Source organism: Streptomyces sp. NPDC005438 (assembly GCF_040606315.1).
Lineage (GTDB): Bacteria > Actinomycetota > Actinomycetes > Streptomycetales > Streptomycetaceae > Streptomyces.
This window is the reverse complement of sequence record NZ_JBEXEP010000001.1, coordinates 344268-401485: the sequence shown is the minus strand read 5'-3', so window position 1 is coordinate 401485 and position 57218 is coordinate 344268. Positions and strand designations below refer to the sequence as shown.

At 71.4% G+C, this 57218-nt stretch carries 53 protein-coding genes (1 of these 53 only partly in view); 21 read left to right on the top strand and 32 right to left on the bottom strand.

The window, feature by feature from the left end:
• Nucleotides 1-144: 144 nt before the first annotated feature.
• From ABZT14_RS01620 to ABZT14_RS01545, 16 genes are all read right to left on the bottom strand, one after another.
• On the bottom strand, nt 145-1146 hold the full coding sequence (locus ABZT14_RS01620) for an aldo/keto reductase (protein ID WP_356295301.1): 1002 nt from the start codon (nt 1144-1146) through the stop codon (nt 145-147).
• Nucleotides 1147-1306: 160 nt separating this feature from the next.
• Nucleotides 1307-2089, bottom strand: coding sequence for a putative protein N(5)-glutamine methyltransferase (locus tag ABZT14_RS01615; RefSeq protein WP_356295298.1), 783 nt, complete (start codon nt 2087-2089; stop codon nt 1307-1309).
• A 764-nt stretch (nt 2090-2853) separates the two neighbouring features.
• Nucleotides 2854-4506, bottom strand: coding sequence for an NADH-quinone oxidoreductase subunit NuoN (nuoN, locus tag ABZT14_RS01610; protein ID WP_356296981.1), 1653 nt, complete (start codon nt 4504-4506; stop codon nt 2854-2856).
• An 8-nt stretch (nt 4507-4514) separates the two neighbouring features.
• Complete coding sequence (locus ABZT14_RS01605) at nt 4515-6179, bottom strand: NADH-quinone oxidoreductase subunit M (protein WP_356295295.1); 1665 nt, start codon at nt 6177-6179, stop codon at nt 4515-4517.
• Between the two features lie 2 nt (nt 6180-6181).
• Entirely contained in the window at nt 6182-8065 is a 1884-nt protein-coding gene (gene nuoL / locus ABZT14_RS01600) for an NADH-quinone oxidoreductase subunit L (RefSeq protein WP_356295292.1), read from the bottom strand.
• A gap of 13 nt (nt 8066-8078) precedes the next feature.
• Nucleotides 8079-8378, bottom strand: a complete 300-nt coding sequence (gene nuoK / locus ABZT14_RS01595) for an NADH-quinone oxidoreductase subunit NuoK (RefSeq protein ID WP_356295289.1) — start codon at nt 8376-8378, stop codon at nt 8079-8081.
• Entirely contained in the window at nt 8375-9247 is an 873-nt protein-coding gene (locus ABZT14_RS01590; protein WP_356295286.1) for an NADH-quinone oxidoreductase subunit J, read from the bottom strand. Before ABZT14_RS01590 ends, nuoK begins: the two co-directional genes overlap by 4 nt.
• Nucleotides 9244-9918 carry an NADH-quinone oxidoreductase subunit NuoI gene (gene nuoI, locus ABZT14_RS01585; RefSeq protein WP_356295284.1) on the bottom strand — a complete coding sequence of 225 codons (675 nt, stop codon included), beginning with the start codon at nt 9916-9918 and terminating at the stop codon, nt 9244-9246. The genes ABZT14_RS01590 and nuoI overlap by 4 nt, the downstream gene beginning before the upstream one ends.
• Nucleotides 9911-11287 (bottom strand): NADH-quinone oxidoreductase subunit NuoH, encoded by a 1377-nt coding sequence (nuoH, locus tag ABZT14_RS01580; protein ID WP_356295281.1) that lies wholly within the window; start codon nt 11285-11287, stop codon nt 9911-9913. Before nuoH ends, nuoI begins: the two co-directional genes overlap by 8 nt.
• Nucleotides 11284-13815 (bottom strand): NADH-quinone oxidoreductase subunit G, encoded by a 2532-nt coding sequence (locus ABZT14_RS01575; protein WP_356295278.1) that lies wholly within the window; start codon nt 13813-13815, stop codon nt 11284-11286. Before ABZT14_RS01575 ends, nuoH begins: the two co-directional genes overlap by 4 nt.
• Nucleotides 13812-15161 (bottom strand): NADH-quinone oxidoreductase subunit NuoF, encoded by a 1350-nt coding sequence (gene nuoF / locus ABZT14_RS01570; RefSeq protein WP_356295275.1) that lies wholly within the window; start codon nt 15159-15161, stop codon nt 13812-13814. The genes ABZT14_RS01575 and nuoF overlap by 4 nt, the downstream gene beginning before the upstream one ends.
• A 2-nt stretch (nt 15162-15163) precedes the next feature.
• Entirely contained in the window at nt 15164-16018 is an 855-nt protein-coding gene (nuoE, locus tag ABZT14_RS01565) for an NADH-quinone oxidoreductase subunit NuoE (RefSeq protein WP_356295272.1), read from the bottom strand.
• Nucleotides 16015-17355: an NADH-quinone oxidoreductase subunit D gene (locus ABZT14_RS01560; protein ID WP_356295270.1), complete on the bottom strand. Its 1341-nt coding sequence runs from the start codon at nt 17353-17355 to the stop codon at nt 16015-16017. Before ABZT14_RS01560 ends, nuoE begins: the two co-directional genes overlap by 4 nt.
• Nucleotides 17355-18071 (bottom strand): NADH-quinone oxidoreductase subunit C, encoded by a 717-nt coding sequence (locus tag ABZT14_RS01555; RefSeq protein WP_356295267.1) that lies wholly within the window; start codon nt 18069-18071, stop codon nt 17355-17357. The genes ABZT14_RS01560 and ABZT14_RS01555 overlap by 1 nt, the downstream gene beginning before the upstream one ends.
• Nucleotides 18068-18622 carry an NADH-quinone oxidoreductase subunit B family protein gene (locus ABZT14_RS01550; RefSeq protein WP_356295264.1) on the bottom strand — a complete coding sequence of 185 codons (555 nt, stop codon included), beginning with the start codon at nt 18620-18622 and terminating at the stop codon, nt 18068-18070. Before ABZT14_RS01550 ends, ABZT14_RS01555 begins: the two co-directional genes overlap by 4 nt.
• A 13-nt stretch (nt 18623-18635) precedes the next feature.
• Complete coding sequence (locus tag ABZT14_RS01545; protein WP_356295261.1) at nt 18636-18995, bottom strand: NADH-quinone oxidoreductase subunit A; 360 nt, start codon at nt 18993-18995, stop codon at nt 18636-18638.
• Nucleotides 18996-19403: 408 nt separating this feature from the next.
• Between ABZT14_RS01545 and ABZT14_RS01540 the strand changes: the two genes are divergently transcribed.
• The gene (locus ABZT14_RS01540) at nt 19404-20180 is read left to right on the top strand and encodes a TSUP family transporter (protein ID WP_356295259.1); all 777 of its coding nucleotides are present in this window, start codon (nt 19404-19406) and stop codon (nt 20178-20180) included.
• Between the two features lie 452 nt (nt 20181-20632).
• Nucleotides 20633-21433 carry a C40 family peptidase gene (locus tag ABZT14_RS01535; protein WP_356295256.1) on the top strand — a complete coding sequence of 267 codons (801 nt, stop codon included), beginning with the start codon at nt 20633-20635 and terminating at the stop codon, nt 21431-21433.
• Between the two features lie 231 nt (nt 21434-21664).
• Here the strand turns inward: ABZT14_RS01535 and ABZT14_RS01530 are convergent, their stop codons facing one another.
• A complete protein-coding gene (locus tag ABZT14_RS01530; protein ID WP_356295254.1) occupies nt 21665-22957 on the bottom strand; it encodes a geranylgeranyl reductase family protein in 1293 nt (430 codons plus the stop codon).
• Nucleotides 22958-23177: 220 nt separating this feature from the next.
• Nucleotides 23178-23432, bottom strand: coding sequence for a chaplin (locus tag ABZT14_RS01525; RefSeq protein ID WP_356295251.1), 255 nt, complete (start codon nt 23430-23432; stop codon nt 23178-23180).
• A gap of 250 nt (nt 23433-23682) precedes the next feature.
• Between ABZT14_RS01525 and ABZT14_RS01520 the strand changes: the two genes are divergently transcribed.
• Entirely contained in the window at nt 23683-24129 is a 447-nt protein-coding gene (locus ABZT14_RS01520) for a transcriptional repressor (protein ID WP_356295248.1), read from the top strand.
• Between the two features lie 9 nt (nt 24130-24138).
• On the top strand, nt 24139-25116 hold the full coding sequence (locus tag ABZT14_RS01515) for a folate-binding protein (protein ID WP_356295245.1): 978 nt from the start codon (nt 24139-24141) through the stop codon (nt 25114-25116).
• Nucleotides 25117-25176: 60 nt separating this feature from the next.
• On the opposite strand, the gene dtd is transcribed toward ABZT14_RS01515, so the two are convergent.
• Nucleotides 25177-25602, bottom strand: a complete 426-nt coding sequence (gene dtd, locus ABZT14_RS01510; RefSeq protein ID WP_356295242.1) for a D-aminoacyl-tRNA deacylase — start codon at nt 25600-25602, stop codon at nt 25177-25179.
• A gap of 234 nt (nt 25603-25836) precedes the next feature.
• On the opposite strand from dtd, the gene ABZT14_RS01505 reads away from it, so the two are divergent.
• The 5 genes from ABZT14_RS01505 (at nt 25837) to ABZT14_RS01485 (ending at nt 30211) form a co-directional block, all read left to right on the top strand.
• Nucleotides 25837-26421 carry an ABC transporter substrate-binding protein gene (locus ABZT14_RS01505; protein ID WP_356295239.1) on the top strand — a complete coding sequence of 195 codons (585 nt, stop codon included), beginning with the start codon at nt 25837-25839 and terminating at the stop codon, nt 26419-26421.
• A gap of 57 nt (nt 26422-26478) precedes the next feature.
• Nucleotides 26479-27507 carry an asparaginase gene (locus tag ABZT14_RS01500; protein ID WP_356295236.1) on the top strand — a complete coding sequence of 343 codons (1029 nt, stop codon included), beginning with the start codon at nt 26479-26481 and terminating at the stop codon, nt 27505-27507.
• A gap of 86 nt (nt 27508-27593) precedes the next feature.
• Nucleotides 27594-28841 carry a GNAT family N-acetyltransferase gene (locus ABZT14_RS01495; RefSeq protein WP_356295234.1) on the top strand — a complete coding sequence of 416 codons (1248 nt, stop codon included), beginning with the start codon at nt 27594-27596 and terminating at the stop codon, nt 28839-28841.
• A 154-nt stretch (nt 28842-28995) separates the two neighbouring features.
• Nucleotides 28996-29694: an HAD family hydrolase gene (locus tag ABZT14_RS01490; protein ID WP_356295231.1), complete on the top strand. Its 699-nt coding sequence runs from the start codon at nt 28996-28998 to the stop codon at nt 29692-29694.
• Nucleotides 29695-29791: 97 nt separating this feature from the next.
• Nucleotides 29792-30211 carry an ankyrin repeat domain-containing protein gene (locus ABZT14_RS01485; protein WP_356295229.1) on the top strand — a complete coding sequence of 140 codons (420 nt, stop codon included), beginning with the start codon at nt 29792-29794 and terminating at the stop codon, nt 30209-30211.
• 18 nt (nt 30212-30229) lie between these two features.
• Here the strand turns inward: ABZT14_RS01485 and ABZT14_RS01480 are convergent, their stop codons facing one another.
• Nucleotides 30230-30922 carry a TetR/AcrR family transcriptional regulator gene (locus ABZT14_RS01480; protein WP_356295225.1) on the bottom strand — a complete coding sequence of 231 codons (693 nt, stop codon included), beginning with the start codon at nt 30920-30922 and terminating at the stop codon, nt 30230-30232.
• A 138-nt stretch (nt 30923-31060) separates the two neighbouring features.
• Between ABZT14_RS01480 and ABZT14_RS01475 the strand changes: the two genes are divergently transcribed.
• The gene (locus ABZT14_RS01475; protein ID WP_356295222.1) at nt 31061-31603 is read left to right on the top strand and encodes an NAD(P)H-dependent oxidoreductase; all 543 of its coding nucleotides are present in this window, start codon (nt 31061-31063) and stop codon (nt 31601-31603) included.
• A gap of 27 nt (nt 31604-31630) precedes the next feature.
• Entirely contained in the window at nt 31631-33157 is a 1527-nt protein-coding gene (locus ABZT14_RS01470) for a DHA2 family efflux MFS transporter permease subunit (RefSeq protein WP_356295220.1), read from the top strand.
• Nucleotides 33158-33773: 616 nt separating this feature from the next.
• On the opposite strand, the gene ABZT14_RS01465 is transcribed toward ABZT14_RS01470, so the two are convergent.
• The 3 genes from ABZT14_RS01465 to ABZT14_RS01455 form a co-directional block, all read right to left on the bottom strand.
• The gene (locus ABZT14_RS01465; protein WP_356295218.1) at nt 33774-34397 is read right to left on the bottom strand and encodes a hypothetical protein; all 624 of its coding nucleotides are present in this window, start codon (nt 34395-34397) and stop codon (nt 33774-33776) included.
• 112 nt (nt 34398-34509) lie between these two features.
• Nucleotides 34510-35133 carry an HAD-IA family hydrolase gene (locus ABZT14_RS01460; RefSeq protein ID WP_356295215.1) on the bottom strand — a complete coding sequence of 208 codons (624 nt, stop codon included), beginning with the start codon at nt 35131-35133 and terminating at the stop codon, nt 34510-34512.
• Nucleotides 35127-36227, bottom strand: a complete 1101-nt coding sequence (locus ABZT14_RS01455) for a GNAT family N-acetyltransferase (RefSeq protein ID WP_356295212.1) — start codon at nt 36225-36227, stop codon at nt 35127-35129. The genes ABZT14_RS01460 and ABZT14_RS01455 overlap by 7 nt, the downstream gene beginning before the upstream one ends.
• 254 nt (nt 36228-36481) lie before the next feature.
• Between ABZT14_RS01455 and ABZT14_RS01450 the strand changes: the two genes are divergently transcribed.
• Nucleotides 36482-36649 carry a hypothetical protein gene (locus ABZT14_RS01450; RefSeq protein ID WP_356295210.1) on the top strand — a complete coding sequence of 56 codons (168 nt, stop codon included), beginning with the start codon at nt 36482-36484 and terminating at the stop codon, nt 36647-36649.
• On the opposite strand, the gene ABZT14_RS01445 is transcribed toward ABZT14_RS01450, so the two are convergent.
• The 5 genes from ABZT14_RS01445 to ABZT14_RS01425 form a co-directional block, all read right to left on the bottom strand.
• Nucleotides 36646-37956, bottom strand: a complete 1311-nt coding sequence (locus ABZT14_RS01445) for an MFS transporter (protein WP_356295207.1) — start codon at nt 37954-37956, stop codon at nt 36646-36648. The two genes, ABZT14_RS01450 and ABZT14_RS01445, sit on opposite strands and share 4 nt — an antisense overlap.
• Nucleotides 37953-39185: an ATP-grasp domain-containing protein gene (locus ABZT14_RS01440; protein ID WP_356295204.1), complete on the bottom strand. Its 1233-nt coding sequence runs from the start codon at nt 39183-39185 to the stop codon at nt 37953-37955. The genes ABZT14_RS01445 and ABZT14_RS01440 overlap by 4 nt, the downstream gene beginning before the upstream one ends.
• A 68-nt stretch (nt 39186-39253) precedes the next feature.
• Nucleotides 39254-42256 (bottom strand): condensation domain-containing protein, encoded by a 3003-nt coding sequence (locus ABZT14_RS01435; protein ID WP_356295201.1) that lies wholly within the window; start codon nt 42254-42256, stop codon nt 39254-39256.
• A gap of 43 nt (nt 42257-42299) precedes the next feature.
• The gene (locus ABZT14_RS01430; RefSeq protein ID WP_356295199.1) at nt 42300-43412 is read right to left on the bottom strand and encodes a hypothetical protein; all 1113 of its coding nucleotides are present in this window, start codon (nt 43410-43412) and stop codon (nt 42300-42302) included.
• 1021 nt (nt 43413-44433) lie between these two features.
• Complete coding sequence (locus ABZT14_RS01425) at nt 44434-45156, bottom strand: copper homeostasis protein CutC (RefSeq protein WP_356295195.1); 723 nt, start codon at nt 45154-45156, stop codon at nt 44434-44436.
• Between the two features lie 326 nt (nt 45157-45482).
• On the opposite strand from ABZT14_RS01425, the gene ABZT14_RS01420 reads away from it, so the two are divergent.
• The gene (locus ABZT14_RS01420) at nt 45483-46178 is read left to right on the top strand and encodes a hypothetical protein (protein ID WP_356295194.1); all 696 of its coding nucleotides are present in this window, start codon (nt 45483-45485) and stop codon (nt 46176-46178) included.
• Nucleotides 46179-46216: 38 nt separating this feature from the next.
• Nucleotides 46217-46795, top strand: a complete 579-nt coding sequence (locus ABZT14_RS01415; protein WP_356295191.1) for a TIGR03086 family metal-binding protein — start codon at nt 46217-46219, stop codon at nt 46793-46795.
• A 168-nt stretch (nt 46796-46963) separates the two neighbouring features.
• Here ABZT14_RS01415 and ABZT14_RS01410 read toward each other — a convergent pair whose 3' ends face one another.
• Nucleotides 46964-47431 (bottom strand): MarR family transcriptional regulator, encoded by a 468-nt coding sequence (locus ABZT14_RS01410; protein WP_356295188.1) that lies wholly within the window; start codon nt 47429-47431, stop codon nt 46964-46966.
• 101 nt (nt 47432-47532) lie between these two features.
• Between ABZT14_RS01410 and ABZT14_RS01405 the strand changes: the two genes are divergently transcribed.
• The 5 genes from ABZT14_RS01405 (at nt 47533) to ABZT14_RS01385 (ending at nt 52714) form a co-directional block, all read left to right on the top strand.
• Entirely contained in the window at nt 47533-48627 is a 1095-nt protein-coding gene (locus ABZT14_RS01405; protein WP_356295185.1) for an FAD-dependent oxidoreductase, read from the top strand.
• Nucleotides 48628-48915: 288 nt separating this feature from the next.
• The gene (locus ABZT14_RS01400) at nt 48916-49539 is read left to right on the top strand and encodes a hypothetical protein (protein ID WP_356295183.1); all 624 of its coding nucleotides are present in this window, start codon (nt 48916-48918) and stop codon (nt 49537-49539) included.
• A gap of 609 nt (nt 49540-50148) precedes the next feature.
• Nucleotides 50149-51399 (top strand): Cmx/CmrA family chloramphenicol efflux MFS transporter, encoded by a 1251-nt coding sequence (locus tag ABZT14_RS01395; protein ID WP_356296978.1) that lies wholly within the window; start codon nt 50149-50151, stop codon nt 51397-51399.
• A gap of 266 nt (nt 51400-51665) precedes the next feature.
• On the top strand, nt 51666-52130 hold the full coding sequence (locus tag ABZT14_RS01390; RefSeq protein ID WP_356295180.1) for an SAM-dependent methyltransferase: 465 nt from the start codon (nt 51666-51668) through the stop codon (nt 52128-52130).
• A complete protein-coding gene (locus ABZT14_RS01385; RefSeq protein ID WP_356295176.1) occupies nt 52127-52714 on the top strand; it encodes a CYTH domain-containing protein in 588 nt (195 codons plus the stop codon). Before ABZT14_RS01390 ends, ABZT14_RS01385 begins: the two co-directional genes overlap by 4 nt.
• 360 nt (nt 52715-53074) lie before the next feature.
• Here the strand turns inward: ABZT14_RS01385 and ABZT14_RS01380 are convergent, their stop codons facing one another.
• The gene (locus tag ABZT14_RS01380) at nt 53075-53407 is read right to left on the bottom strand and encodes a DUF4031 domain-containing protein (protein ID WP_356295175.1); all 333 of its coding nucleotides are present in this window, start codon (nt 53405-53407) and stop codon (nt 53075-53077) included.
• Between the two features lie 9 nt (nt 53408-53416).
• Nucleotides 53417-53800: a hypothetical protein gene (locus ABZT14_RS01375; protein WP_356295172.1), complete on the bottom strand. Its 384-nt coding sequence runs from the start codon at nt 53798-53800 to the stop codon at nt 53417-53419.
• A gap of 153 nt (nt 53801-53953) precedes the next feature.
• Here ABZT14_RS01375 and ABZT14_RS01370 point away from each other — a divergent pair, with 153 nt between their 5' ends.
• A complete protein-coding gene (locus ABZT14_RS01370; protein WP_356295169.1) occupies nt 53954-54883 on the top strand; it encodes a MurR/RpiR family transcriptional regulator in 930 nt (309 codons plus the stop codon).
• Between the two features lie 70 nt (nt 54884-54953).
• Nucleotides 54954-55967: an N-acetylmuramic acid 6-phosphate etherase gene (murQ, locus tag ABZT14_RS01365; RefSeq protein WP_356295167.1), complete on the top strand. Its 1014-nt coding sequence runs from the start codon at nt 54954-54956 to the stop codon at nt 55965-55967.
• Between the two features lie 90 nt (nt 55968-56057).
• Here the strand turns inward: murQ and ABZT14_RS01360 are convergent, their stop codons facing one another.
• Nucleotides 56058-57218, bottom strand: the 3' portion of a protein-coding gene (locus ABZT14_RS01360; protein ID WP_356295164.1) for a SpoIIE family protein phosphatase. Its footprint extends 1038 nt past the window's final position; 1161 of the gene's 2199 nt are visible here — the last part of the coding sequence; its start codon lies beyond the right edge, outside the window; it ends in the stop codon at nt 56058-56060.

Below are 57218 nucleotides of genomic sequence, written 5' to 3'. Positions count from 1 at the left end.
CCTCACCGAGCCGCCCCCATCGCCGGAAAACAACGCCACACACCCAAGGAGTACGCCCGTAGTCGCTGACGACACCAGAAAGCGAAGCGACGCCGCCCTTTCCATCCCGACGCCGCTTCGCTACCCCTCTCCACGAAAGGCCTGCTACCAGGCGAACGCCTCTGGAGAAGGGCCTGGCCCCGGGAAGATCTCGTCCAACCTGGCCAACAGATCCTCGTCCAACCGCACGTCCAGGGCTCGCACGGCCGAGGACAACTGGTCGGGCGTACGGGGCCCCACGATCGGCCCGGTCACACCTGGCCGGGTGAGAAGCCAGGCAAGGGCGACCTCGCCAGGTTCGAGTCCGGCCTCCGAGAGGAGCGCCTCGTACTGCTCCAGTTGGGATCGCACCCCGGGGTCAGCCAGTTCGCTGGCGCTCCGGCCCGATCCACCGCGTACCGAACCGCCTTCCCTCTCCTTGCGGAGGGCTCCACCCAGCAGCCCACCGTGAAGCGGGGACCAGGGGATCACTCCCAGCCCGTACTCCCGAGCGGCGGGGATCACCTCCATCTCGGCGCGACGCTCCCGGAGGTTGTACAGGCACTGCTCGCTGACCAGCCCGAGGGAACCTCGACGAGCAGCAGTCTCGTTGGCCTGGGCGATGTTCCAACCAGCGTGGTTGCTGGAACCGACATAGAGCACCTTGCCCTGCTGCACCAGCACATCCATCGCCTGCCAGATCTCGTCCCACGGCGTGTTCCGATCCACGTGATGGAACTGGTAGAGGTCGATGTGGTCGGTGCGCAACCGTTTGAGGCTCGCCTCCACGGACCGCCTGATGTTGACCGCCGACAGCAGGTCGCTGTTGGGCCACGGCTCCTCATCCGGCCGGGTGTTCATGTTGGCGTACACCTTGGTGGCGAGAACCGTCTTGTCCCGACGCTCCCCTCCCTTGGCGAACCAGTTGCCGATGATCTCCTCGGTACGGCCCTTGTTCTCGCCAAAGCCGTAGACGTTGGCCGTATCGAAGAAGTTGATGCCCGTGTCCAGCGCGGCATCCATGATGTGGTGGCTTTCGGTCTCCTCGGTGTGCGGGCCGAAGTTCATGGTGCCCAGCACCAGACGGCTGACCTTCAGACCCGTACGTCCCAGTTGTGTGTACCTCATGTGCACCAACACAGCCTGTCCGACCGAATTGGGCAAGACCCACCACGGCGATTCCTCCGACAACAACGAACTGGCTCACAACGGCAGTCCGTGACGGCTGCTGGGACAGGGCCGCACACGGAGAGGAACACGGTGACGACCCGACAACCAGGGCACCGACTCAGTCCGTTGCCCGACCCACCACCACGGTGGCGGAGTCATCCGGTGCGCGTACCGCACGAGTTCGGAACCCGGCCCCCTGGAACAGCTCCACCGCAGTCGGCTCCTGCCACTCGCTGGTCTCCACCAACAGGGAGCCTCCGGGGGCAAGCCAGTCACCGGCCTCGGTCACCACACGACGTAGTACGTCGAGTCCGTCCGGCCCTCCGTCCAGGGCTACGCGAGGCTCGTGCTCTCGGGCTTCCACCGGGAGGAAGGCGATCTCCTCCGAGGGCACGTAGGGAACGTTCGCCACCAGTACGTCCACCCGCCCACGCGGTGCGTCGGGCAAAGCGGTGAAGAGATCCCCCTGGTACACCTCGACCTCCAGGTTGCGGCGGGCGCAGCGCACCGCCGCCGGGTCCACGTCGGCCGCGTACAGCTGGGCTTCCCCCAGCGACCGCAGCATGGCGGCGCCCACCGCGCCCGTACCGCAGCACAGGTCGACGATCACAGCCGAAGTGGGCGCGAGATCGACGGCCTGGCGCACCAGGAACTCGGTGCGGCGACGGGGCACGAACACCCCGGGTTCCACCAGGATGCGCAGACCGCAGAACGACGCCCACCCCAGGGCCTGTTCCAGGGGCAGGCCGGAGATCCGTTGCTCCAGCATCCTCCGTAGATCGACGGGATCCTGGGCCGTGGACAACAGGAGGTCGGCCTCCTCCTCGGCGTAGACACAGCCGGCGGACCGGAGACTCTTCACGAGGGCGGTGTGGCGCTCGGGGCTGACAGAGATCGACATTCGGGGACCCTCCAAGAAAACGGATGGTGCTCCCGACTCCCGAGCCTCTAGAGAACGGCTCCACGCGGCGGGTTGAGCACCCTGGCTGACCTTGCCCTGATGAGACTCACCCCCCTGATCGCGCGAACGGCGCTCACCGTACCCCACCGTCCTGACCGCGTACCGGAGAACCACGAACAACAGCGGAACCGGACACCAGGCGCCCCTTGGACAGACGCACGCCGGGACGGCAGGCCCCGGAACGACCAACACCCCACCCCTGTCGTGGCCGGCCCGGACGAGCCAGCCCCTGCAACAGGGGAAGACGCCCTGACATGCAGCGCGGGCGCCCCACAGCCAGCGATGAAGTCCCGCGACGAGGGCCTGCCGGAGGCACACACCAGCGACGGCCGGAGGTGTCCCGACCGCACGGTGGGGCCCGGCGGGGCGACCACCCCTCGCACCGTCAACAGGGCGCTCTCAGAACCCCGTTGGGGTAAGGCCGACCTCCTTGGGGCGCGCCCCCTCCCCCGATCCTTGTCCGCCGCCCAGGGAGCCAGGGGCGGGTGGGCCGACCATTGGGCGGGGACCGCCCCGCGAACGGGCAGACACGTGCCCCGGGCCCCCTGAACCTCGCCCGGGAGCCCGGGGTACCGACAACTTCGCCGGGGGCGCTTCAGTCGGCCCGACAGGGGCCCGTTGCGGCCCCTGCCCATGTCCTCGTACCCGGACAGCACGACGCCCCGGGGGATGACCCACCCGGGGCGTCGGCAGCAGGGGTACGGCTAACGGACGAAGACGCCCGCGTGACCGGCCAGTTCGAGGAAGTACTGCGGCGCCACCCCGAGGACCAGGGTGACCGCCACTCCCACGGTGATGGCCGCGACCGTCAACGGGCTGGGCACCGCCACCGAGGGGCCGTCGGCCTGAGGCTCCTGGAAGAACATCAGCACGATGACCCGGACGTAGAAGAACGCGGCGATGGCCGAGGAGATCACACCGATCACGACCAGGGCTCCCGCCCCGCTCTCCGCCGCCGCCTTGAACACGGCGAACTTCCCGGCGAAGCCGGAGGTGAGCGGGATACCGGCGAAGGCGAGCAGGAAGATCGCGAAGACCGTGGCCACCAGCGGCGAACGTCGGCCCAGACCGGCCCACTTGGACAGGTGGGTGGCCTCACCGCCGGCGTCGCGCACCAGGGTGACCACGGCGAAGGCGCCGAGAGTCACGAAGGAGTAGGCGGCCAGGTAGAACAGCACCGAGGAGACGCCGTCCTCACTGGTGGCGATCACACCAGCCAGGATGAACCCGGCGTGTGCGATCGAGGAGTAGGCCAGCAGCCGCTTGACGTCGGTCTGGGTGATCGCGACGATCGCGCCGCCCAGCATGGTGATGATGGCGACGCCCCACATCACCGGCTGCCAGTCCCAGCGCATACCCGGCAGCACCACGTACAGCAGCCGCAGCAGGGCGCCGAAGGCGGCGACCTTGGTGGCGGCGGCCATGAAGCCGGTGACCGGGGTGGGAGCGCCCTGGTAGACGTCCGGGGTCCACATGTGGAACGGCACCGCGCCGACCTTGAACAGCAGCCCCATCAGGATCATCGCCCCGCCGATGAGCAGCAGCGTGTCGTTGCCGGTGACCGAGGCGAGGGCCGGGTTGGTGCTGCTCTCGGTGCCGGCGACCACCTTGGCGATGCCGGCGTAGCTGACCGTGCCGGAGTAGCCGTAGAGCAGGGCGACACCGAACAGCAGGAAGGCCGAGGAGAAGGCCCCCAACAGGAAGTACTTGACCGCCGCTTCCTGGGACATCAGCCGGTTACGGCGGGCCAGTGCGCAGAGGATGTACAGCGGCAGGGAGAAGACCTCCAGCGCCACGAACAGGGTCAGCAGGTCGTTGGCGGCGGGGAAGATCAACATGCCCGCGATGGCGAACATGACGATCGGGAACACCTCGGTGGTGGTGAACCCCGCCTTGGTGGCGGCACGTTCCCCCTCACCCCCTGGTACGGAGGCGGCCTGGGGGGTGAACGAGTCCACGGCGTTGCCGTGGGTGACCGGGTCCAGTCGCCGCTCGGCGAAGGTGAACACCGCGATCAGTCCGACCAGGAGCACCACGCCCTGGAGGAACAGGGCCGGGCCGTCCACCGCGATGGCGCCCATCGCGGCGACCTTGGCCTTGGAGGTGCCGTGACCGTTCAGCCCCAGGGCGACGACCGCGCCGAAGGCGGACACCAACCCGAGGGCGGCGACGACCAGTTGGGCACCGTAACGGGAACGTCGGGGCAGGAAGGCCTCGATCAGGATGCCCACCAGCGCCGCGCCGATCACGATCAGTGTCGGCGACAACTGTGCGTACTCGATCTTGGGCGTGGGGAGCTTGTCCAGCTCCTCGGCGCCCAGTGTCCACAGTCCGTGGACGTTCTGGGAGGTGGCCAGCAGCGTGCTCACTTGTCACCTCCGTCGGTGTTGTGCGCCCCGGAGTGGGCGTCATGGGGCTTGTAGTCGAACCAGCCCTTGTCGGCGACCTTCTGGTCCGGTGCCGGGTCCTTCTTCTCCACGTCGGACATGGTGTGCTCCACGGCCGGGTCGAGGATCTCGGTGAGGGGCTTGGGGAAGACGCCCAGGAAGATCAGCAGCGCGATCAGTGGGGCCACCACCGCCAGTTCCCTGGGGCGCAGGTCCGGCATCTTCTCCAGACCGCCCTTGACCGGCCCGGTCATGGTCCGTTGGTAGAGGACCAGGACGTACAGGGCGGCCAGGACGATGCCCACGGTGGCGATGATCCCGATCACCGGGTAGCGGGTGAAGGTGCCCACCAGCACCAGGAACTCGCTGATGAACGGGGCCAGTCCGGGCAGGGACAGCGTTCCCAGACCACCGATCAGGAAGGTGCCGGCCAACACCGGTGCCACCTTCTGGACCCCGCCGTAGGACTCGATCAGACGCGAACCGCGACGGGAGATCAGGAAGCCGGCGACCAGCATCAACAGGGCGGTGGAGACACCGTGGTTGACCATGTACAGGCTGGCGCCACTGTGACCCTGGGTGGTCATCGCGAAGATGCCCAGGATGATGAACCCGAAGTGGGAGATGGACGCGTAGGCGATCAGACGCTTGATGTCCCGCTGCCCGACGGCGAGCAGGGCGCCGTAGAGGATGCTGACCAGGGCCAGCACCAGGATCACCGGGGTGGCCCAGGAACTGGCCTCCGGGAACAGGCCCAGGCAGAAGCGCAGCATGGCGAAGGTGCCGACCTTGTCGACCACCGCGGTGATCAGTACGGCGACCGGGGCGGTGGACTCCCCCATGGCGTTGGGCAGCCAGGTGTGCAGCGGCCACAGCGGGGCCTTCACCGCGAAGGCGAAGAAGAAGCCCAGGAACAGCAGTCGCTCGGTGTTGGTGGCCAGGCTCAGGTCACCGTTGGCCCTCGCCTCGGCGATGGCCTGCAGGGAGAAGGTGCCCTCGCCCAACTGGTCGGCGGTGACGGCGTACAGGCCGATCACCGCGGCCAGCATGATCAGGCCGCCGGCCAGGTTGTACAGGAGGAACTTGACGGCGGCGTACGAGCGTTGCTTGGCCGTCTCCTCCTCGCCCAGCTCACCGGCGCGGTCTCCGAAGCCACCGATGAGGAAGTACATCGGGATGAGCATCGCTTCGAAGAAGATGTAGAACAGGAAGACGTCGGTGGCCTGGAAGGACAGGATCACCATGGCCTCGACGGCCAGGATCAGGGCGAAGAAGCCCTGGGTGGGCCGCCAGCGGCGGCGTTTCCCGTCCTCCTCCAACTGGTCCGCGTCGTGCCAGCCGGCGAGGATGACGAACGGGATGAGCAGTGCGGTCAGGGCGACCAGGGCCGCCCCGATACCGTCCACTCCCAGTTCGTACCGGACGCCGAAGTCAGCGATCCAGGCGTGGGACTCGGTCAGTTGGTAGCGCGCGCCGTCGGGATCGAAGCGCAGCAGTACGGTGACCGCCAGGCCCAAGGTGACCACGGACACCAGCAGCGCTAGCCACTTCGCGGCGAGCCTGCGGCCGGCCGGCACCGCCGCGGTGGCGATGGCGCCGACCGCGGGCAGCGCGGCGGTGGCCGTCAACAGGGGAAAGGACATCGTTAGACCGCCCTCATCAGCAGGGTGGCGGCGATGAGCACCGCCGCGCCGCCGAACATCGAGACCGCGTAGGAGCGGGCGAAACCGTTCTGGAGCTTGCGGAGCCGGCCGGAGAGTCCACCGAAGGTGGCGGCCGTGCCGTTGACCATGCCGTCGACGACCTTGTGGTCGAGGTAGACCAGGCCACGGGTGAGGTACTGCCCGGACTGGACGAAGGCGACGTGGTTGAAGTCGTCCTGGAGCAGGTCCCGTCGGGCGGCCCGGGTGAGCAGGCTGCCGCGCGGGGCCACCACGGGCACCTCACGGCGGCCGTACTGGAACCAGGCGAGCGCGACGCCGATCAGCAGCACGATCACCGTCGAGGCGGTGATCACCGGCACGCTGATCGGTGGGTGGCCGTGCTCGAACTGGGTGACCGGCTCCAGCCAGTGGACGAACGACTCGTTGAGTTTGAACAGCCCACCGGCGAAGACCGAACCGAAGGCCAGCACGATCATGGGGATGGTCATGGTGCGGGGCGACTCGTGCGGGTGGACCTTCTCGGGGTCCCAGCGCTTCTCTCCGAAGAAGGTCAGCAGCATCACGCGGGTCATGTAGTACGCGGTGATGGCCGCGCCCAGCAGGGTGACCGCGCCCAGGATCCAGCCCTGGGTGCCGCCCTTGGCGAAGGCGGCCTCGATGATCTGGTCCTTGGAGAAGAAGCCGGACAGTCCGGGGAAGCCGATGATGGCGAGGTACCCCAGGCCGAAGGTGGCGAAGGTGACGGGCATGTGCTTGCGCAGCCCGCCGTACCGCCGCATGTCGACCTCGTCGTTCATGCCGTGCATCACCGAACCGGCGCCGAGGAACAGGCCGGCCTTGAAGAAGCCGTGGGTGACCAGGTGCATGATGGCGAAGGCGTAGCCGATGGGGCCGAGGCCCGCGGCCAGCATCATGTAGCCGATCTGCGACATGGTGGAGCCGGCGAGGGCCTTCTTGATGTCGTCCTTGGCGCAACCGACGATCGCACCGAACAGCAGGGTGACCGCGCCGACCACGACCACCACGGTCTGGGCGTCGGGGGCGGCGTTGAAGATCGCCCCGGAACGGGTGATCAGGTAGACACCGGCGGTGACCATGGTCGCCGCGTGGATCAGGGCGGAGACCGGGGTGGGGCCCTCCATGGCGTCGCCCAACCAGGACTGCAACGGCACCTGGGCGGACTTGCCGCAGGCGGCCAGCAGCAGCATCAGCCCGATGGCGGTCAGCTTGCCCTCACCGGTGTCGCCGGCCGCGTCCAGCACGGGGGCGAAGGTGAAGGTGCCGAAGGTGGTGAACATCAGCATGATGGCGATGGACAGGCCGACGTCGCCGACCCGGTTCACCAGGAACGCCTTCTTGGCCGCGGTGGCGGCGCTGGGCTTGTGCTGCCAGAAGCCGATCAGCAGGTACGAGGCGAGGCCGACGCCCTCCCAACCGACGTACAGCAGCAGGTAGTTGTCGGCCAGCACCAGCAGCAGCATGGCCGCCAGGAACAGGTTGAGGTAACCGAAGAACCGGCGGCGCCGTTCGTCGTGCTCCATGTAGCCGATCGAGTAGACGTGGATCAGTGATCCGACGCCGGTGATCAGCAGTACGAAGGTCATCGACAACTGGTCCAACTGGAAGGCCACGTCGGCCTGGAAGCCGCCGACCGGTACCCAGCTGAACAGGTGCTGGTGGAGGGCCCGTTCGCCCTCCTCCTGGCCCAGCATGTCGGCGAACAGCACGGCGGCGACCGCGAAGGAGGCCACGGCCAGGGCGGTGCCCAGCAGGTGGCCGCCGCGGTCCAACCGGCGTCCGCCGCACAGCAGGATGGCCGCGCCGAGGAGCGGTGCTCCCACTAGCAGCCCGATGAGTGATTCCACTGGTCGCTACTCCTTACAGCTTCATCAGGCTGGCGTCGTCGACCGAGGCCGAGTGGCGGGAGCGGTAGAGCGTCACGATGATCGCCAGGCCCACCACGACCTCGGCCGCCGCCACGACCATGGTGAAGAAGGCGATGATCTGCCCGTCGAGGTTGCCGTGCATCCGCGAGAAGGTGATCAGCGCCAGGTTGGCGGCGTTGAGCATCAGCTCCACGCACATGAAGATGACGATGAGGTTCCGCCTGATCAGCACTCCGCTGGCGCCGATGGTGAACAACAACGCGGACAGATAGAGGTAGTTGACCGGATTCACTGGGCGGACTCCCTTTCCCCGTCGTGTTCCTTCGAGGAGGCGCCGAGTTCCCTGGTGTCCTTGGGCGTGGGCGTACGGCCGAGGTACTCCTCGGTCCGCTGCTCCAGCGAGGCCATGGTCTCCTGGGAGTGTTCGGCCACCTCGTCCCGTACCTGGCCACGACGGCGCAGGGTCTGCATCACCGTCAGCTCGGAGGTGCTGCCGTCGGGCAGCAGACCGGGCAGGTCGACGGCGTTGTGGCGGGCGTAGACACCGGGCGCGGGCAGCGGCGGCAGGTGGTCGCCGCGGGTGCGCTGCTCGGCCAACTCGCGCTGGGTGTCGCGGCGTTCGGTGCGTTCCCGGTGGGTGAGCACCATGGCCGCGACGGCGGCGGTGACCAGCAGGGCGCCGGTGATCTCGAAGGCGAAGATGTACTTGGTGAAGATCAGGGCGGCCAAGCCCTGGACGTTGCCGGCGGCGTTGGCCGAGTCCAGCCCGTTGAAGGACTTCACCGAGGCGTTGCCGATGCCACCGATCAGCAGCACCCCGAACCCGAGGCCGCAGATCACGGCCAGCCAGCGCTGGCCCTTGATGGTCTCGGTCAGGGAGTCGGCCGCGGTGACACCGACCAGCATCAGCACGAACAGGAACAGCATCATCACGGCGCCGGTGTAGACGACGATCTGCACGATGCCGAGGAAGTGGGCGCCGTTGGCCAGGTAGAACACCGCGAGGATGATCATGGTCCCGGCCAGGCAGAGCGCGGAGTGCACGCTGCGACGCAGCGTGACGGTGCCGAGCGCGCCCAGTACGGCGACGGTGCCCAGCACCCAGAAGGTGAAGGCCTCCCCGGTGCCGGTGTGGCCCGCGGCGGCGGCGAGCGAGGTCACTTGCTGTCCCCCTTGTCCTGGCCCTCGGACTGGGGGGCGGTGTGCGTCGGGTCCTCGGTGACGCCCTGAGCCATCACGTAGTTGATGTCGCCCTCGTCCCGGTCCTCCAGGTGGGAGTCGGCCGGCTTCTCGCCGTGGCTGACGGCGACCTGGGGGACGGTGCCGGGGGCGGCCTCGGTGACCAGGCCGCTGTAGTAGTCCCTCTCCGTCATGCCCGGGTAGATGGCGTGCGGGGAGTCGACCATGCCCTCTTCCAGACCGGCGAGCAGCTCCTCCTTGGTGTAGATGAGCGACTCCCGGGAGGAGTCGGCGAGTTCGTACTCGTTGGTCATGGTCAGCGCGCGGGTGGGGCAGGCCTCCACGCACAGCCCGCACAGGATGCAGCGCAGGTAGTTGATCTGGTAGACGCGGCCGTAGCGCTCGCCCGGGGAGTAGCGTTCCTCCTCGGTGTTGTCCGCGCCCTCCACGTAGATGGCGTCGGCCGGACAGGCCCAGGCGCACAGCTCGCAGCCGACGCACTTCTCCAGCCCGTCCGGGTGCCGGTTGAGCTGGTGACGCCCGTGGAAGCGCGGCGCCGTCGGCTTCTTGTACTCCGGGTACTGCTCGGTCAGCCGCTTCTTGAACATGGCCTTGAAGGTCACGCCGAAGCCGGCCACGGGATTCTCAGGCACCGTCGCCTCCTTCTTCCGAAGAGTCGTCCCCTGCGTTCTCAGCGCTGTCCACCGGGCCGGCGGGGACCGGCTGCTTCTCCATACGGGACGGCCGCCTCGGTACGGGCGGCAGGGTCTGCCCGGGCAGTGGCGGCACCGGATAGCCGCCGGCCATCGGGTCGAAGGGCTTGGAGGGCTCGGCTTCGGCCTCCTGGGCCTTCTTCTCCTCCTCGCGCTCCCGGAACACGTCCACCAGGAAGGCGATCAGCAGCACCAGCAGGGCGGCCGAGCCCACCCACAGCACGATGTTGCCGAAGGCGATCTCCTCGTTCCGCATGGCGCGGACCGTGGCCACCAGCATCAGCCAGGCCATGGAGACCGGGATGAGGACCTTCCAGCCCAGCTGCATGAACTGGTCGTAGCGGACGCGGGGCAGGGCCGCGCGGATCCACACGAACAGGAACAGCAGCATCAGCAGCTTGCCGACGAACCACAGCATCGGCCACCAACCGTGGTTGGCGCCCTCCCAGTAGGTGCTGATCGGCGCCGGGGCTCGCCAGCCGCCCAGGAAGAGGGTGACCGCCAGGGCGGAGACGGTGACCATGTGGATGTACTCGGCGAGCATGAACATCGCGAACTTGATCGACGAGTACTCGGTGTTGAAGCCACCGACCAGGTCGCCCTCGGACTCCGGCATGTCGAACGGGGCGCGGTGCGCCTCGCCGACCATGGACACCAGGTAGATCAGGAACGACAGCGGCAGCAGTACCGCGAACCAGCGGTCGTGCTGGGCGTCGACGATCGCGGAGGTGGACATCGAGCCGGAGTAGAGGAAGACGGCCGCGAAGCTGAGGCCCATGGCGACCTCGTAGCTGATGATCTGGGCCGTGGCGCGCACCCCGCCGAGCAGCGGGTAGGTGGAGCCGGACGACCAGCCGGCCAGCACGGTGCCGTAGGCGGCGACCGAGGCGGTGGCCAGGATGTAGAGGATGGCCACCGGCAGGTCGGTCAGCTGCATGGTGGTGCGGGTGCCGAAGATCGACACCTCGTTGCCGGCGGGGCCGAAGGGGATCACCGCGAACGCCATGAACGCGGGGATGGCGCCGATGATCGGCGCCAGGATGTAGACCGCCTTGTCGGCGCCCTTGACGACCACGTCCTCCTTCAGCATCAGCTTGATGCCGTCGGCCAGCGACTGGAGCATTCCCCAGGGGCCGTGCCGGTTGGGGCCGATCCGCAGCTGCATCCAGGCGACGACCTTGCGCTCCATCACGATGGAGATCAGCACGGTCAGCATCAGGAAGGCGAAGCAGAAGACCGCCTTGATGGCGATCAACCACCAGGGGTCGTTGCCGAACATGCTCAGGTCTTCGGCGGCTAGCGTCGTCATCGGGTCACCTCCTCCTCGGTGTCGGAGCCGGCGGCGATCCGCACCAACTCACCGGTCTGTGCAGCCAGATCGCGGTTGACGCCGCTGCCCACCGAGTTGAGCGGCAGCCACACCACCCGGTCCGGCATCTCGGTCACCCTCAGTGGCAGCCGTACCGAACCGGCCGGGCCGGTCACGGTCAGTGGCTGACCGTCACGGGCTCCGATCTCCTCGGCGGTGGTCGCCGACAGTCGGGCCTCGGCGGCGTGCCGGGTACCGGCCAGGGCGTCATCACCGTCCTGGAGCCGGCCCTGGTCCAGCAACAGCCGGTGACCGGCCAACACCGCCTCGCCCTTGGAGGGTTGCGGCAGGCCGGAGGTCTTGCCCTCGGACAGCAGGTCCTCGATACGGGGACGGGCGCCGTCCCAGGAACCGAGGGCCTCGATCTCCCGACGGGCGGCGGCCACGTCGGGCAGCCGGAACCGGTCGGCGTCCAGCACCTGGCCGGTGGCGGCCAGCGCGTCGGACAGCATGTGCAGCACCCGTACGTCCGGCTGCACCTGACGGCGGGTCATCTGGTCGGGCTTGATGGCTGCCTCGAAGGGGCGGCCCCGGCCCTCCCAGTTGAGGAAGGTGCCGGCCTTCTCCACGACGGCGGACACCGGCAGCACCACGTCGGCGCGCTCGGTGACCTCGCTGGGCCGCAGTTCCAGGCTGACCAGGAAGTCCACCGCGTCCAGGGCGGCCAGCGCGCCGGCCGGGTCCGGGAGGTCGGCGACCTCCACGCCACCGACCAGCAGCGCGGACAGCTCGCCCTCGGCGGCGGCCCGCAGGATGCCGGCGGTGTCCCGCCCCTCGCGGCTGGGCAGGGCCGGTACGCCCCAGGCGCGGGCGACCTCCTCGCGGGCGCGGGGGTCGGTGGCCGGACGGCCACCGGGCAGCAGCGCGGACAGGGCACCGACCTCGACGGCGCCCCGTTCGCCGGCGCGGCGCGGGATCCACACCAGCGCGGCGCCCAGGGCGGTGGCGGCACGCACCACCGAGGTGAGGGCGCCGGGCACCTGGGCCAGCCGTTCGCCGACCGCGATCACCGAACCCTCGGCCCGGAGCGCGTCGGCGGCCCGCTGGCCCAGCTCGTCCAGCCCGACCCCGCCGCCGAGCGCGTCCAGCCACTCGACCTCGGTACCGGGCGCGGCGGGCAGCAGGGTGCCGCCGGCCTTGGTGAGGCCCCGGGTGGCGTGGGTGGCGAGGGAGAAGGTGCGCTGGCCGTGCTTGCGGTGGGCCTTGCGCAGCCGGAGGAAGACGCCGGGCGCCTCCTCCTCGGCCTCCAGCCCCACCAGCAGTACCGAGGGGGCGTGTTCCAGGGCGTTGTTGGTGACGCCCTGGCCGTCCAGGTGCACGCCGTGGCCGGCGACCTGGGAGACCAGGAACGCGGTCTCCTCCTGGCTGTGCCGTCGGGCGCGGAAGTCCACGTCGTTGGTGCCGAGCACCAGGCGGGCGAACTTGCCGTAGGCGTAGGCGTCCTCCACGGTGAGCCGGCCGCCGGTCAGCACCCCGGTACGGGTGTGGGCCCGGGCCAGCCCCTGGGCCGCGACCTCCAGGGCCTCGGGCCAGTTGGACTGCCGCAGCTCACCGGTCTCGGCGTCCCGCACCAGGGGGGTGGCCAGCCGGTCGGGGCGCTGGGCGTAGCGGAACGCGAAGCGGCCCTTGTCGCACATCCACTCCTCGTTGACCTCGGGGTCGTCCGCGGCCAGTCGGCGCATCACCTTGCCGCGCCGGTGGTCGGTGCGGGTGGCGCAGCCTCCGGCGCAGTGTTCGCAGACGCTGGGCGAGGAGACCAGGTCGAAGGGGCGGGAGCGGAAGCGGTAGGCGGCCGAGGTGAGGGCGCCGACCGGGCAGATCTGGATGGTGTTGCCGGAGAAGTACGACTGGAAGGGGTCGCCCTCGCCGGTGCCGACCTGCTGGAGGGCGCCCCGCTCGGTCAGCTCGATCATCGGGTCGCCGGCGATCTGGTTGGAGAAGCGGGTGCAGCGCGCGCACAGCACGCAGCGCTCGCGGTCCAGCAGCACCTGGGTGGAGATCGGTACCGGCTTCTCGAAGGTGCGCTTGCGGCCCTCGAAACGGGACTCGGCGTCACCGTGGGACATGGCCTGGTTCTGCAACGGGCACTCGCCGCCCTTGTCGCAGACCGGACAGTCCAGCGGGTGGTTGATGAGCAGCAGCTCCATCACTCCGCGCTGGGCCTTGTCGGCGACCTGGGAGGTGAGTTGGGTGCGGACCACCATGCCGTCGGTGCACTGGATGGTGCAGGACGCCATGGGCTTGCGCTGGCCCTCGACCTCGACGATGCACTGGCGGCAGGCGCCGGCCGGGTCCAGCAGCGGGTGGTCGCAGAACCTGGGGATCTCGATGCCCAGCAGTTCGGCGGCCCGGATGACCAGGGTGCCCTTGGGGACGCTGATCTCGGCGCCGTCGATGGTCAGTGAGACCAGGTCCTCCGGCGGCGGGGCCGCCGCCCCTCCGGAGGGGGCGCTGGTGGTCACTGTCATGCCTTCACCTCCAGGTGGGGGTCGGATCCCCGGTCAGCCCAGAGGGTGGACCGGGCCGGGTCGAAGGGGCAGCCCTTCTCCCGTACGTGCTGTTCGTACTCCTCGCGGAAGTACTTCAGCGAGGAGAAGATGGGGCTGGCCGCGCCGTCGCCGAGGGCGCAGAACGACTTGCCGTTGATGTTGTCGGCGATGTCGTCGATCTTGTCGATGTCGGACATGCTGGCCTTGCCGGCCTCGAAGTCCCGCATCAGTTGGACCAGCCAGTACGTCCCCTCGCGGCAGGGGGTGCACTTGCCGCAGGACTCGTGGGCGTAGAACTCGGTCCAGCGGGTGACCGCCCGCACCACACAGGTGGTCTCGTCGAAGCACTGCAGGGCCTTGGTACCGAGCATGGAGCCGGCCGCGCCGACCCCCTCGTAGTCCAGGGGCACGTCCAGGTGCTCGTCGGTCAGCAGCGGGGTGGAGGAGCCGCCGGGGGTCCAGAACTTCAGCTGGTGCCCGGGCCTCATCCCTCCGCTGAGGTCGAGGAGTTGGCGCAGGGTGACGCCCAGCGGGGCCTCGTACTGGCCGGGGGTGGCCACGTGTCCGCTCAGGGAGTAGAGGGTGAAGCCGGGGGACTTCTCGCTGCCCATGGATCGGAACCAGTCCTTGCCCTTGAGCATCAGGGCGGGAACCGAAGCGATGGACTCGACGTTGTTCACCACTGTGGGGCAGGCGTAGAGGCCGGCCACGGCGGGGAACGGCGGGCGCAACCTGGGTTGTCCACGGCGCCCTTCGAGGGAGTCCAGGAGCGCGGTCTCCTCACCGCAGATGTAGGCGCCGGCCCCCGCGTGCACGGTGATGTCCAGGTCCTTGCCGGGGCCGAGGGCGTCCTTGCCGAGGATGCCGTCCTCGTACGCCTCACGCACGGCCAGGTGCAGGCGCCGCAGTACGGGCACCACCTCGCCGCGCAGGTAGATGAAGGCGTGGTGGGAGCGGATCGCGTGGCAGGCGATGATCATGCCCTCGATCAGCGAGTGCGGGTTGGCGTAGAGGAGCGGGATGTCCTTGCAGGTGCCCGGCTCCGACTCGTCCGCGTTGACCACCAGGTAGTGGGGCTTGTCGTCGCCCTGCGGGATGAACTGCCACTTCATCCCGGTGGGGAAGCCGGCGCCGCCCCGGCCACGGAGGCCGGAGTCCTTGACGTAGGCGATGACGTCGTCGGGGTCCATGGCCAGGGCCTTGCTCAGTCCCTGGTAGCCCTCGTGCCGCTTGTAGGTGGCCAGGGTCCAGGCCTCTGGGTCGTCCCAGAAGTCGGAGAGCACCGGGGTCAGCAGTCGCTGGGGGCTGTTGTCGGTCGCGGTCACCGTCAGTCCTCCTCGCCGCTCGCCGACTCCTCGGACGCGGTGGGTTGCGGCGCGTCGTGGGAGCTGGGGTGGGTGGATGGGGGTTCCTCGCCGGCGTGGGGCACCGGCTGGTCGACGGGACCGCTGCTCTTGGAGCGGTCGCTGGGCTGCCCGGCGGGCACCTCGCCCTTGGCGATCCGCAGCCCGGCGAGGGAGGCGGGGCCGGCGCCACCGCCGGCCTCGACCGCGCCCTCACGCGGGTCGGGGAAGCCGGCCAGCACCCGGGCGGTCTCCTTGAAGGTGCACAGCGGGGCACCCCGGGTGGGGGTGACCTCACGGCCGGCGCGCAGGTCGTCGACCAGGCTCTTGGCGCTGTCGGGGGTCTGGTTGTCGAAGAACTCCCAGTTGACCATCACCACCGGGGCGAAGTCGCAGGCCGCGTTGCACTCGATGTGCTCCAGGGTGACCTTGCCGTCTTCGGTGGTCTCGTTGTTGCCCAGTTCCAGGTGGCGCTGGAGCTCCTCGAAGATGGCGTCGCCGCCCATCACCGCGCACAGGGTGTTGGTGCAGACACCGACCTGGTAGTCGCCGCTGGGCTTGCGCCGGTACATGGAGTAGAAGGTGGACACCGCCGTGACCTCGGCGGTGGTCAGCTCCAACTGGTCGGCGCAGAACTGGACTCCGGTGCGGGTGACGTGCCCCTCCTCGGACTGCACCAGGTGCAGCAGGGGGAGCAGAGCGGACCGGCTGTCCGGGTAGCGGGCGATGATCTCCTTGGCGTCGGCCGCCAGGCGCTGGTGTACCTCGGTCGGGTAAGGCTCGGCCGGCAGGGCCGGCATACCCAGCTGGGTCGTGGAGGGACGTACTGCGTCACTCATCGGTCGACGCCTCCCATCACGGGGTCGATGGACGCTACGGCCACGATGACGTCGGCGACCTGGCCGCCCTCGCACATCGCCGCCATGGATTCGAGGTTGGTGAACGACGGGTCGCGGAAGTGCACCCGGTACGGACGGGTGCCGCCGTCGCTGACCGCGTGCACGCCCAGTTCCCCCTTGGGGGACTCGACCGCCGCGTACGTCTGGCCGGGCGGGACCCTGAAGCCCTCGGTGACCAGCTTGAAGTGGTGGATGAGCGCCTCCATGGAGGTGCCCATGATGTTCTTGATGTGGTCCAGGGAGTTGCCCAGTCCGTCGGGGCCCAGGGCGAGTTGGGCGGGCCAGGCGATCTTCTTGTCGCCCACCATCACCGGACCGGGCTCCAGCATGTCCAGGCACTGCTCGATGATCCGCAGCGACTGGTGCATCTCCTCGACGCGGATGAGGTACCGGCCATAGGAGTCGCAGGTGTCCACGGTGGGGACGTCGAACTCGTAGCGCTCGTACCCGCAGTACGGCTGCGCCTTGCGCAGGTCGTGCGGGAGGCCGGCGCTGCGCAGGATGGGGCCGGTGGCGCCCAGGGCCATGCAGCCGGCGAGGTCCAGGTAGCCGATGTCCTTCAGCCGGGCCTTGAAGACGGGGTTGCCGGTGGCGAGCTTGTCGTACTCCGGCAGGTTCTTGCGCATCTTCTTCAGGAACTCTCGGCAGGCGTCGATGGCGCCGGGCGGGAGGTCCTGGGCGAGGCCGCCGGGGCGGATGTAGGCGTGGTTCATCCGCAGGCCGGTGATCAGCTCGTAGAGGTCCAGGACGTGTTCACGGTCCCGGAAGCCGAAGATCATCACCGTGGTGGCGCCCAGCTCCATGCCACCGGTGGCGATGCACACCAGGTGGGAGGAGAGCCGGTTCAGCTCCATCATCAGCACCCGGATGATGTTGGCGCGGTCCGGGATGTCGTCCTCGATGCCCAGCAGCTTCTCGACCGCCATGCAGTACGCCGTCTCGTTGAAGAACGGCGTGAGGTAGTCCATCCGCGTCACGAAGGTGGTGCCCTGGGTCCAGGTGCGGTACTCCAGGTTCTTCTCGATGCCGGTGTGCAGGTAGCCGATGCCGCACCGGGCCTCGGTGACCGTCTCGCCGTCGATCTCCAGGATCAGCCGCAACACCCCGTGCGTGGAGGGGTGTTGGGGGCCCATGTTGACGATGATGCGCTCATCGTCGCTGGCCGCGGCGGCCTTGGCGACCTCTTCCCAGTCACCGCCGGTGACGTCGTAGACGGTGCCCTCGGTGGTCTCGCGCGCGCCAGCGGGGGCGTGGGTGGGGCTGGATGACGTGCTCATCAGGTGTACGACCTCCGCTGGTCGGGAGCCGGGATCTGGGCGCCCTTGTACTCGACGGGAATGCCGCCGAGCGGGTAGTCCTTGCGCTGCGGATAGCCCTGCCAGTCGTCCGGCATCATGATCCGGGTGAGGGCGGGGTGGCCGTCGAAGACCAGGCCGAAGAAGTCGTAGGCCTCCCGCTCGTGCCAGTCGTTGGTCGGGTAGACCTCGACGACCGAGGGCACGTGCGGGTCCGCGTCCGGGGCGCTGACTTCCAGCCGGATGATGCGGTTGTGGGTGAGCGAACGCAGGTGGTAGACCGCGTGCAGTTCCCGCCCGGTGTCCTCAAGGAAGTGCACGGCGCTGACCCCGGTGCAGTACTCGAAGCGCAGCGCCGGGTCGTCACGCAGCGTGCGGCACACCGCGAGCAGGTGTTCCCGGGCGATGTGGAAGGTCACCTCGCCCCGGTCCACCACGGTCTTCTCGATGACCTGGGCGGGGTCCAACTCCTGCTCTTCCAGGGCGCCTTCGAGTTCGTCGGCGACCTCGTCGAAGTAGGAGCCGTAGGGCCGCTGGGTGGGACCCGGCAGCCGTACGGTGCGCACCAGTCCGCCGTAGCCGGAGGTGTCGGCGCCGTTGGTGGCGCCGAACATGCCCCGGCGGTGGCCGATGACCTCACCGGTGTCGGTGCTCTGGGCGGGCAGGGACTCCTGGTCCCTGGTCGGCTCGTCGCTCACCGCAGCAGCCCCTTCATCTCGATGGTCGGCAGGGCCTTGCGGGCGGCCTCCTCCGCCTCACGGGCGGCCTGCTCCTGGTTGACGCCGAGCTTGGTGTCCTGCACGTGCTGGTGCAGCTTGAGGATGGCGTCCATCAGCATCTCGGGCCGGGGCGGGCAGCCGGGCAGGTAGATGTCGACCGGGACGACGTGGTCGACGCCCTGCACGATCGCGTAGTTGTTGAACATCCCACCGCTGGAGGCGCAGACGCCCATGGAGATGACCCACTTGGGGTTGGGCATCTGGTCGTAGACCTGCCGCAGCACCGGCGCCATCTTCTGGCTGACCCGGCCGGCGACGATCATCAGGTCCGCCTGCCGGGGCGATCCGCGGAAGACCTCCATGCCGAAGCGGGCGAGGTCGTACCGGCCGGCTCCGGTGGTCATCATCTCGATGGCGCAGCAGGCGAGTCCGAAGGTCGCGGGGAACATGGACGACTTGCGCACCCACCCCGCGGCCTTCTCGACGGTGGTCAGCAGGAATCCGCTGGGGAGTTTCTCTTCGAGTCCCATCAGTGATCAGCCCCTAGTCCCATTCCAGGCCGCCGCGGCGCCAGACATAGGCGTAGGCGACGAAGACGGTGAGCACGAAGAGCAGCATCTCCACGAGCCCGAACAGCCCCAGGGCGTCGAAGGTGACGGCCCAGGGGTAGAGGAAGACGATCTCGATATCGAAAACGATGAAGAGCATCGCCGTGAGGTAGTACTTGATCGGAAAGCGCCCGCCGCCGGCTGCGTGCGGTGTCGGCTCGATGCCGCACTCGTACGCCTCCAACTTGGCCCGGTTGTATCGCTTCGGGCCGATGACCGACGCCGCGACCACGGAGAAAATCGCGAAGGCAGCCCCTAGGGCTCCCAGTACAAGGATCGGCACATAGGCGTTCACCGTCCTCGCTCCTTCCAGTCGACGCTGACTGCGGGCGGTCCGCTTCGGCTGTGAGCCACTCCACCAAGGCCACCCCCATGTGAGGCAGTTCACAAGCCCTGGGAAGGCATCCTATGCCCGTCGCTCTGTGACGTGCGACACGGGGTACCACAACGGCCTTGTGATCTCCAACACCAGGCACTCTTCGGGCGTAGAGGCACCAAAGCGGATCTTCGATGATCTATGCGCGCCTAGAGGTCGAGTGACTACCTCTGGTGATTTCTTCCCTCGTCGTCGCTGGTCACAGCGGTGCGCCTCCTCGACGAAAGCTGTTGAAGCGGCACTTGACCCCACCCGGAGCCGCCGACGCGGAAGCCGGCGGGCGGCCGACGGAAGGTCCGCGCGACCGGATGACTACGCTCGGCGTTCATGGACGAGATCAGCTTGGGCGGACTGGTTCTGCTGTGCGCCGCCGCCCTGATGGCCGGCTGGATCGACGCGGTGGTCGGCGGCGGGGGGCTGGTGCAACTTCCGGCCCTGCTGATCGCGTTCCCGCACCTGGCTCCCGCGTACGCCCTGGGCACCAACAAGGCGGTGGCGATCGCCGGCACCGGCATGGCCGCGGTGACCTACGGCCGCAGGGCGCCCCTGGACCGTCGGCTGGCGTGGCGGCTGGGGCTGCTGGCGGTGGCCTCCGCCGCGGCCGGCGCCTCCTTCGCCTCGGCGGTGGACAAGGAGGTGCTCAACCCCCTGATCATGGTGCTGCTGTTGGCGGTGGCCGGTTTCGTGACCTTCCGCCCCAGCTTCGGCACCGTGCGGGCCGAGGGAGCGGTCACCCCGCGCCGTACGTTGCTCGCCCTGTTGGTGGGCGGGGTCGGAATCGGCTTCTACGACGGGATGTTGGGCCCGGGCACCGGCACCTTCCTGGTGATCGCCTTCGTGGCGATCCTCCGCCTGGACATGGTGACCAGTTCGGCCACCGCCAAGGTCGTGAACGTGGGCACCAACCTGGGCGCCCTGCTGGTGTTCGCCGGCCACGGCAGCGTGCTGTGGAAACTGGCCCCGCCGATGGCGCTGTTCAACATCCTGGGCGGCTGGCTGGGGGCGCACATGGCGCTGCGGCGGGGCAGCGGGTTCGTACGGGCCGCGCTGTTGGTGGTGGTCGCCGTGCTGGTGGCCAAACTCGGCTGGGACCAGTGGAGTTGAGCCGGCGCCCCGGCCCGTACGGGGGTGGACCGCGCCGACCCGGTCGGCCCGCACACCAGGTCCCCTCATAGCGGACCCAAAGGGGACAAGGGGGCCGGGGTCCAACTGATGACGTATCACTGCGAACCCTCCCTGGAGAGGCGAGGACACCAAATCCCCCAATCGGGACGAAGGTTGGCAAGATCACCGAGAGCAAACCGTGATCCCCGTCACCCGGAACGGGAAGACGATCTTTCCCCTTTGCCGGCCGTGACCCCGCCGTGATAGGCGCCCGGAGCGAAACGGACGATGTGGACAACCCCGTGGTCACGGCCGGGCAGTTGGCGCGAAAACGCCCCCACGGAGTGGGAGCGAGTCGGACAATTCCCCCGCCAACTCCCCCTGACAAGCGGGCATGTGGCGCATCCCACCTTTATTGAAGCGACGCCTCGGCCCCTGATAGCCAATGACGCATGTCCCAGAACGCTCATAAACCCCGCCACCGGAAGCCCCGGTCCAGCAAGCACGTCGCGCTGCGCGCCGGCGTTGCCGGTGGCGTCCTCAGCACCATCGCCGTCACCGCGGCGGCGCACCCCGCGTCCGCGGACTCGGGCAAGTCCCCAGCCGAGACCGTGGAGATGCCCACCCTGGGCACCGGCGTCGGTTCCTCCTCCCAGGAGGCGGCCGAGTCCCTGAAGACCTCCGCCCTCGGCTACGAGCAGCAGGCCGTGCAGGACAAGGCCGCCGAGGCGGCCCAGGAGAAGGCGGAGAAGCGCGCCGAGGCGGAACGGCGCGCGGAGGCCAAGCGCAAGGCCGAGGCCCGGGAGCGCGCCTCCCGTGCGGCGGAGCGCACCAGCCTCACCCAGGCCGACGCCCCCAGCACCACCACCACTACGACAAGCGCGCCCAGCTCCGCCAGCGGCAACGTGGGCACGCTGATCAGCTTCCTGCGCGGCCAGTTGGGCAAGGCGTACGTCATGGGGGCCACCGGCCCCTCGGCGTACGACTGCTCGGGGCTGACCCAGGCGGCGTTCCGGCAGATCGGCGTCAGCCTGCCGCGCGTCTCCCAGGCGCAGTCCACCACCGGTACCCAGGTTCCGGTCAGCCAGGTGAAGCCCGGCGACCTGCTGTTCTGGGGCGGTGTGGGCAGCGCCCACCACGTGGCCGTCTACGTCGGCGACGGCAAGTACATCGACGCCGCCAACCCCGGCAAGGGCGTGGTGGAGCAGCAGATGTCCAACTACATGCCGACCTCGGCGACCCGGGTGCTCTGAGCGTTCTTCGGACCTCACGTCGTCCCCCGTGCCCCGGCCCGCTCCGTGCGGGCCGGGGCACGGCCGTGTGCGGGCCCGTACGCGAAGGGCGGCGGAACGGGCGGGGGTACGGGCGGCCCCGTCGGGCTCGGGCCCGCACACGGCCGTGGAGCCGCCGTACGGTCCCGGGAACGGCGAGGCGCCCCGGTCCCTTTCGGGACGGGGCGCCTCGCGGGGTCGTCGGCGGGCCGGTCAGGAGCGCGGTGAGACCTTGCTCAGCCCGTTGATGATGCGGTCCATGGCATCCCCGCCGCTCGGGTCGGTGAGGTTGGCCAGCATCTTGAGGGTGAAGCGCATCAACAGCGGGTGGCTGAGGCCGCGTTCGGTGGCCAGCTTCATGACCTTCGGGTTGCCGATGAGCTTCACGAAGGCGCGGCCCATCGTGTAGTAGCCGCCGTAGGTGTCCTTGAGCACCTTGGGGTAGCGGCGCAGGGCCAGTTCCCGCTGTTGGGGGGTGGCCCGGGCCATGGCCTGGGTGATCACCTCGGCGGCGATCTCACCGGACTCCATGGCGTAGGCGATGCCCTCGCCGTTGAAGGGGTTGACCAGGCCGCCGGCGTCGCCGACCAGCAACAGGCCCCGGGTGTAGTGGGGTTGGCGGTTGAAGGCCATCGGCAGGGCGGCGCCCCGGATGGGGCAGGTCATGTTGTCGGGGGTGTACCCCCACTCCTCGGGCATCGAGGCGCACCAGGCCTTGAGGATCTCCCGCCAGTCCAGCTCCTTGAACGAGGAGGAGGTGTTGAGCACTCCCAGGCCCACGTTGGAGGTGCCGTCGCCCATGCCGAAGATCCAGCCGTAGCCCGGCAGCAGCCGATCCTGGGCGCCGCGCCGGTCCCACAGCTCCAGCCAGGACTCCAGGTAGTCGTCATCGTGGCGGGGGCTGGTGAAGTAGGTGCGGACGGCCACCCCCATGGGGCGGTCCTCCCGGCGGTGCAGGCCCATGTTGAGCGACAGCCGGCTGGAGTTGCCGTCGGCGGCGACCACCAGGGGGGCGTGGAAGGTGACCGGGGTCTTCTCCTCACCCAGCTTGGCGTGCACCCCGGTGATCCGGCCGTTGCGGTCCACGATCGGCTCGCCCACGTTGCACCGCTCGTACATCCGGGCGCCGGCCTTCTGCGCCTGCCGGGCGAGCTGCTCGTCGAAGTCGTCGCGCTTGCGCACCAGCCCGTAGTCCGGGTAGCTGGCCAACTCCGGCCAGTCCAGCTGGAGTCGCTGGCCGCCGCCGATGATCCGCAGGCCCTTGTTACGGAGCCAGCCGGCCTCCTCGGAGATGTCGATGCCCATCGCCACCAGCTGCTTGGTGGCGCGGGGGGTGAGCCCGTCACCGCACACCTTCTCGCGGGGGAAGGCGGTCTTCTCCAGCAACAGCACGTCCAGGCCGGAGCGGGCGAGGTGGTAGGCGGTGGTGGACCCGGCTGGGCCGGCTCCCACCACGATGACGTCTGCCTGGTGCTCGGAGGGCGCCTTCGACAGCGGCTCGGTCACGGCGGGCTCCCGCTGGTCTGGGTACGGAGATGTGTCCGGTGGTGGTCCGGGCACGGGACTCCCCGCAGTCTATGAGGGCACCCACCCGACGGGGGGAGGGGATCCCTCGGGGTGGGAACGCGAAGGCGCCCCGCCTCGGTGGAGACGGGGCGCCTGCTCCGCGTGGAGGGGCAACGGCGGAAAGGAGGGGAGCCGCTGTCGTGCCCTGGTCGCGGGGGTGTCAGCCGTTGGCGCAGGCGTTGCCGAACGCCGGGTTCACGGCGCCCAGCACGTTGATGGAGTTGCCGCACAGGTTGACCGGCACGTGGACCGGGATCTGCACGACGTTGCCGGACAGGACGCCCGGGGAGCCCACGGCGGAACCCTGCGCGCTGGCGCCGTTGGTCCCGTGGTCGTGGGCCGAGGCCATGGCGGCGCCGCCCAGGACGGTGGCGGCGGCGAGACCGGTGGCGGCCACAGCGGTACGAATACGCATTGTTGCTCCTTGCTGGAATCCTTCGGGACAGCTCGCACCCTCCACGCATTCCGCCCCGGCGGTGTGGGGGGCTCGCCGGCCGGCGGCGGAGAACACCCGATCAGGTGGTGGCACCTCCGGCGCCGTCTCCCGGTCGAGCCTCCCGGCGGAGTGGTCCGGCGACCGTGAGCGGCCACCCCGGTACCGGCCGGCCCGACCGGCTTCGCCCAGGGCACCGGCCGGTGTCCCCGTACGCTCCTAGACTTGGCGCGTGACCTCCCGAGAGAGCGACTGGCCCGGCGCGCTACGGCGGCGCGGCTACCGGCTGACCCCCCAGCGGCAACTGGTGCTGGAGGCGGTGCGCGCCCTGGGCGGCGGCACCCCGGACGAACTGCTGGCACAGGTGCGGCGTACCGCGAGCGGGGTCAACATCTCCACGATCTACCGCACCCTGGAGCTGCTGGAGGAACTGGGGCTGGTGGCCCACAGCCACCTGGGACACGGCGCTCCCAGCTACCACCTGGCCGGCGAGCCCGGGCGGCTGAACCTGCTGTGCCGGGACTGCGCGAGGATCACCGAGGTGGACGTCCAGCTCGCCGACGACCTGGTGGAGCGGCTGCGGGACCGGGTCGGGTTCACCGCCGACATCCCCCACTTCGCGATCTTCGGCCGCTGCGCGGACTGCGGGGGCGAACAGACCGCCGAGGGCCCGTCGTAGGCTGGACGCATGTCCTACCTCAGCCCCCTGCTGTCGCTCCCCGGCGCGGTGCCGGCCGAGGCCCCGGACGAGGGGGTCGCGGCGCACTACGGCGACCTGTTCCGGGAGCAGCGCGCCCTCGCCGACGGCACCGGTTTCGTGGACCTCTCCCACCGGGACGTGGTCACCGTCTCCGGCTCGGACCGGCTGTCCTGGCTGCACCTGCTGCTGACCCAGCACGTGAGCGAACTGCCGCCGCACCAGGCCACCGAGGCGCTGGTCCTCTCCGCCAACGGCCACATCGAGCACGCGGTGTCCCTGGTCGACGACGGGGAGACCACCTGGATGCACACCGAGCCGGGCGGGGCGAGCGGGCTGGTCTCCTACCTGGAGAGCATGAAGTTCTTCTACCGCGTGGAGGTCGCCGACCGTGGCGCCGACTTCGCGCTGGTGCACCTGCCGGCCGGCTCCATCGCCGAGGTCCCCGAGGACGCGGTGGTACGGGAGGTGCCGTACGGCCGGGACGTGTTCCTGCCCCGGGCCCAGCTGGAGGGCTTCGCCGAGCAACACCGGCCGGCCATCGGGGTGTTGGCCTTCGAGGCGCTGCGGCTGGAGGCCCACCGGCCACGGCTGGGGCGGGAGACCGACCACCGCACCATCCCGCACGAGATCGGCCTGATCGGCTCGGCCGTCCACCTACAGAAGGGCTGCTACCGGGGCCAGGAGACCGTGGCCCGGGTGCACAACCTGGGCCGTCCGCCCCGGCGGCTGGTGTTCCTGCACCTGGACGGCAGCGAGGTGCACCTGCCGGTGCACGGGGACCCGGTGCGGCTGGCCGCCGACGGGGTGGAGGGGCGCCCGTTGGGCTTCGTCACCAGCTCGGCCCGCCACCACGAGCTGGGGCCCATCGCGATGGCCCTGATCAAGCGGAACGTACCGGTCGACGCCCCGCTGATCGCCGGACCGGACGCCACCGCCGCCGCCCAGGAGCTGGTGGTCGAGGTCTGAACCCCGCCGCTCCGGCGCCGGCGTCCCGGCGGGTGCCGGTCGAGCCGCGAGGGGTGCCGGTCAGACCTCCAACAGCACCGTGAACGGGCCCTCGTTGGTGAGGGTGACCCGCATCCTGGCGCCGAACCGGCCGGTGGCCACCGTGGCGCCCAGTTCCCGGAGCCGCTCGCACACCTCGTCCACCAGGGGTTCGGCCACCGCGCCGGGTGCGGCGGCGTTCCAGGTGGGGCGCCGGCCCTTGCGGGCGTCCCCGTACAGCGTGAACTGGCTGACGACCAGCAGCGGGGCGTTCACGTCGGAGCAGGACCGCTCCTCGTCCAGGATGCGTACCGACCACAGTTTCCGGGCCAGTTGGGCCGCCTTGGCCGGGGTGTCCTCGTGGGTGACGCCCACCAGCACGCACAGTCCCGGTTCGGTGATCTCCCCCACGGTCTCGTCGTCCACGGTGACCCGGGCGTCGCTCACTCGCTGTACTACCGCTCGCATGGGGACATCATTCCGTACGGGAGTTCTGCCGGTCGCCCGCCGGCCCGCTCCTGGGAAACCCGGCTGGCAAATGCTGCGGACGGACAGTACACAGTGGCACGATGCGTGGCACGCGGTAACGAAAGCGCCTTCCGTGATGTCGCACAGCTTCCCCGACTTACCTCACTTCCCGCGCAGTGGGACCGAAAGTAGCGCAACACCACCCAAGCCCGGGGACAAGGAGACCGAGCGCCTATGAGCACCACCGGATCCGGGTCGACGCCCGGCCTCCCGTCGACCGGCGAACTGTTGCCCCACCCCGGCGCACCGGACAGCCCCCTCAGCGCCCTGCGGGCCGGCGAACGGCCGGAACTGCACCGGCTGGACCTGCCCCAACTGCGGGAACTGCGCCGGCGATCGCAGGGCGAGGAGGCCGACCTGAGCTATGTACGGCGGCTGCTCCAGGGGCGGGTGGACATCCTCTACGCCGAGCTGGCCCGACGCAGCTGCGCCAGCAGCCCCCTGCTGGACCAGCTGCCCAGCATCCTGGCCGACGAGCCGGCCCGCCAGCGGGCCTCCGCCCGCCATGTGACGCTGCGCCCCCCGCACGGGGAGCGGGCCCGGCTGCTGGCCGAACGGATGCTGGCCAAGGTGGAGTTGAGCGACCTGACCGCGCACTCGGACGAGGAACTGCGCCGGGCCAGGGCCGAACTGGTGCGGCTGGAGCGGCAGGTGTCCCGTCGGCGGCAGGCCCTGCAACGTACGACGGACGACTGCAGCGCGGAGATCGCCCGTAGGTACCGTGAGGGCGAGGCCCACATCGACGACCTGCTCACCTGACGTCGCCGGGCGAGGGGGCGCGCCCTCCCGTGACGGGCTCCCGGCGAGGAGGACGCCATGCCCGACCGCGCCTGGGACGCCACCCCGGACCCCGCACACAGCACCGAGGGGAACACCACCGCTGACCCCACCGGCCCGCCTTCCGAGGCGCCCCCGGTACTGGTGGAGGTGGTGCGGTCCGGTTTCGTGGAGGGGCGGCACCGTGGCGCGGTGGTGCTGCTCGACCGGGACGGCGCGGTGGCACGCGCGTGGGGGCGGGTGGACGTTCCCCTCTTTCCCCGTTCCTGCAACAAGCCCCTCCAGGCGGCGGCGATGCTCCGGGCGGGTGTGGAACTGGCGGGCGAACGACTGGCGTTGGCCGCCGCCAGCCACTCCGGGGAGCCGTTCCACCTGCGCCTGGTGCGGAGGATGCTGGCCGAACACCGGCTGTCGGAGGAGCTGTTGGGCTGCCCGGCCGACCTTCCGCTGGACCAGGAGGCGGCCCGGGAGTGGCTGGCGGCCGGACACCAGCCCAGCCCGGTGGCCATGAACTGCTCCGGCAAGCACACCGCGATGTTGGCGACCTGTGGTGCCGCCGGCTGGCCGGTGGACGGCTACCTCGACCCCGGCCACCCCCTGCAACGGGCGATCACCGACACCGTGGAGCGGCTCGCCGGCGAACCGGTGGCCCAGGTCGGGGTGGACGGCTGTGGGGCGCCGCTGCTGTCCCTCTCCCTGACCGGGCTGGCCCGGTCGTTCCGGGCCTGTGTGCTCGCCCCGGAGGGGGCGCCGGAACGCCGGGTGGCCGACGCCGCGCGTGCCCACCCGGAGTACGTGGCCGGCAGTCGACGGCACGACACCTGGCTGATGCGCGGACTACCGGGGGCGCTGGCCAAGATGGGTGCCGAGGGGGTGCAGGCGGTCGCGTTGCCGGACGGTCGGGCGCTGGCGTTCAAGGTGGAGGACGGGGCACGCCGGGCGCTGGGTCCGGTACTGGCCCACGCGCTGCGGCTGATGGGGGTGACCGCGCCGGTGCTGGACCGCGTCGCCGAGGCGCCGGTGACCGGTGGGGGCCGGCCGGTGGGCGCGTTGCGGGCGGTGTTCTGAGGGGGTTCCGAGGGGGGGGTTCCGAGCGGGACGGGGCCGGGTAAATCGGGGTGCGGCTGGCGTAAGGGGCTGCATAGCCTGCGGCCATGACTGTTGAGATTCGGACCCCGGCCGAGGACGAGTTCGCCCACTGGCTGCGCACGGTGGGCGTGGGCTTCCACAACGCCAAGCGCCTGAGCGACGAGAAGGTGGGGCTCCGCCGCGAACAGTGGCGGCTGGAGGAGTTGCAGGGGGCGTTCGACGGCGACCAGTGCGTGGCCACCTTCCGGCGCTTCCCCCAGCTGCTGACGGTGCCCGGCGGGGTCCGGCTGGGCGCCTCGGCGATCAGCGCGGTGACCGTACGCCCCACCCACCGGCGGCGCGGGCTGCTGAGCCGGATGATGACCAACGAACTCCACGACGCCAGGGAGCGCGGCGACGCCCTGGCCACCCTGATCGCCTCGGAGTACCCGATCTACGGGCGCTTCGGCTTCGGCCCGGCCGCCTGGCACCACGACTACGAGGTGGAGGTGCACCGCACCGGACTGCCGGCCACCTCGGGCCAGCCGGAGGACGGCGGGCGTCTGGAGCAGGTCGAGCTGTCCCAGGTGCGCGAGATCGGCCCGGAGTTGCACGACCGGGTCGCCCGCCTCCCGCAGGCCCAGGGCACCGTGAGCCGGGACGCCGCCTTCTGGTCCAAGGTCACCGGCGAACACGAGGGCCGGGACGAGCCCTTCACCCCCCGCTTCTACGTGGTCTACCGGGACGAGCACGGCACCCCGCAGGGGCTGGTCTCCCACACCTCCGAGCACGACTGGGCGGACGACGTGCCCCGCCACACCCTGCGGGTGCTGGACCTGTTCGGCACCAGCCCGAGGGCGGAGGCCGCGCTGTGGCGGTACCTGATGTCGGTGGACTGGGTGAGCACGGTACGGGCGCAGCGCCGGCCGGTGGACGACCTGCTGCCGCTGCTGGTGCCGGACTCGCGGTCGGTGCATGTGCGCGGCCGGGCCGACTTCCTGTGGCTGCGGCCCCTGGACGTGCCCGCGATGCTGGAGGCCCGTGGGTACGAGCGGCCCGGCTCCCTGGTGTTGCGGGTGGTCGACCCCGCGGGACTGGCCGAGGGCACCTTCCGTCTGGAGGCCGACACCGACGGCGCCCGTTGTACGGCGACCGGCCGGGAACCCGAACTGACGCTGGGCGTGGGCGAGTTGGCCTCGCTCTACCTGGGTGGCGAGTCCGCCGCGCGACTGGGTGCGGTCGGTCGGGTGGACGAGGAACGGGCCGGCGCCCTGGTCAGCGCGGACGGGCTGTTCGGCACCAGCCGCCAGCCCTGGTGCCAGGACGTGTTCTGAACCCCTCCCCCACCAACGTTTTCCGGCCACCCCACAGTTCACCTAACGCGACGAGTTGACCACGGAAAGGGGAACGCCCGCTGTACGCGAGGCACCCAAACCGCGATAGTGGGACATCCCGCACCGCATCTGGGCCCTCGACGGATGGAGCGACGTGACCGGTATACGCCCGCTGCTGGACCCCGCGAAGTGTGTGCTCCTCGACTTCGAGGGCCCGGTCGGCCGACTGTTCACGGCCATGGACGCCACCCGGGTCACCTCCCGACTGTGCGAACTGCTCCAGGCCTGCGGGGAGTCGCAGCTGGTCGGCCCCCAACTGCGCGCCGGCCGCGACCCGTTGGCGGTACTGCGGACGGTCGCCGAACAGGACGGTCACCGGGGGCTCACCGCCTACCTGGACCGGCGGCTGACCGAGGAGGAGCTGGGCGCGGTACGCCGGGCCCGCCCCACCCCGTACGCCGATCCGCTGATCCGCACCCTGGTGGGCGGTGGCCGACGGGTCGCGGTGACCAGCGAGCACTCCGTGGCGGCGGTACGCGGCTACCTGGCGCTGCGCGGGCTGGAGCGGCCTCTGGGCGGACGGATCTACGCCCGCCCCGGTGAGGGGAGCCGCTGGAACGGGTACCCGGAGGCGCTCCGGGCGGCCCTGGAGTCCTGCGCCTGCGCGCCCGAGGAGGCGCTGTGGATCGGGGAGACGCCGGCCGTCCTGGCCGCCGCCCGCGCGGCGGGGGTGCCCTTCCTCGGGTACGCCCGCGACGAGGCGCACCAGGCCCCGTTGGCCGACCGGGGAAGCGTGGTGACGCGTTCCCTGGAGGAGGTCCTGCGGGTGGCCAGCGTTCCCCGCTTCGACTGACGGCCCGGGGTGTCGGGGCGATCGGTGGCGCCACGGCGCCTGTCACGCCGATGATCGGGAAGAGGAGCTGTGGAACCACGACCCGAGGAGCCGCCCGATGAGTGACGCCCCCACCCCGGAGACCAACGAGCCGGCCCACGACCCGGAGGTGCTCCAGCTGGCCACCCGGATCTTCGAGCTGGCCCGGCACGGGGACCGGGACACCCTGGCCGCCTACGTGGACGCGGGGGTGCCGGTGAACCTCACCAACGAGCGCGGGGACTCGCTGCTGATGCTGGCCTCCTACCACGGTCACGCCTCCTCGGTGACCGCGCTGCTGGAGCGGGGCGCGGACGCCAACCGGGCCAACGACCGGGGGCAGACGCCGTTGGCGGGCGCGGTGTTCAAGGGCGAGGACGAGGTGCTGGAGGCCCTGCTCGCGGGGGGCGCGGACCCGCTGGCCGGGCAGCCCTCGGCCCTGGAGACGGCCCGGATGTTCGAGCGCGAGGACCTGGTGCGCCGCTTCACCCAGAGGTGAGGCGCCCGGGGTCGGGCCTCAGCACCGGTCCAGGTGGCCGTGCAGGAAGGCCCGTACGGCACTGGTGACGATCCTGCGCACCTCCTCGTCGGGCAGGGGGTAGAGCCCGTAGTAGGAGCGGAGGTTGATCTCGGAGACCAGCAGGGTGAGGTGTGAGGCGGCCCGCTCGGGGTCGCCCGGCCGGAGCGGGGTGCCCTCGGCGAGCCACTCCAGGTGGTCGGCGAGGGCCTTCTGCGCCCGGTCCGGGCCGACGTCGTTCCAGGTGGCGAGGACGTCCGGGGGGATGTGGCCGGCCTCGGCGTTGACCTGACGTACCAGGGCGAAGTGGTCGGGGAAGGCGGTCAGGGTCCCCGACCACTCGGTACACAGCCCCACCAGCTCCTCCTCCAGGTCGCCGGGGCGACGCCGGGCACGTTGTCGCAGGAGTTCGACCTGGTGGTCGGCGACCTGGCTGGCGCTGTCCTGGATGACGACGCGGAACAGTTCCTCCTTGCCGGCGAAGTGGTTGTAGATGGTGCGGGTGGAGACCCGGGCGGCGCCGGCGATGGTGTCCACGCTGGCCCGGGTGTAGCCGTCGCGCCCGAAGGTGGTCAGGGCGGCCCGCAGGATGGCGTCCCGCTTCTCCGACAGGCCGCCCCTCCTGGGGCCGCCGTCCCTCGGCCCGGCGCCGCGCCTCGCCGTGGACGCCGTACGCCCCGTCCCGTCAGCCATGCCGCAGCACCCCAAACTTTGCCATCAACGTTTTACCGTTTGCCATGTACGTTGTACCTTAACGGTGCGCGCTCTCAACTCCGAGCCCCCGCAACCGGGTTCACCCCCGTTTCCGTCACCACTCCAACGAGGAGCAGCATGTCCAGCACCAGCCCCGTCCGCGTGGCCGTCATCGTCGCCAGCACCCGCGAGGGCCGCTTCGCCCCGGTCATCCAGAACTGGTTCACCCAGCAGTTGGACAACCGCGACGACATCGAGTACGACCTGGTCGACCTCGCCTCCCAGCCCGACCACGCCACCTTCTCCCGGACCCTCGCCCAGGCCGACGGCTTCGTGGTCGTCACCCCCGAGTACAACCACGGCTTCCCCGGCCCGCTCAAGGTCGCCCTGGACAGCTTCGGCAGCGAGTGGCACGCCAAGCCGGTCGGCTTCGTCTCCTACGGCGGCCACGGCGGCGGCCTGCGCGCCGTGGAGCAACTGCGCCAGGTCTTCGCCGAGTTGCACACCGTCACCGTCCGCGACCAGGTCAGCTTCCACATGGCCTGGGAACGCTTCGACGGCCAGGGCCAGCCCTCGGACGCCACCGTCCAGGAAGGCGCCGCCAAGGGCCTGCTGGACCAGCTCGTCTGGTGGGGCCGCGCCCTGCGCACCGCGCGTACCGAGCACCCCTACGGCTCCTGACCCGAACCCCCACCGGGAGCGCGTCCCATGGCCACCGGCTCCGCCCCCTCTCCCGAGCGCGGCAAGGTCGCGCCCTCCCCGACAGCCGTGGCACTGGTGGTGGTGACCGGCGCCCTGATGACGGTGCTGGACACCACCATCGTCCACGTCGCCCTCAACCACCTGGCCGGCGTGCTCCACGCCCCGCTGGCCACCATGCAGTGGGTCACCACCGGCTACACCCTGGCCCTGGCCAGCGTCATCCCGCTGTCCGCCTGGGCCATGGACCGGGTGGGCGCCGGCCGCCTCTACCTGCTGGCCATCGCCCTGTTCGGCGCCGGCTCCCTGCTGGCCGGACTCGCCTGGAACGTGGAGTCCCTCATCCTCTTCCGGGTGCTCCAGGGGCTGGGCGGCGGACTGGTGATGCCCGTCGGCATGGCCATGGTGGTCCGCGCCGCCGACCGGCGGCGGATGGGCCGCACCATGAGCCTGCTGGGGCTGCCGGTGCTGATCGGCCCGCTCGCCGGCCCCACCCTGGGCGGCTGGCTGGTCGACCACGCCTCCTGGCGCGGCATGTTCCTGGTCAACCTGCCCGTCGCCGTACTGACCCTCGCCCTGGGCTGGCGCATCCTGCCCCGCCACCGCCCGCCCCGTACGACGACACGGCTGGACCTGCCGGGGCTGCTGACCCTCTCCCCCGGGCTCGCCCTGCTGATCTACGGGCTGGCCACCGCCGGGGAACACCACCGGCTCACCGACCCCGCCGCCCTCACCACCACCCTGGCGGGCCTGACCCTGGTCACCGTCTTCGTCCTGCGCTCCCTGCGGGTCGAAGCACCCCTGATCCCGCTGCGCCTGTTCGCCGAACGCACCTTCACCGCCGGCGCGTTGACCATGGTGGCCTTCCCCCTGGCGTACTTCGGGAGCATGGTGCTCACCCCGCTGTACCTGATGCTGGTACACGGTCTGACCGCCACCCAGGCGGGGATGCTCGCCATCCCCCAGGCGCTGACCACCGGCGTCACCATGCAGGTGGCCAGCCGGATGGTGGACCGGGTGCCGGCCGCCCGGCTGGTGCTGTGCGGTATCGCCCTGGCCTCCTCGGCCATGGCCGGCGTCGCCCTCCAGCTCGGGCCCGACACCCCCCTGTGGCGGCTGGTGTCCACCCTGGCCCTGATGGGGGCGGGCGTCGGCATGACCATGATGCCGACCCTCACCGCCGTCAGCCGGGAACTGTCCGACGAGCGCACCCCCGCCGGCACGGCCACCCTCAACATCGTCAGCCAGGTCGCCTCGGCCACCGGCACCGCGCTGCTGTCCGTCACCCTGGCCGGCGCCATGTCACGGCGACTGCCCGAGGGGCTGGGCGACCTGGACGCCCTGCACCGGCTGTCCGAGCGCGCCCGGGAGGCGCTCGCGCCGGAGCTGGCCGGCGCCTTCCAGACCGCGTACGGGGTGGCCGCCACCGTGATGGCGCTGGCCCTGCTGCCCGCCTGGGCACTGCCCCGCCGTCGGCCGGACGCCCCGCCCGATCCGGTACCGGACAGTGGCGAACCCGCCCTGGAACGGGGGTGACTCCCGGGCGGGTTCCGGCGCCCCACGGCCCCGGCCACCAGGCCGGCGTGACGCCCCGCGCTCCTGCCGCAGGGGGAACGGCGGGATCGAGGGGAACGGCCCGGGGCATCACCAGGGGCGGCCGTCGGAGTCCTGAGGGACCGGTGGGCACGCGCCTCGGTGCCGTACACCGCGAGGCGGAGTACGACGGAGGTGGGCAGGGTGCCCCAGCGACAGCGCGGCGGGGCCCGGGGCGTGCCGTCGGAACCCGTTCCGACCGGTGAACACCCGCCGGTGCCCCCACCATGGGGCGGAGCACAACAGGCAGGACCGACGCGACGCGCGGGTGACGGCGACGGTCTCAGCGACGGCGCGGCGGAGGGCGGTGGGGCGCGGTGACACCGCACACGAGCCCCTCGGTGATCCGAGCGACGTGCCCTGGGATGTGTCGTTGGATCTTGGGTGATCAGGGAGCGCGTTCTGTTGTGGTGGGCCGTGGGGCACAGCAAGGCGGAAGAGGAGTCGATGCCGCCCAACGGCGGCAGCGGCCCACGGCGACCTACAGCGACAACGCGGCGAGATACGGCACGCTCGGTGACACCGCACACGAGCCCCTCGGTGATCCGAGCGACGTGCCCTAGCACTGCCAGAGCAGGGCGCCCCGCTCGCAGGGCGGGCACACGAAGGCGTACGCCGAGCCCCCGCCGAAGTTGGGCGAGTGCTGCCGGTCGCGGGTCTCCTCCCACTGGGCCACGAACCGCATCTCCGTCTCGCAGCCACCGCAGTCGGGGGTGGCCGGCGAGCCCAACCAGTGCGGTGGTCCGCCCAGTTGGCCCAGTACCTGCCGCTCCGTCGACGGCTGCCCCTCCGCCCGGGAGGGCCGCAGCTCGCCGTACGGTTCCGGCCGGGACACCAGCTCCACGCTCCAGGTGGCGCCCAGCTGCGCGTCGACCTCGCCGTAGGGGGGCATCGCCGGTGCGAGCCGGCGGGTGTCGAACAGCAACGCCGCGTTGGCCCCCGCGTTGGGGTCCCACTCCCCGCAGCCACCGCCGTCCGCGCACTGGAACAGCGCCAACAGCCGGCCGTCCAGGCCGAGTTCGGGTACGTCGGACAGGGCGACGTGCCCGAGGAACTGCTGTGTCCCCTCACACTTGGCGCACTGCGGCCAGCCGAACCCCTCGGGCACCAGGGGCAGCCCTCCGACCCGGGTCCCCGGCCACTCGGGGTGCCCCGGGCCGGTGCTGATCATCAGAATGGTCATGGCGAGGAAGCGTACGAGCACCGGCCGCCAATCGCCCCACCCGTGCCGGGAGTTGAGTAGCGCCCCGCCACCGAAAGGCTGGTTCTCGCCCCTCCCAGCGCCCGGCGGGCCGTCAGTTCCGCGTGCTCTCCGCCCACAGCGGTTCCAGGGCGGCCCGCAGGTCGTCCACCCCCCGGAAGCAGACCGCCGTCATTCCCAGGGCCTGCGCGGCGTCGGTGTTCTCCCGCCGGTCGTCGACGAACAGGCAGCGTTCCACGGCCACCCCGGCCCGTTCGGAGGCGATGCGGTAGATCTTCTCCTCGGGCTTGACCACACCCACCCGGGCGCTGTTGACCACCGAGTGCGCCAGGTCCGCCAGCCCGAGGGACTCCAGGTCCTCCTCCAGGGACACGCTGGCGTTGGAGACCAGCACCAGCGGCATCAACTCCCGTACGCGGCGCAGCAGTTCCACCACCTGGTCGTCGGTGGAGAAGGGGGAGGTGATCAGGGCCCCGGCCAGCCGTCGGGCGTCCGGGGCGGGCAGTACGTCGGCCAGTTCCCGGGCGATGTTGTCGGCCCACTGTTCCGGGGTGATCTGGCCGAGCAGCAGGGGCAGGTCCTGGCCACCGGAGAAGGCGATCCGGGCCGTGGCCCCCGGCTCCAGCCCGACCTCCCGCTCCAGTTCGTTCAGTGCGCTCTGGTCGTACGTGCGGATCACGTTGTCCACGTCGCACAGCACCGCGTCGAAGGTCACCACTCCCGCGTCCCCTCCAGTAGTCGACGGTCCGTCTCGATGGCCTCCGCCAGCAGGGCCTGTTCCCGGCCGGGGGCGTCCACCTCCAGGGCCGGCGTGGACTCCGGCTCCCCCAGGGCGGAAACCGCCCACAGGGGTCGCAGCCGGGCACCGCGCCGACACTTGGCCTGGTAGGAACCGGTGCCCAGATGCAGCTGGGTCATTCCCCACCGCTGGCAGTGGCGCAGCGGGGAGTGGACGGCCAACTCGGCGTACTCGTCGGCGTCCCGCAGCCGCGCGTAGTCGAAGCCCACCACCCGCACCCACAGGGTCGGGCCGTGGGCGTAGGCCAGACAGAAGCCCACCGGGTGGTCGTCCTCGTCCAGGCTGACGAACACCACCGACCGGTCGTCCAGGTACCGGGCCTGGCGCCGCAGCAGATCGGTCATCAGCTCCGGCGAGTGGTCGTGGCCGTACTTGCGCTGGGTCCGCGACAGCATCGGCCCGCACACCTCGGCCCACTCCGACAGTCGGCCGCTGACCGTACGCAGTCCGCTGTCGCGGTAACGCCGCAGTTCACGGCGGACGTTGGTGCGGCGCTGCTTCGCCGGCAGCGCGGCCAGGTAGCCGTCCAGGCCGCCCTCGGGCACCGGCAGCACACAGTCGGCGCCCAGCAGGTGGGCCCGGGGGCGCCAGGGGCCGGTCGCCCGCAGCACCAGGGCCGCGTCCGGGCCGGTCAGGTACGGCCACCACCAGCGACCCCGGGTCAGCGGCGGGGTCTTCACCGCCGCCCGGACCAGCTCGGTCAGCGGTGCCGGGTCGTCCCCGGCCAGCAGGGGCGCGCTCAGGTAGCCGCGCCGGCCCCCGAGGGTGAGCGCCAACTCCTCGCCGGCGCCCGACAGTTGCCGCCCAGGCAGGTAGCCGCCGTTGACCTCGGCGGGGGTGTGGTGGGCGGACAGCGCCGCCTCACCGTCGAGGGTGAGGTAGTGGCTGGTGGCCAGCCCGTCGCTGTCGGCGAACCGCAGCCAGTCCGCCCCGCAGTAGAAGGGGGCCGAGGAGGCCAGTGCGGACCAGTGGTCCGACCGGCCCGGGTCCGTCTCCCCACGCACATCGCTCACCGCTTCGTCCTCCCCGATCGTCCTGGGCACGGCCCGTTCCGTCCACCCAGGGTGTGCCCTCTGGATCCTGACAGGTCAGTGCGCGCGTTCCGGTGTCGTGCGCGACGGGACTGAGCACGGCGGGAGAAGAAGTCGACACGGCGCACCGGCGGCAGCGGCCCACGGCACCCCACCACGACCACACGGCGAGACGCGGCACCCCCGGTGACACCACACGCGAGCCTCGCGGTGATCCGACCGACGCACTCCAGGGTGTGTCGTTCGGATCTTGGGAGATCAGAGAGCGCGTTCTGGTGTGGTGGGCCGTGGGGCACAGCAAGGCGGAAGAGGAGTCGATGCAGCGCATCGGCGAGGACGACAACGCGGCGAGGCGCGGCACCAGGACACGCGAGCCTCGCGGTGATCCGACCGAGGCACCCTAGCCCCGTTCCCGTGCCGAACCGTCGTCCACCCCGGCGGGCGGTGCCCCCTCGTCCGCGACGGCGGCCCGGCGGGGGTCGGCGGCCCGGTCCAGGGAGCGGGCGGTGGGCCCGCACAAGGCCGCCGCCAGCACGAACAGGGCGGCCAGCGCCGCCCAGCCCCAGGCGCCCCCGGCCAGCACCACGCCCGTCAACAGGGCCGGCCCGGCGATCCGTTGACCGCTGAGGCTCAGCCCGAACACCGACAGGTACGCCCCGGACCGGCCCTCGGGGGCGTGCCGGTGCGACAACTCCCAGCCGCCCAGCGACTGCCACAGCTCCCCCAGGGTCAACAGCACACAGCCGGCCAGCAACAGCGCGCAGGCGGCCACCGTGGGCGCCCCGGACGCCGCCGCCAACAGCCCGCAACAGCCGGCCAGGGCCGCCCCGCTGAGCCGCAACGCCCGCAACGGCCCGCCCTCGCGGGCCACCCGGCGGGACAACGGCACCTGCAACAGCACGGTCAGCACCGTGTTGGTGAACACCAGCAGCGGCACCAGCCCCCCGGGCGCCGGGGTGTCCGACACCACCCACAGGGGCAACGCCAGCGACAGCAGGGTCATGTGCAGGCACAGCACCCCGTTGAGCAGGGTCAGCACCCCGTACCGCCAGTCGCGGAAGCCCCGCAGGCCGTCCAGCAGGCGGGGTCGGCCGGCCCGGGCCGGGTTCGGCAGCCGGAGCCTCAGCAGCAGTAGCGCGGAGGGCACGATCAGCGCCGCGTAACCCAGCATCAGCGCCCGGAAGAACCAGAGGCCGTCGGCCGCCAACAGCGGGGCGGCCAGCAACGCCCCCAGGGAGAAGCCGAGGTTGCGCACCGACTGGATGATGGCCATGGTGCGCGGCCGGTCCTCGGGGGTGGACACCGAGCCCACCACCGCCTGGATCACCGGAGGGGTGGCCCCGTCGGCCACCGCCAGGGCCGAGGCCACCACGGTGAACGGCACCGGCCCGCTGACGAAGGCCAAGGCCACCAGCCACACCACCCGCCACAGTTGCAGCCCGGCCAGCACCCGGGGGGCGCTCCACCGGTCGGTGAGCGAACCCACCGGCACCGTGGCCAGCAGACCCACGGCCGCCGACACCGTCAGCGACACCCCCACCTGGCGCTGGCTGAGCCCCACCGCCCGTACGAAGAACACCGCCGAACCGGCCAGGAACAGGCCGGTGCCGACGGAGGACACCAGGGAGGTCAGGGCGAAGACCCGGCCGGCGTGGCTGGCCGGAACGTACTCCCGTAACGAGAACCGTGGCCCGGGGCCGGACCCGGTCACCGGACGCCGTTCCACGGCTTGGTCCGCAGCCGGAACCGTCGCTCCAGCCGTCCGGTCAGCTCCGCCACCTCCGCCTCGGTACCCACCCGGGCCTGCACGGTGCCGGAGGCCGAGGCCGAGTACAGGGCGGGCGGCACCAGGTCGCCCGGCCCGTACTGCATCTCCACCTCACACACCCCGTCCACCTCCAACAGCTCCTCGGCCCGGGACAGTTCGGTGATCCGACCCGGGCGCACCGGCAGCAGGTAGTTCACCGCGTACCCCTCGGGCTCCGGTCGGGGTCTCGCCCCCAACGGCAGCCCCAGACAGGCCCGTACGTGGGCGTCCCACACGTCCACCCCGTGCCGCAGCCGCAGCATCCGGGGGATCGGCCCGCCAGCCGGGCGGCAGGCGATCTCCGACACCAGCAGGCGCCCGTCGACGGTGCGGAACACCTCCAGGTGGGTCACGCCCGTCTCCATGCCCAGGGCCCGCACCACCCGGTGGTGCAGTTCCACCAGGGCGGCGCGCTCGGGATGGGCGTCGGGCAGCGCGTAGGAGCCGGTCAGCAGGTCACCGCAGTCCAGTTGGGGGCCGATGTACCGGGAGGCGACCGTCAACCCCGGTTCGCCGTCCTCCACCAGCGCGTCCACGTGGTACTCGGCCTCCATCGGCACGAACGCCTCCAGCACCAGCGGCATCCCCGAGTCCAGGCAGCCGTCCGCCGCCAGGTAGGTCCCCAGCTCCTCGGCGTCCTCCAGCACCGCCACGCCCTTGCTGCCCCCGCCGAACGCCGGCTTCACCACACAGGGCCAGCCCAGCCGTTCGGCCACCACCCTCGCCTGCTGCGGCCCGTACACCGCGCGGAACGGCGCCAACGCCAGCCCGGCGGCGGTCAGTCGGGCCTTCATCGCGCACTTGTTGGTGAACAGGTTGGCCGCCTCGTAGCCCATGCCGGGCAGCCCGTAGTAGGAGCGCACATAGGCCGCCGAGGGCAGCCCCGTCTCGTACGGGGCGAGCACCGCGTCCACCGGGGCGTGGGCGAACAGCCGGGCCGCCGCCCGCCGTACCCCCTCCACGTCCCCGATGTCCTCGACGGTCTCCACCGCCACCCGGGGACCGTAGTCGTGTACGTGACCGTGCTCGGTGACCACGCTCAACCGCCCCACGGCCGGATGCTCCAGCAACGCGGGCGAGGGATGACGGGGAGCGCTGCACACCAGCAGCACATGACGGGACTCGGTGGACATCGCTCAGCACCCTATGCCGGGCACGCCCGCCCAGGAAGGTCGGCCGCACCCACCCGAAACGGTCGCGCTCACTCCGCCAACCCGCCGTGCAGCTCGTCCAGGAACACCTTGCGCACCCACTCCAGCCGCTCGGGGTCCAACAGCCCCCGACGGGTGTGCAGATCCAACGCCCACCACTCCCCCGACCTGCGCAGGTAACCCATCAGGTCGAACTTGACCGCACAGCCCAGGTCACGGTGCGCGGCCACCCGCAGCCCCTCGGCCTGCGCGGCCGGGGTGTCCACCAGGGAGACGAACACCGTGGTCAGCGGGAAGCGGTCGTCGTCCCTCGGGGCACCGACGTCCGCCATCACCTGGTCGTACTGGTAGTCCTGATGCTCCATGGCCGCCACCGTGCGCTCCTGCAGCAGCCGCACCAGGGACGCGAAGTCGCCGGCCTCCCCCCGCCGGTGGCGCACCCCCACCAGGGAGATGAAGTTGCCCACCAGGTTCTGGAACTCCGCCCGGGTACGCCCCGCCGCCGGGGTGCCCACCACCAGGTCGTCCCGCTCGAACAGCTGGTGGACGGTACGCATGTACGCCGCGAAGTACACCGCGAAGGCCGTCACCCCCTGGGCGCGGCTGAACTCGGCGACCCGCTCCACCAGCGCCTCCGGGACCGGGAACTGGAACGCGGCACCCCGCTCCGGCTCCTCCACCCCCGGCAGCCCGGGCAACAGTGGCCGCTCGTAGGGCAGTCGGAACACCTCGCGCCAGTACCTCCGGGACGCGGCCAGCTCCTCCTCGTCCTCCCGCTCCCGCCAGGCGATGTAGTCCCGGTAGGAGATCGGCGACTCCGGCGGCGGCGCGCCCTCCAGACGGGCCGTCAGCTCCCGGGACAGCACCCCCTGGCTGAACCCGTCGGCCACCATGTGGTGCACGTTCCACAACAGCGTCGAACCCCGACGCCCGTGCCGCACCACACAAGCCCGGAACAACGGCCAACTGTCCAGGTCGATCAGCGAGTTGGCCTCCGCCACCCGCATCCGCTCCAGCTCCCGCCGCTGCTCCTCCTCCGGCAGCCGCCTCAGGTCCACCTCCCGCACCGCCACCGACGGATCGGTGACGAAGTGCTGGGTCAACCGGCCCCCGGCGTCCTCGGAGAAGTACGCGCACAGGGCGTCCTGCCGCCGGACCGTGGCCTCCAGCGCCTCCCGCACCTCCCCCGCCGAGGTGTCCTCCGGCAACGGGAACAGCGCCACCATGTTCGCCCAGGTCCGGTTGATCCTCGGCGCGTACACCCGCCGGTACCGCCGCTGCTGCGGCGACAGCCCGGTGGTGGTCGGCTGCTCGGACCTCGGACGGGTGGGAATCGGCGCCTGCCGGTCCGGCGCCCGGCCCCGCACCCGCTCGGCCACCGCACGGGGGGTACGCAGCCGGTACAGCTCACTCATCTCCACCCGGCGACCGGTCCCCGTCAACAGCCGGTGCGCCAACTCGGCCGCGTCCAGCGAGGTGCCGCCCAGGGCGAAGAAGTCCGCGTCCAGGTGGCCGGCCGGCAACACCTCGGCGAAGGCGTCCAGTACCCGCCGCTGCGTCTCGTCCTCCGGCCCGGCGCCCACCCGCGCGGTGTCGGTCTCCGGCAGCGCCCCCCGGTCGACCTTGCCGTTGGGCAGCAACGGCAACCGGTCCAGCCGTACGAACAGCGACGGCACCTGGGCGGCCGGCAACCGCTCCCCCAGCCAGTGGCGCAGCTCCTCCTCGCCGGGGCCGGTCGCGGGGGCGCCCGCCGGGTCGGCCGCAGCGCCGGCCACCGTGTGGAAGGCGGCCAGGCAGTCCGCGCCGTCCGCCCGGCGACGGGCCACCACCACCGCGTCCTCCACCCCGGGGTGTTCCCGCAGTACGGCGGCGACCCCCTCCGGTTCCACCCGGTTCCCGTTGATCTTCACCTGGAGGTCCCGCCGCCCCCGCAACAGCAACTCCTCGTCCGCCGTCCACTCCCCCAGGTCCCCGGTGCGGTACCAGGGCGGCCCGCCCCGTTCGTCCGCCACGAACCGGGCCGCCTGCTCCTCGGGGGCGTTCAGATAGCCGTCCGTACCGTGCGGGGTACGGAGCCACACCTCGCCGTCCACCAGCCGGACCTCGGTCTCCGGCAGGGGGCTGCCCACCGGCTGCACGCCCGGAACCGGTTCGGTCACCTCACGCCAGAACTTGGCCAGGGTGGTCTCGGTCGGCCCGTACAGGTTCACCACCCGGGTGTTCGGGAACCACTCCCGCCACCGCAGCACCACCGCCCGGGACAACGGCTCCCCAGCCAGGAAGGTCAACCGCAGCCGGTCCCGTGCCCCACCCCCCGCCGGCACGGCACCCCCGCCGGCCGGGCCCACCGGCTCCGGCTCCCCCGAGGTCCAACGGGACGCCAACGACGGCACCGTGTGCGCCACGGTCACCCCCGCCTCCCGCAACCAGCGCGGCACCCCGCCCACGTCCACCGCCACCCCGGCCGGGGGCACCACCAGGGTGGCCCCCGACACCAGAGGGGTGAACAGGTCACGCAGCACCACGTCGAAGGACAGCGCGGTCAGTTGGGCCACCCGGTCCCCCGGGCCGATGCCGAACCGGTCCCGCTGCCAACACACGAAGTGGGCCAGCGAGTCCGTCCGCCCCAGCACCGCCTTGGGGCGGGCCGTCGTACCCGAGGTGAAGAACACATAGCCACCCCGACCACCGGGCCCGCCCCTCCCGTCCCCCGAACCGCACCGCTCCAGACGCAGTCCCTCGCCGACGGTCAGCACATGGCCGGCACCGGCCTCCGCCACCATCGACTCCCGCCGCCTGGCCGGCAGTTCCGGGTCCACCAGCAGCAACCGCGCCCCGGAGAAGACCGTCGCCAGCACCGCCGTGACCAGCAACGGGCCACGGTCCCCGGTGACCGCGACCGTCCGGGTGTCGGCCGCGCGCAGCCGCTCGGCCCCCTCGCGTACCGACTCCAGCAACTCCCCGTACCGCAGCTGTCCCTGTGGCCCCTCCACGGCGACCCGCTGGGGGTGCCGTCGGGCGGTCTCCTCGATCAGCTCGGTCAGACGGGACATACGGGTGCCTCTCTGGGCGCGCGGGAACGGGCGGTACGCCGCCTCAGCCGTTGACGAGGTAGTCGGTGCCGGCGACCAGATGGTGGCGGTGCGGCTCGATGTCGTCCACGTTGACGGTCTTGATGATCCAGCGTGACTTCAACGCCTCGGGATCGCCCACCGTGACCACTTCCTTGGCGTGCACGGTGTGGTTGTTGTAGGTGATCACGAAATCGCCCGGCTCGATGAACACCCGCTGTTTCAGGGCGTGCAGAGTCGCCGAGAGCTGGGGAACGATGGCTTTGGCCTCGTCCGTGACCCCCACGGTGCGGTTTTCGAAGTATCGCAGATCGTCCTCACCACTGATGATCGGATGCCGGTCGGCCTCCCCCAGTTCCAGCGAACCGCCCTTCACCGTCAGGTCGTCGAACGGGGTGTGGAACTCCGGCCTCCGCAGAAGGGCCAACTCCTCGGCGCTGAACGAGGCGATCACGTCGATGTTGCGGACGAAGGAGGTGTACACCTCGTTCACCGGGTTGCTGCGCATCCCCACCATGTACACCTGGTCCGGCCGTACAAAGTGGTTCGCCAGGTCCTTGTGGAAGTGAATGCGGTCCAGCGCCTTCTGGGACTGCGAGGAACTCAGCGAACGCTTGGGGTAGATGTCCTGGAACACGTCCCCGTCGTTGACGTTCACATAGCCGATCGCCGGAGTGCCGGCCAGCCGGGCGAACAACGCGAGGAACGCCTCCGCCAGGAAGGTCTTCTTCACCTCGTACTTCGACCGGACCGGCTCGTCGTAGTCGAAGACCGGTACGTCACGGTCGTACGGCACGTTCTTCATCACCACCACCGGCTCCCGGGAACGATCCCGGTCCGCCAGCTGGGCCACGAACCGCCGGAACCTCTCCGGCACCACCCCCTCGGCCACCAGCCGCCCCACCTGGAAACGGTGCGCGTCATAGACGCGGTACGGGTTGGCGTTCAGCTCCTCGAACGCCCGCTCCAGAGCGGCCCGTTCCCCGTCGGTGAAGGTGAACTCCGGCCTGATCCGCCACTCGGTACGGGCCGTGGAACCAGCCGGCCCCGCCTCCGGGGCGTCCTCCCACTCCCGGCTCTTCTGTCCGTCCTGCCTGTCCTGCCTCTCCTGGTTCGGCGCCGATACCGGTGCGGACACCGGGCCACCACTCCGTACGGAGACCGGGTCCACTTCCGGCACGGGGAGCGGGTTCCTACCCGGCGCGGAGAGCGTTTCCGAGATCACTTCGGATGCCTTTCCCGGAGTCCTTTCCCCGGGCTTTTCCGTGGCCCTTTCCGCAACCCTTCCTGCGGCCTTTTCGGACAGCGACGAGGAAACGGAACCGGTGACCACGGCCGGCGTCCCGGAAGAAACCACACCGGAAGTCAGGACCTCGACCACCGGCGCCCCGGTCTCCGCCCCGGAAACGCCGTCCGTGTCCGGCGCGGAGACCGGCACCCCGACCGGGGCATCGGCCGGAGGCCGGGGCGAGGACTGGTCCGACGACGGGATCGCCGAGGCGGACGAGTCTGAGGACGTTGAGGAATCTGCGCGCATAACTGGGTGTCTCCCCACTGCAATGGCGGACTTCTGCGGTGAGACGACCCTAGCCGGACAACTACCAAGCGGGAGGCGGAAGTTGAAGAAAGACGGTATTCACGATCTGACTTCTCCTCAGCCGTCACCAGAAGGAGATCACCCCCCGGCCACCGACTGATTCCCGATCACTTCCCACCGCGGCGGATACCGAGTTCCGCACCCCTCCGAGTTCCCCCTTCGAGGAGATCACCATTCCAGGACCCTGGCCCCCTTCCGCCTTTTCCCCGGTGACGGACTTCCCCGGTCGTGGGGACAAGTCGGCCTGTTGGAGGCTCGGCTCGCTGGGGTGGCCCGGTTCGTCGGGGTGGCTCAGGTCGTCGGGATCACCGGAATCGCTGCGGCAGTGGGGATGCTGGGGTCACGGGAGGGGTGGGGCCGCCAGGTACTTCGCGAGTGGGGGGCGCTGGGGAGCGGGGCGTACGTACACCGTGGTGGGTGATCAGCCAGTGGGGGCCGTCAGCACCCATCGGCGGTGAGGCGCGTCCTCAGGTCGCCGCCCGGAAGTCCGCCAGCGACAGCCGGACCTCGGCGACGGTGAGCCCCCAACTCCCGCCCCCCGCACGCTGGTTGGGGCACCCCCTCACACCACTTCCGGTACCGCCGGGTCCTCGTCCAGCGCACCGCGCCAGCGACGTACCGCGTCCTCGTCCACCGGGGTGTCCCAGCCGGCGAGCCGGGCGGCCGAACCGATGTGGAAGGCGTCCAGGCCCAGGGTCCGCAGTTCGGGTACCTGCTCCAGTCGCAGCCCGCCCCCGACCAGGACGCGGGCCTGGAAACCGGGCTCGCCCCGGGTGGTGGACGCGGCCTCCCGGGCCAGTACCGGCAAGCCCTCGGCCACCCCGCTCGGGGAACCGGCGGTCAGGAAGGTGTCCGGGCCACGGGTGCCGGCCACGGCCTCGCGCAGGGCCGCCCGGTCCATGGCGTGGTCCACGGCCCGGTGGAAGGTCCAGGGGCAGCCCGGTACCTGGTCCAACAGGGCGTCCACGGCGGCGAGGTCGGCCCGGCCGTCCTCGTCCAGGAAGCCGAGTACGAACTCCTCGGCGCCCTCCGCCCGCAGTTTGCCGGCCAGTTCGCACAGGGCCTCCAGGGCCCGGCCCCCGGTGCCGAACCCGGACTGGGAACGCAGCATCACCCGTAGCGGCAGGTCCACCGCGTCCCGTACCTCGGCGAAGGTCGCCAGGGTGGGGGTGAGCCCGTCGGCGGCCATCTCGGCGACCAGTTCCAGCCGGTCCGCGCCACCCCGTTCGGCGGCGACGGCGTCCGGGGCGGACAGGGCGATCACTTCCAGAAGAGGTCTAGACACCCGGCCAGCCTGCCACAGCCGGGCGCCCACCGCCCCACCGCGCGGCCCAGGCGTACGGCTGCCCACGCACCGCCCCGGACCCGCGCGGCGCGCCAGGCGTCACCCCGACCTCGCGGCCCCGGGCCCCCCTTCGACACCCCCTTCGACCGGGCTCCGAGGAGGAGGGTCGGGGGCGACCGGTGGGCTCCGCGTGGAGTGGCGCCCGCCCGTCCCCGACGTCACGTCACGGCACCGTGCGCCCGCACCCCACTCCCCTCCTCCGACATGGTCCCCCCATGGCGACACCCTCGGGACGAGCCCCCGGTCCGGGGCCCACAATGATGTTCATGGCCTCGACCCCCGACACCCCCCACCCGTCCTGGGACGCCCTGCTGGACCGTTGGATCGCCGTGGTCTCCTCGGCCCGCGAGGGCTCCGGCCCCGACCCCCGCCGCTACGGGGAGGACCTGCTCCGCCGCTGGTCCGAGCCCCAGCGCCGCTACCACACCGTCGACCACCTGCTGACCGTGCTGGACCAGGTGGAGATCCTCGCCGGCCACGCCTCCCGGGTGGCCGCCGTACAACTGGCCGCCTGGCTCCACGACGCCGTCTACCTCCCCGAACGCAGCGAGAACGAGGAGCGCAGCGCCCGACTGGCCGAACGCGCCCTGACCGAACTCGGCCTGGACGGGCACCTGGTGTCCGAGGTCGCGCGGCTGGTACGGCTGACCGTCAGCCACGACCCGGAGCCCGGCGACCGCAACGGCGAGGTGCTCTGCGACGCCGACCTGTCGATCCTGGCCGCCGACCCCGAGCGGTACGCCCACTACGCCGGGGACGTGCGGGAGGAGTACTCCTTCGTACCCGAAGAGGACTTCCGTCGCGGCCGAGCCGAGGTGCTGCGCCAGCTGCTGTCCCTGCACCAGCTGTACCGGACCCCCTACGGCCAGCACCACTGGGAGGAGGTCGCCCGCCGCAACCTCTCCATCGAGCTGGAACTGCTCACCGGGGAACCGCACACCCCCGCTTCCGGCACCGACTGACCGGGCGGGGCGCGGCCCACCGTGCCACCCTGGGTGGCATGGAGCTACTGGACGCCTTCGACACCGCGCAGGCGGAGTTCGGCCGGCTGGTGCACCGGGTCGGTGCGGACCAGTGGTCCGCCGACACCCCCTGCGCCCAGTGGACCGTACGGGACCTGGTCAACCACCTGACCTCCGAACACCTGTGGGCGCCCTGGCTGTTGGAGGGGGCCACCCTGGAGGAGGTCGGCGACCGGTACGACGGCGACGTACTCGACGGCCACCCGGTGGACAGCTGGGACGCCGCCGCCTCCCGTTCCCACGCCGCCTTCCACGTGCCCTCCGCCCTGGACCCGGACGTACGGGTGCACACCAGCGGCGGCCCCAGCCCGGTGACCGAGTACGCCTGGCAGATGACCACCGACCTGACCGTCCACTCCTGGGACCTCGCCCGGGGGCTGGGCGAACCGGACGAGCTGGACGAGGAGTTGACCCGTACCGTCCACCAGCGCATCGCCCCGCAGGTCGACACCTGGCAGGGCCTGGGCATCTTCGACCCGCCCGTGGAGGTGCCCGCCTCCGCCGGCCCCACCGAACGGCTGGTGGCCCTCCTGGGGCGTGACCCCCGCCAGACGTAGCCCTCGGGGGGTGCCCTTCGGACCGCGGAGGGGCGGGTACGGCGCGCGCCCGTTGTCGTGGGGTCGCCCTCCTCGTCGCCCGGGGCCCGATGCTCCGCCCGCTGACACACGGCACCGGAACACGCTCACGGATCCCCCAAGGACCTCGCGGGGGCCAGACAGCGCCCCTCACTCGCCGCTCCGGGCGGTCACCTCCCCGCTGTCGTCGGCCTCCAGCACCCTGCGCATCAGGTCCACCAGAACCGCCTGCTCGGACTCGTCGAGCGCGCCGAGCAGCGCCCGCTGCGAACGGTGGGCCACCGACGCGAGGTGGGCGTGCAGGTCGTGCCCCTCGGGGGTGAGCGTGACCCGCATACGGCGTCGGTCGTCGGGGTCCCGCTCGCGCCGTACCAGCGAGCGGCTCTCCAGCAGGTCCAGGTAGCCGACCACGTGGCTGCGGTTGAGGCCGAGGCGGTCCGCGAGCTGGTGCTGGGCCAGCGAGCCGAAGTCAGCCAGTGCGGTCATCACCGCGAAGTGCGGCAACCGCAGCTCCCGCGCGGCCAGTTCCCCGGCCAGCAGCCGGTGGCCGATCCGTGCGAGATGCCCGGCCAGGTACGAGGGCAGGGCGGTCAGTGTCGGAGGACGCGACTCGTTCATGGGTCGAGGCTACCTGTAAGGTGTCACAGAGAAACGATGTCATAGTGACATGATGTCGTTCTGAATCGACTACCGAACCCCGCACCTCAGAACGGAGAACCATGTCCCCCGTCGTGCTCGTGATCGGCGGCGGCTACGGCGGTATCGCCGCCGCCAAGGCCCTCGACGACACCGCCCAGGTGATCCTGGTGGAACCGGGGGAGACCTTCGTCCACCATGTCGCCGCGCTACGCGCCCTCGTCGACCCGCACTGGGCGGAACGTGTCTTCCTCCCCTACGACGGCCTGCTGGAACGGGGCGAGGTCCGCCGCGACCGGGTCACCGCCGTAAGCGCCACCGACCACACGGTCACCGCCGCGCTCGCCTCCGGTGAGCGCCTCGAAGCCGACTTCGCCATCCTGGCCACCGGCTCGACCCCACCGTTCCCGGCCAGGATCGACCAGGCGGACAGCGCGAGCGCGCGACGGCGACTGCGCGAGTCCCGAGAGGCCCTCGCACAGGCCGGTACGGTCCTGCTCCTCGGCGCCGGTCCGGTCGGCCTCGAACTCGCCGGGGAGATCCGGGCGGCCTGGCCGGACACCGCCGTCACCGTCGTCGACCCCGTGCCCGACATCCTCGCCGGCCGGCACCCGGAACCGTTCCGCGCCGAACTCCGCCGCCAACTCCGGGAACTCGACGTCCACCTCCTCCTCGGCGCCCCGCTCGCCGCCGAACCGCCGACCCCGGCCGGCGAGTTGGCGCGGTTCACCGCCACGACCACCGACGGACGGACCCTCAGCGCCGACCTGTGGTACCGCTGCCACGGCGGCGCCCCCGCCACCGACTACCTCCGGGGCGACCTCGCCGCCGCCCGGCGCCCCGACGGCCACCTCACCGTCACCGAGGAACTGCGGATACCCGGGCTGCCCCACGTGTTCGCGATCGGCGACATCACCACGGTCCCCGAAACCAAGCTGGCCAAGGCCGCCGAACTGCACGCCGAGGTGGCCGCCGCCAACATCCGGGCCGAGATCACCCAGACCGGCGACCCCCGGGTCTACACCCCCGGCCCACCGGGGATGTCACTGCCGCTGGGCCCGACCGGAGGCGCCTCCTACAACGCGGCACTCGGAGTCCTGGGCGCGGACCGGACGGCCGAACTCAAGGGCGCACACCTCCGACTCGACCTCTACCGGGCCCGACTCGGCCTGCCCTGACCGCCATCCCACACCACGACCGCGCCACACGAACCACCGGTCCGCTTCCCGCGAACCGCGCCGAACGGGAGGCCGGCTCGGTCCGGTGCCGTGGATCGTGGGACGGAGGAAGGAGCCGAACCGCTGCCCGGGGCGGGCCGGTTCGGCAGTGACCGGCAGCGGACGTCACGAGCACCGGGCCCCACCCGTGCTTCGAGCCCCCGCCCCGTACGGCCGGGGACGCCATGACAGGCATGACGTGCGGGGCGTACATGACGTGCAGACAGACACGACCGGGAGGACGACATCGTGAAGCGATCGAACGACGCCGGAACGGAAGCGGAGTTCCCGGACGTCACCCGCCAGGACGCCCGCGTCGCCATGATCAGCCCGTGGGGAAGCGGCACCGACGAACCGGGCCTGCCCCTCCGCGCCCGCCGGGAGAACCCGGCCGGACTGCTGAGCCTCACCCGGTTCCGTACCGTCTCCCCCGACCGGGACCGGGACCTCTGGTACGCCCAGTGGACCGACGACGAGGCGTGCCTGCGCTGGCTCGACGACGGCGACGCCCCACCGGCCCGCTACCTCCTCCACCTCAGCTACCGACCGCCCACCGACCAGGGTGCGCCCACACTGCTGGCCACGCCCCGGTTCGCCTGCGACGGTCGCGTAAGCCAACAGCGGCTGGCCGGGACGATCCTGGCCAACCTGACCGCACTCGCCCCTCCCGGCCTCGTCGGCGCCCACCTCCACCTGTCGGTGGACGGGAGCAGGCTGGTCAACTACGCGGAGTGGACCGAAGAAGCCGCCTGGCGGGCGTTCGTCGGCGGTCCCGCCGCCGAGCGGATGCGGTCCGCGTTCGACACCCTGGACGGGGTCGCTCTGCTCAACTCGCCGCGAGGTGTGGCCCGTTATCGCCTGGATGGGTCGTAGCCGGGCGAGGCCCGGCGGGCTGTGGGAGACGGGTTGGGTTGGTGGGTGGTAGATGGTGGGTGGACGAAGCCCGGTCGGTTGGGGGCTGGAGGAGGTGGGGTGGATGACGTCGCGGACACCCACCCCTTCGGAGCCGCGCCCACGGCCTGGCCAGCCGCCCGACGTCGGGGTCCCTGGGGCCGGGCTCGTTGGCGGACTCGTGGACGACGGGGCGGTCCCGGACGCGCGTGCCCGGGCGCCAGGTCGGGGATGTCCCGACGCGACTCCACGCGAAGTCCACCGGTCGGCTCACGGTCGATCCCGGCCCGCGCCGCCACCTCAGCCCCACGGGCGAACCAATCCACCCACCCGAAGAGGGCCGCATGGCCGCGTGGGCGGGACGACGACGCCAAGTCCCGTGCCCACCCACCGGACTCCGGCACCTGTGACCGGCGCCACTCGACCAGGGCGCCGGTCACGGAATTCCCCCGCACCGCGCCGGGGTTGGCACCAGGTATGAGCGACCCAGCCGAGCCCGACCCGTCCGGCACAGCCGGCGACCGTTCCCCCGACCAGCCCGTACCCGCCGGGTCCGGCCGGGCCACGGACGCCAAGGCCGAACGGTTCCGCATCCCGCTGGCCGTCCACATCCTCAGCCTGTCGGTGTTCGCGCTGGGCACCTCGGAGTTCATGCTCACCGGGCTGCTCCAACCGATCTCCCGGGACCTGGACGTCACCATCCCGCAGGCCGGTCTGCTGGTGTCGGCCTTCGCGGTCGGCATGGTGGTGGGCGCCCCGGTACTGGCGGCGGCCACCCTCCGCCTCCCCCGCCGTACGACCCTGGTGGCGCTGTTGGCCGTCTTCGGACTGGGCCAGGTGGCCGGCGCCCTCGCCCCCACCTACTCCCTGCTGTTCGCCACCCGGGTCGTCAGCGCCCTGGCCTGCGCGGGCTTCTGGGCGGTCGGTGCCGCCGTGGCCATCTCCCTGGTCCCGACCTCCGCCCGGGCCCGGGCGATGGGGATCATGGTCGGCGGGCTCAGCGTGGCCAACATCGTCGGCGTACCGGCCGGGGCCTACCTCGGACAGCACGCCGGTTGGCGCTCCGCCTTCTGGGCGGTGGCCGTGATGGCGGCGATCGGCGTGGTGGGGGTGCTGCTGTGCGTCCCCCACACCCGTCCGGCCACCGGAGCCGACCGCCCCCGGCTGAAGCGGGAGGTAGGGATCTACACCGACGGCCAGGTGTGGCTGGCCGTGGCCACCATCGCCCTCCAGGCGGCGGCGACCTTCGCCCTGTTCGCGTACCTGGCACCGCTGCTGACCGACGTGTCCGGCCTGGAGGAGGGCTGGATACCCACCGTGCTGGCGCTGTTCGGCGTCGGCGCCCTGGTGGGTACGACGGTCGGCGGGCGGATCGCCGACGGGCGGCTGTTCCCCACCATGCTGCTGGGCACCGGCGCCACCGCCCTCGTACTGGCCCTGCTGGCCCTCCTCGCCCACAGCCCGGTGGCGGCGGTCGGCCTGTCGATGCTGCTCGGGCTCACCGCCTTCACCTGCGCACCCGCGCTCAACGCCCGGATGTTCGAGGTCGCCGGCGCCGCCCCCACCCTGGCCGGCGCCACCGCCACCTCCTCGTTCAACATCGGCAACACGGCCGGCCCCTGGCTGGGCGGCCAGGTGATCGACGCCGGCTGGGGCTACCCGGCGGTGGCCTGGACGGCGGCGGCCGTGGCCGCCCTGGCCACCGGCGTCGTCCTCTGGGCCCGCGCCCTCCACCACCGTGACCGGGGAGGTCCCGGCTCCACCGTGGTCGCCGGCGTCTCCCCCCAACGCGAACCCACCCCCACCCCGGGGCGCGGAAAGGTGTCCGACCACCCGGGCTAGCGGCCGGTCACGGTTCCCCACGCTGGCCCGCACGAAGCCGGCCGGGGCCCGGCCCCGGGTACGGAGCCGAGGTCCGGCAACGGTCACCGAACGCGGACCAGCGGACTGGTCACGGTCACCCTGGTAGGGCGAACCCGCCAGCTCAGGCCACCCCCTCGGGGCAAGCACTCCGCCACCCCCTCGGGCTCAGCGGACCGGTCACGGTCAGCCCATCACAGGGGCACCCCTGGGGGAGCGCCCACACCTCCCGGGCCAACACCCTCAGGGTGGACCAGGCACACGCGTGGGGCCTGATCGATCGAGTAAAGCTCGAAGAACTCCATGAACGTGTACAGGTAGTTGAGGACGACTTCCTCGAAGGCGAACCCCTGGACCTGCGGTGCGAGGCGATCTGGACCAGTTGCTCGTGGCATTACAGTGCCAACCACCACCGCCCGCTCGGCGAGTTCGTCGACCGTATGCAGCGCATGGTCAGCCCGGGCGGTGTGTTCGGCGCGGAGTTCATGATGCCCGTCGAAAGACGCCACCACATGATCGAGCACTACACCTCCCCGGAACGCCTGCACCACCACTTCCTGGGCGACTGGGAAGTCCTGCTCACCCTGCACACCGACAGGTTCACCGAGCGGCCCCACATCGGCCGACTGCAGGACCACACCCACCGCATGGGCCTGCTGATCGCGGCCCGGACGTCCACCTCCACCGACCACTTCCGAGAGAAGGACAGATGAAGCACGAATACGAGGCGAAGTTCCTGGCCGTGGACGTCGCCGGCTTCCAGACCAAGCTGAGGGCCCTCGGTGCCGTCCGGGCGTTCCCCCGCGCTCTCCTCACCCGCAAGATCTTCGAGAACGACTCCTTGGACGGAGGAGCCTGGATCCGGCTGCGTGACGAGGGCACCCGCTCGACGCTCACGCTCAAGCAGGTCACCGACGCCACGACGATCGACGGCACCAAGGAGATCGAGACCGAGGTCACCGACCTGCACGCCATGGCCGACATCCTCCGCCGGGTCGGCCTCACCGAGGTGCGCTACCAGGAGAACTACCGCGAGGAATGGCGCCTGGGCGAGGTCGCCTTCGACTTCGACACCTGGCCCGACCTCCCCACCTTCCTGGAGATCGAGGGGCCCGACGAGGCGTCGGTACGGCAGGCCGCCGGGCTGCTGGACCTTGACTACTCCGAAGCCCGCTTCGGCAGCGTCGACGAGATCTACAAGAGCGAGGCCGGCCGTGACATCCTCGCCGAGCCCACGCTTCTGTTCTCCGACGCCGAGAAGGAGCAGGACGCTTCTCCTTCGACCAGAAACCGTTGATCACGGGGCCGACGAGCGCCGCTGACGTAAGTCGCCCTACGGCACTCGGTGATCCCCGGGATCACCGAGTTCGCCCGAGGAAGACCGCGCGCACCAGCAGCCATCGAAGGCGGCAACGGATGGGGGCGACGTGGCCCAACACCCGTACGCAGCAAACGAGTTACCCCTCGACAGGGCCAACCTCGACCACACCCACCCCGAGGCGGGCGGAGGTGGACCCACGGGCCAGCCCAGGCACCCACCCCGGCAGAGGCGCCACCAGTGGAGGGGAGCCCCGGCAGGCTCCCGACAGGCAGCCCCCCGCCCGCACCCCGACGGGCATGGTGGCCCCGGGCTCCGGTCACGGCGAGCGGGGGTCGCTCAGGGGGTGCCCGCCGGGGACGGGCCCCGCGGGGTACCGGCGGCGCCGGTGGGGGTGCCGGCGCGAGGGGGGCCGCGCCGTTTGGGGCGCCGTAGTCCGGCACCGGTGAGCCGGCGCAGCAGTTCCTTGCTGCCGACCTCCACCGCGCCCAGCCGTACCGCGTCCTCGTACCACTCCGACGGCAGGTCGTAGTGGTCGCGGTCGAAGGCGCGGGGCGGGCAGCCGAGGGTGGCGGCGAACCGGTGGAGTTCCTCGTACGACAGGTCGCTGACCAGGTGCGACCAGAACCGGCCGTGGCCGGGCCAGCGCGGAGGGTCGACGTAGACGGTCATCGGCGGGGGTCAGGTCAGCCGGGCGGCGAGGGAACCCACCCGGGCCACGGCGGTGGAGGTCTCCGGGCAGACCCAGTGCGGGTCCTCGCCGAGTTCCGGCTCCACACCCAGCGGATGCAGGTCGTTGCCCTGGCAGACCGGGCACAGTGGCCAGCGGCCGTAGCGGTCCAGCAGGGCGTCCTGGACGTCCTGGGCGACCAGCCCGGCGACGTACCCCCGGCCCTCCGGCCACTGTTCCGCCCACCAGCGGCGGTGGCTGACGGCCTCTTCGACGAGGGAGACCACGTTGGCCGTGGCGACGTCCCCCACCGTGAGGTCGGCCAGGATCAGGGCCCGGGCGCGGTGTAGTGCCTGCTCCAGTGTCGGTCCGTGCTGTGGTGTGGAGGCTTCCATCCCTCCATTGCACCAGAACCGGGGCCCGAACGTACGGGGTTGACCAGCCTCTCCGGGCCGGTCAGAGGGGTTGACGGACTCCGGGGCTGGAAATACCTTCCTCCTGTGACCCATCCAGTGAAGGAAAGTTTCGCCACTGCCTCCCCACCCGTGGTGCCACAGTCTCCCCCGGCCCCACGGCGTTCCTCCGCCACGCCCTCCGGCCCGCCCGGACCCGCCGCGCTCGCCGCCAAGGTGCGCACCATGGCCCCGTCCATGACCCGCTCCATGCAGCGCGTCGCCGAAACCGTCGCCCAGGACCCGGCCGGCTGCGCCCGGCTGACCGTCACCGGGCTCGCCGAACGCACCGGCACCAGCGAGGCCACCGTGGTCCGCACCTCCCGGATGCTGGGCTACCCGGGCTACCGGGACCTGCGCCTGGCCCTCGCCGGCCTCGCCGCCCAGCAGGAGTCCGGTGCCGCCCCCGCCGTCACCGCCGACATCGCCGTCGACGACCCCATCGCGGAAGTGGTCACCAAGCTCGCCCACGACGAGCAGCAGTCCCTGGCCGACACCGCCGCCGGGCTGGACACCAGCCAGCTGGAGGCGACCGTCGCCGCCATGGCCACCGCCCGCCGGGTCGACATCTACGGTGTCGGCGCCTCCGGGCTCGTCGGCCAGGACCTCGCCCAGAAGCTGCTGCGCATAGGCCTGGTGGCGCACTGCCACACCGACCCCCACCTGGCGATCACCACCGCCGTGCAGCTGCGCCCCGGTGACGTCGCCGTGGCGATCACCCACTCCGGCCGCACCGTCGACGTGATCGAACCCCTCCGGGTGGCCTTCGACCACGGCGCGACCACGGTGGCGATATCCGGCCGGCCGGACGGTGAGGTCAGCCAGTACGCCGACCACCTGCTGGCCACCTCCACGGCCCGGGAGAGCGAACTGCGGCCCGCCGCCATGTCCAGCCGTACCGGCCAACTGCTGGTGGTGGACTGCCTGTTCATCGGTGTCGCCCAGCGCACCTACGAGTCGGCGGCGCCCGCGCTGTCCGCCTCCTACGAGGCCCTGGCCCACCGGCACAGCCCACGTCAGCGCTGAGGTCCTGTCCGCCTCGGTGAAACCCCGTCGTTGACCACGAAAGTTGACCACGAAAAGAGCCGCAGCACACATGACCTCCGAATCCGAGTCTTGGCCGTACGGGATCGGAACCACGGGTTCGAGCGACGGACCCGGACCCGAGGATCTGCGCGCGCAGCTGGACAGCCTCACCACCGAGGCGTTCCGCAGCGAACTGGCCGAGATCGACCAGCTGCCCACGGTGGAGATCGCCCGGCTGATGAACGCCGAGGACGCCTCCGTACCGGGAGCCGTGGCCGCCCAACTGCCCACCATCGCGGCGGCCATCGAGGACATCGCGGAACGCATGGCACGCGGTGGACGGCTGATCTACGCCGGCGCCGGCACGGCCGGGCGGATGGGGGTACTCGACGCCAGCGAGTGCCCGCCCACCTTCAACACGGCCCCCGGCCAGGTCCGGGGGCTGATCGCTGGCGGCGCCTCCGCCCTGGTCACCTCCAGTGAGGGCGCCGAGGACAGCCCCGAGCTGGCCGCCGAGGACCTGGACGCCCTCGGCGTGTGCGAACGGGACACCGTGGTGGGCATCTCCGCCTCCGGCCGCACCCCGTACGCGGTGGGCGCCGTGGAGCACGCCGGCCGACGCGGGGCACTGACCGTCGGGCTCTCCTGCAACGAGGGCTCGCCCCTGGCCGCCCGCGCCCGCCACGGCATCGAAGTGGTCGTCGGCCCCGAGCTGCTGACCGGCTCCACCCGGCTGAAGTCCGGCACCGCCCAGAAGCTGGTGCTCAACATGCTGTCGACGATCACCATGATCCGGCTCGGCAAGACCTACGGGAACCTGATGGTCGACGTACGGGCCTCCAACGACAAGCTCCGGGCCCGGTCCCGCCGCATCGTGGCCCTGGCCACCGGGGCCGGCGAGGAGGAGATCGAGCGGGCCCTCGGCGAGACCCGGGGCGAGGTGAAGAACGCCATCCTGTGCGTGCTCGCCGGAGTCGACGGCGACACCTCCGAACAACTGCTGCGGGACGCCGACGGCCACCTGCGGGTCGCCCTGCGCCAGGCGGCCAACCAGCCCAGCAACGGCGCCGCCCGACGCGGCTGAGCCACCCCCTCCCCCACGGCCTCGTACCCCGGCGCTGTCCGGGGTACGAGGCCGTCACGGTCCCACGGGGGGGTACCGCGCGTGGGCCCCTCAGCCGCGCCGCAGCATCAGCAGGGCCAGGTCGTCGTGGACCGGGTCCTCCTCCACCCCCGCGACCAGGTGGTCGGCCAGCGCCCCCAGGTCCCAGCCGCCCGGGGCACGGTGGGCCCCGCACCAGTCGGCCAGCCGCCGTACCAGGTGCTCCACCGACCGCCCGTAGTCCTCGCCCCGGCGCTCCACCAACCCGTCGGTGTACAGCAGCAGGGTCGCCCCCCGGGGAAGGGGATGGCTGACCACCGGGTACGGGCCCCGCCCGAAGGTCCCCAGCGGCAGGCCCCCCGGCCCGTCCAGCTCCCGCACCCGCCCGTCCGGCTCCAGCAGCACCGGCAGGGCGTGACCGGCCCGGGCCAGCCGGAACCACCCGCCGTCCGGCGACAGTTCGGCCACCGCGCAGGTGGCGAACCGCTCCGTCTCCAGCTCGGTGAGCATCTGGTCGCCCTTCACCAGCAGCTCCTCCGGCCCCGGCCCCTGGGCGGCGTACGACTGCATGGCCACCCGCAGGTAGCCCATCACCGCCGCGGCCTGCGCGCTGTGCCCCTGCACGTCCCCGATGACCAGCAGCACCCGCCCGTCCGGCAGCGGCACCACGTCGTACCAGTCACCCCCCACCTCCAACCCCTCGGACCCCGGCAGGTACCGCACCACCAGGTCCACCCCGTCCAGTTCGGGCACCCGCCGGGGCAGCATCATCCGCTGGAGTTCGGTCATCTGACCCCGCCGCTGGTCCAGGGTCCGCGACCGGTCCAACGCCTGGGCCAGCACCCCGGCCACCGACTCGCACAGACCCCGGTCCTCCTCGCCGAAGTCGTGCGGCCGGTCGAAGCCCAGCGCACACACCCCGACGGTGCCCTCCTCGGTCACCAGCGGCAGGAACGCCCAGGCCTGCTCCCAGTCCTGCGGAGGGAAGTCCTCCCCGTACGTCCGCAGGTACTCCTCACGGGTCGCCAGGTAGTGCGGCCGATCCACCAGCACCGCCCGGGCCGAACCGAACCTGCGCCCCGCCCGGTTGATCAGCCGCACATGGATGCGCTGCTCCTCCTCGGTGAAGCCGTGGCTGCCCACGATCTCCACCTGCTCTCCCTCCAACACCAGCACCACCAGGGTGCGGGCACCCAACGCGGGCAGTACGGCGGCGGACGCGGCCTCGATGAC

Bases quoted from the DNA above. Each gene is read 5' to 3' on its own strand.
- ABZT14_RS01410 (WP_356295188.1), bottom strand. From the start codon at position 47,431: ATGAACGAGTCGCGTCCTCCGACACTGACCGCCCTGCCCTCGTACCTG.
- ABZT14_RS01525 (WP_356295251.1), bottom strand. From the start codon at position 23,432: ATGCGTATTCGTACCGCTGTGGCCGCCACCGGTCTCGCCGCCGCCACC.
- ABZT14_RS01385 (WP_356295176.1), top strand. From the start codon at position 52,127: ATGAAGCACGAATACGAGGCGAAGTTCCTGGCCGTGGACGTCGCCGGC.
- nuoE (WP_356295272.1), bottom strand. From the start codon at position 16,018: ATGAGTGACGCAGTACGTCCCTCCACGACCCAGCTGGGTATGCCGGCC.
- nuoH (WP_356295281.1), bottom strand. From the start codon at position 11,287: ATGACGACGCTAGCCGCCGAAGACCTGAGCATGTTCGGCAACGACCCC.
- ABZT14_RS01620 (WP_356295301.1), bottom strand. From the start codon at position 1,146: ATGAGGTACACACAACTGGGACGTACGGGTCTGAAGGTCAGCCGTCTG.
- ABZT14_RS01405 (WP_356295185.1), top strand. From the start codon at position 47,533: ATGTCCCCCGTCGTGCTCGTGATCGGCGGCGGCTACGGCGGTATCGCC.
- ABZT14_RS01605 (WP_356295295.1), bottom strand. From the start codon at position 6,179: ATGTCCTTTCCCCTGTTGACGGCCACCGCCGCGCTGCCCGCGGTCGGC.
- ABZT14_RS01505 (WP_356295239.1), top strand. From the start codon at position 25,837: ATGAGCACCACCGGATCCGGGTCGACGCCCGGCCTCCCGTCGACCGGC.
- ABZT14_RS01540 (WP_356295259.1), top strand. From the start codon at position 19,404: ATGGACGAGATCAGCTTGGGCGGACTGGTTCTGCTGTGCGCCGCCGCC.
- dtd (WP_356295242.1), bottom strand. From the start codon at position 25,602: ATGCGAGCGGTAGTACAGCGAGTGAGCGACGCCCGGGTCACCGTGGAC.
- ABZT14_RS01375 (WP_356295172.1), bottom strand. From the start codon at position 53,800: ATGGAAGCCTCCACACCACAGCACGGACCGACACTGGAGCAGGCACTA.
- ABZT14_RS01420 (WP_356295194.1), top strand. From the start codon at position 45,483: ATGGCCTCGACCCCCGACACCCCCCACCCGTCCTGGGACGCCCTGCTG.
- ABZT14_RS01560 (WP_356295270.1), bottom strand. From the start codon at position 17,355: ATGAGCACGTCATCCAGCCCCACCCACGCCCCCGCTGGCGCGCGCGAG.
- ABZT14_RS01480 (WP_356295225.1), bottom strand. From the start codon at position 30,922: ATGGCTGACGGGACGGGGCGTACGGCGTCCACGGCGAGGCGCGGCGCC.
- murQ (WP_356295167.1), top strand. From the start codon at position 54,954: ATGACCTCCGAATCCGAGTCTTGGCCGTACGGGATCGGAACCACGGGT.
- ABZT14_RS01470 (WP_356295220.1), top strand. From the start codon at position 31,631: ATGGCCACCGGCTCCGCCCCCTCTCCCGAGCGCGGCAAGGTCGCGCCC.
- ABZT14_RS01485 (WP_356295229.1), top strand. From the start codon at position 29,792: ATGAGTGACGCCCCCACCCCGGAGACCAACGAGCCGGCCCACGACCCG.
- ABZT14_RS01380 (WP_356295175.1), bottom strand. From the start codon at position 53,407: ATGACCGTCTACGTCGACCCTCCGCGCTGGCCCGGCCACGGCCGGTTC.
- ABZT14_RS01415 (WP_356295191.1), top strand. From the start codon at position 46,217: ATGGAGCTACTGGACGCCTTCGACACCGCGCAGGCGGAGTTCGGCCGG.
- ABZT14_RS01475 (WP_356295222.1), top strand. From the start codon at position 31,061: ATGTCCAGCACCAGCCCCGTCCGCGTGGCCGTCATCGTCGCCAGCACC.
- ABZT14_RS01615 (WP_356295298.1), bottom strand. From the start codon at position 2,089: ATGTCGATCTCTGTCAGCCCCGAGCGCCACACCGCCCTCGTGAAGAGT.
- ABZT14_RS01440 (WP_356295204.1), bottom strand. From the start codon at position 39,185: ATGTCCACCGAGTCCCGTCATGTGCTGCTGGTGTGCAGCGCTCCCCGT.
- ABZT14_RS01500 (WP_356295236.1), top strand. From the start codon at position 26,479: ATGCCCGACCGCGCCTGGGACGCCACCCCGGACCCCGCACACAGCACC.
- ABZT14_RS01465 (WP_356295218.1), bottom strand. From the start codon at position 34,397: ATGACCATTCTGATGATCAGCACCGGCCCGGGGCACCCCGAGTGGCCG.
- ABZT14_RS01435 (WP_356295201.1), bottom strand. From the start codon at position 42,256: ATGTCCCGTCTGACCGAGCTGATCGAGGAGACCGCCCGACGGCACCCC.
- ABZT14_RS01550 (WP_356295264.1), bottom strand. From the start codon at position 18,622: ATGGGACTCGAAGAGAAACTCCCCAGCGGATTCCTGCTGACCACCGTC.
- ABZT14_RS01575 (WP_356295278.1), bottom strand. From the start codon at position 13,815: ATGACAGTGACCACCAGCGCCCCCTCCGGAGGGGCGGCGGCCCCGCCG.
- ABZT14_RS01495 (WP_356295234.1), top strand. From the start codon at position 27,594: ATGACTGTTGAGATTCGGACCCCGGCCGAGGACGAGTTCGCCCACTGG.
- ABZT14_RS01535 (WP_356295256.1), top strand. From the start codon at position 20,633: ATGTCCCAGAACGCTCATAAACCCCGCCACCGGAAGCCCCGGTCCAGC.
- ABZT14_RS01515 (WP_356295245.1), top strand. From the start codon at position 24,139: ATGTCCTACCTCAGCCCCCTGCTGTCGCTCCCCGGCGCGGTGCCGGCC.